Source organism: Klenkia terrae (assembly GCF_037083865.1).
Lineage (GTDB): Bacteria > Actinomycetota > Actinomycetes > Mycobacteriales > Geodermatophilaceae > Klenkia > Klenkia terrae.
In genome coordinates, this window is record NZ_JBAPLV010000008.1 from 114680 (window position 1) to 165510 (window position 50831).

54 protein-coding genes (1 of these 54 cut by a window edge) are annotated in these 50831 nt (G+C 71.4%); 36 read left to right on the forward strand and 18 right to left on the reverse strand.

The features are described from left to right. The 6 genes in view from UXQ13_RS09495 to UXQ13_RS09520 are tightly spaced (each overlapping or abutting the next) and all read left to right on the forward strand, a layout consistent with a single transcriptional unit that may run on beyond the window. Nucleotides 1–1044 carry the 3' portion of an acyl-CoA carboxylase subunit beta gene (locus UXQ13_RS09495; RefSeq protein WP_097196976.1) on the forward strand. It extends 537 nt beyond the left edge of the window, so 1044 of the gene's 1581 nt are visible here — the last part of the coding sequence; its start codon lies off the left edge, out of view; its stop codon occupies nucleotides 1042–1044. Beyond that, nucleotides 1041–3086, forward strand: coding sequence for an ATP-binding protein (locus UXQ13_RS09500; RefSeq protein ID WP_225232380.1), 2046 nt, complete (start codon nucleotides 1041–1043; stop codon nucleotides 3084–3086). Before UXQ13_RS09495 ends, UXQ13_RS09500 begins: the two co-directional genes overlap by 4 nt. Beyond that, nucleotides 3076–4674, forward strand: coding sequence for an AMP-binding protein (locus UXQ13_RS09505; protein WP_097196977.1), 1599 nt, complete (start codon nucleotides 3076–3078; stop codon nucleotides 4672–4674). Before UXQ13_RS09500 ends, UXQ13_RS09505 begins: the two co-directional genes overlap by 11 nt. After that, nucleotides 4667–5461, forward strand: coding sequence for an enoyl-CoA hydratase-related protein (locus UXQ13_RS09510; RefSeq protein WP_097196978.1), 795 nt, complete (start codon nucleotides 4667–4669; stop codon nucleotides 5459–5461). The genes UXQ13_RS09505 and UXQ13_RS09510 overlap by 8 nt, the downstream gene beginning before the upstream one ends. Further along, nucleotides 5458–6627 carry an acyl-CoA dehydrogenase family protein gene (locus tag UXQ13_RS09515; RefSeq protein WP_097196979.1) on the forward strand — a complete coding sequence of 390 codons (1170 nt, stop codon included), beginning with the start codon at nucleotides 5458–5460 and terminating at the stop codon, nucleotides 6625–6627. Before UXQ13_RS09510 ends, UXQ13_RS09515 begins: the two co-directional genes overlap by 4 nt. Further along, entirely contained in the window at nucleotides 6624–7688 is a 1065-nt protein-coding gene (locus UXQ13_RS09520) for an MBL fold metallo-hydrolase (protein ID WP_209305940.1), read from the forward strand. Before UXQ13_RS09515 ends, UXQ13_RS09520 begins: the two co-directional genes overlap by 4 nt. Before the next feature lie 45 nt (nucleotides 7689–7733). Here UXQ13_RS09520 and UXQ13_RS09525 read toward each other — a convergent pair whose 3' ends face one another. Further along, entirely contained in the window at nucleotides 7734–8390 is a 657-nt protein-coding gene (locus UXQ13_RS09525) for a TetR/AcrR family transcriptional regulator (RefSeq protein ID WP_167758201.1), read from the reverse strand. 119 nt (nucleotides 8391–8509) lie between these two features. On the opposite strand from UXQ13_RS09525, the gene UXQ13_RS09530 reads away from it, so the two are divergent. The 4 genes from UXQ13_RS09530 (at nucleotide 8510) to UXQ13_RS09545 (ending at nucleotide 12622) form a co-directional block, all read left to right on the forward strand. Next, nucleotides 8510–10057, forward strand: a complete 1548-nt coding sequence (locus tag UXQ13_RS09530) for an acyl-CoA synthetase (protein WP_097196981.1) — start codon at nucleotides 8510–8512, stop codon at nucleotides 10055–10057. A 357-nt stretch (nucleotides 10058–10414) separates the two neighbouring features. Then, nucleotides 10415–10765: a PaaI family thioesterase gene (locus UXQ13_RS09535; RefSeq protein ID WP_225232379.1), complete on the forward strand. Its 351-nt coding sequence runs from the start codon at nucleotides 10415–10417 to the stop codon at nucleotides 10763–10765. Nucleotides 10766–10800: 35 nt separating this feature from the next. After that, nucleotides 10801–11835, forward strand: coding sequence for a BtrH N-terminal domain-containing protein (locus tag UXQ13_RS09540; protein ID WP_336392228.1), 1035 nt, complete (start codon nucleotides 10801–10803; stop codon nucleotides 11833–11835). A gap of 58 nt (nucleotides 11836–11893) precedes the next feature. After that, complete coding sequence (locus tag UXQ13_RS09545) at nucleotides 11894–12622, forward strand: dienelactone hydrolase family protein (protein WP_097196984.1); 729 nt, start codon at nucleotides 11894–11896, stop codon at nucleotides 12620–12622. 110 nt (nucleotides 12623–12732) lie between these two features. On the opposite strand, the gene UXQ13_RS09550 is transcribed toward UXQ13_RS09545, so the two are convergent. Together UXQ13_RS09550 and UXQ13_RS09555 are read right to left on the reverse strand one after the other, a co-directional pair. Next, nucleotides 12733–13134 carry a hypothetical protein gene (locus UXQ13_RS09550; RefSeq protein WP_097196985.1) on the reverse strand — a complete coding sequence of 134 codons (402 nt, stop codon included), beginning with the start codon at nucleotides 13132–13134 and terminating at the stop codon, nucleotides 12733–12735. A gap of 79 nt (nucleotides 13135–13213) precedes the next feature. Then, nucleotides 13214–15511, reverse strand: coding sequence for an MMPL family transporter (locus UXQ13_RS09555; protein ID WP_225232377.1), 2298 nt, complete (start codon nucleotides 15509–15511; stop codon nucleotides 13214–13216). A 215-nt stretch (nucleotides 15512–15726) separates the two neighbouring features. Between UXQ13_RS09555 and UXQ13_RS09560 the strand changes: the two genes are divergently transcribed. The 3 genes from UXQ13_RS09560 (at nucleotide 15727) to UXQ13_RS09570 (ending at nucleotide 19705) form a co-directional block, all read left to right on the forward strand. After that, nucleotides 15727–16431, forward strand: a complete 705-nt coding sequence (locus UXQ13_RS09560; protein WP_167758200.1) for a TetR/AcrR family transcriptional regulator — start codon at nucleotides 15727–15729, stop codon at nucleotides 16429–16431. A gap of 151 nt (nucleotides 16432–16582) precedes the next feature. Then, complete coding sequence (locus UXQ13_RS09565) at nucleotides 16583–17017, forward strand: MarR family transcriptional regulator (protein WP_217991698.1); 435 nt, start codon at nucleotides 16583–16585, stop codon at nucleotides 17015–17017. A 390-nt stretch (nucleotides 17018–17407) separates the two neighbouring features. Next, nucleotides 17408–19705, forward strand: a complete 2298-nt coding sequence (locus UXQ13_RS09570) for a (Fe-S)-binding protein (protein ID WP_097196989.1) — start codon at nucleotides 17408–17410, stop codon at nucleotides 19703–19705. 81 nt (nucleotides 19706–19786) lie between these two features. Here the strand turns inward: UXQ13_RS09570 and UXQ13_RS09575 are convergent, their stop codons facing one another. Next, nucleotides 19787–20347 carry a TetR/AcrR family transcriptional regulator gene (locus UXQ13_RS09575; protein WP_209305938.1) on the reverse strand — a complete coding sequence of 187 codons (561 nt, stop codon included), beginning with the start codon at nucleotides 20345–20347 and terminating at the stop codon, nucleotides 19787–19789. 227 nt (nucleotides 20348–20574) lie between these two features. Between UXQ13_RS09575 and UXQ13_RS09580 the strand changes: the two genes are divergently transcribed. The 5 genes from UXQ13_RS09580 (at nucleotide 20575) to UXQ13_RS09600 (ending at nucleotide 23815) form a co-directional block, all read left to right on the forward strand. Beyond that, the gene (locus tag UXQ13_RS09580) at nucleotides 20575–21852 is read left to right on the forward strand and encodes a cytochrome P450 (RefSeq protein WP_097196991.1); all 1278 of its coding nucleotides are present in this window, start codon (nucleotides 20575–20577) and stop codon (nucleotides 21850–21852) included. A gap of 29 nt (nucleotides 21853–21881) precedes the next feature. Further along, nucleotides 21882–22073 (forward strand): ferredoxin, encoded by a 192-nt coding sequence (locus tag UXQ13_RS09585; RefSeq protein WP_097196992.1) that lies wholly within the window; start codon nucleotides 21882–21884, stop codon nucleotides 22071–22073. A 2-nt stretch (nucleotides 22074–22075) separates the two neighbouring features. Then, complete coding sequence (locus tag UXQ13_RS09590) at nucleotides 22076–22354, forward strand: NAD(P)-binding protein (protein WP_281256827.1); 279 nt, start codon at nucleotides 22076–22078, stop codon at nucleotides 22352–22354. Beyond that, on the forward strand, nucleotides 22240–22560 hold the full coding sequence (locus tag UXQ13_RS09595; RefSeq protein WP_281256828.1) for a hypothetical protein: 321 nt from the start codon (nucleotides 22240–22242) through the stop codon (nucleotides 22558–22560). Before UXQ13_RS09590 ends, UXQ13_RS09595 begins: the two co-directional genes overlap by 115 nt. Before the next feature lie 64 nt (nucleotides 22561–22624). Beyond that, on the forward strand, nucleotides 22625–23815 hold the full coding sequence (locus UXQ13_RS09600; RefSeq protein WP_097196993.1) for an NAD(P)/FAD-dependent oxidoreductase: 1191 nt from the start codon (nucleotides 22625–22627) through the stop codon (nucleotides 23813–23815). Nucleotides 23816–24046: 231 nt separating this feature from the next. Here UXQ13_RS09600 and trxA read toward each other — a convergent pair whose 3' ends face one another. From trxA to UXQ13_RS09620, 4 genes are all read right to left on the reverse strand, one after another. Next, nucleotides 24047–24415: a thioredoxin gene (trxA, locus tag UXQ13_RS09605; RefSeq protein WP_097196994.1), complete on the reverse strand. Its 369-nt coding sequence runs from the start codon at nucleotides 24413–24415 to the stop codon at nucleotides 24047–24049. 71 nt (nucleotides 24416–24486) lie between these two features. Next, nucleotides 24487–25278: a sulfite exporter TauE/SafE family protein gene (locus UXQ13_RS09610; protein WP_097196995.1), complete on the reverse strand. Its 792-nt coding sequence runs from the start codon at nucleotides 25276–25278 to the stop codon at nucleotides 24487–24489. Then, complete coding sequence (locus tag UXQ13_RS09615) at nucleotides 25275–25628, reverse strand: rhodanese-like domain-containing protein (protein ID WP_135095150.1); 354 nt, start codon at nucleotides 25626–25628, stop codon at nucleotides 25275–25277. Before UXQ13_RS09615 ends, UXQ13_RS09610 begins: the two co-directional genes overlap by 4 nt. A 22-nt stretch (nucleotides 25629–25650) precedes the next feature. Next, complete coding sequence (locus UXQ13_RS09620; RefSeq protein WP_097196997.1) at nucleotides 25651–26466, reverse strand: GntR family transcriptional regulator; 816 nt, start codon at nucleotides 26464–26466, stop codon at nucleotides 25651–25653. Between the two features lie 128 nt (nucleotides 26467–26594). Between UXQ13_RS09620 and UXQ13_RS09625 the strand changes: the two genes are divergently transcribed. The 9 genes from UXQ13_RS09625 to UXQ13_RS09665 all read left to right on the forward strand — a co-directional run bounded on the left by UXQ13_RS09625 (nucleotide 26595) and on the right by UXQ13_RS09665 (nucleotide 33645). Next, nucleotides 26595–27356: a DsbA family protein gene (locus UXQ13_RS09625; protein ID WP_209305937.1), complete on the forward strand. Its 762-nt coding sequence runs from the start codon at nucleotides 26595–26597 to the stop codon at nucleotides 27354–27356. Next, on the forward strand, nucleotides 27349–28254 hold the full coding sequence (locus tag UXQ13_RS09630) for a cytochrome c biogenesis CcdA family protein (protein ID WP_097196999.1): 906 nt from the start codon (nucleotides 27349–27351) through the stop codon (nucleotides 28252–28254). Before UXQ13_RS09625 ends, UXQ13_RS09630 begins: the two co-directional genes overlap by 8 nt. Continuing rightward, the gene (locus tag UXQ13_RS09635; protein WP_097197000.1) at nucleotides 28251–28751 is read left to right on the forward strand and encodes a hypothetical protein; all 501 of its coding nucleotides are present in this window, start codon (nucleotides 28251–28253) and stop codon (nucleotides 28749–28751) included. Before UXQ13_RS09630 ends, UXQ13_RS09635 begins: the two co-directional genes overlap by 4 nt. Nucleotides 28752–28780: 29 nt before the next feature. After that, complete coding sequence (locus UXQ13_RS09640; RefSeq protein WP_097197072.1) at nucleotides 28781–29359, forward strand: class I SAM-dependent methyltransferase; 579 nt, start codon at nucleotides 28781–28783, stop codon at nucleotides 29357–29359. A 152-nt stretch (nucleotides 29360–29511) separates the two neighbouring features. After that, nucleotides 29512–29928, forward strand: coding sequence for a hypothetical protein (locus UXQ13_RS09645; protein WP_225232375.1), 417 nt, complete (start codon nucleotides 29512–29514; stop codon nucleotides 29926–29928). Beyond that, on the forward strand, nucleotides 29880–30428 hold the full coding sequence (locus tag UXQ13_RS09650) for a DUF2243 domain-containing protein (RefSeq protein ID WP_336392229.1): 549 nt from the start codon (nucleotides 29880–29882) through the stop codon (nucleotides 30426–30428). Before UXQ13_RS09645 ends, UXQ13_RS09650 begins: the two co-directional genes overlap by 49 nt. A 5-nt stretch (nucleotides 30429–30433) precedes the next feature. After that, nucleotides 30434–31273, forward strand: coding sequence for a cytochrome c oxidase assembly protein (locus UXQ13_RS09655; RefSeq protein ID WP_135095149.1), 840 nt, complete (start codon nucleotides 30434–30436; stop codon nucleotides 31271–31273). 574 nt (nucleotides 31274–31847) lie between these two features. After that, on the forward strand, nucleotides 31848–32237 hold the full coding sequence (locus UXQ13_RS09660; RefSeq protein ID WP_097197004.1) for a DUF302 domain-containing protein: 390 nt from the start codon (nucleotides 31848–31850) through the stop codon (nucleotides 32235–32237). A gap of 49 nt (nucleotides 32238–32286) precedes the next feature. Continuing rightward, entirely contained in the window at nucleotides 32287–33645 is a 1359-nt protein-coding gene (locus UXQ13_RS09665; RefSeq protein WP_097197005.1) for an MBL fold metallo-hydrolase, read from the forward strand. Nucleotides 33646–33658: 13 nt separating this feature from the next. Here UXQ13_RS09665 and UXQ13_RS09670 read toward each other — a convergent pair whose 3' ends face one another. From UXQ13_RS09670 to UXQ13_RS09705, 8 genes are all read right to left on the reverse strand, one after another. Continuing rightward, complete coding sequence (locus UXQ13_RS09670; RefSeq protein WP_209305935.1) at nucleotides 33659–34087, reverse strand: DUF2892 domain-containing protein; 429 nt, start codon at nucleotides 34085–34087, stop codon at nucleotides 33659–33661. A gap of 151 nt (nucleotides 34088–34238) precedes the next feature. Then, entirely contained in the window at nucleotides 34239–34508 is a 270-nt protein-coding gene (locus UXQ13_RS09675) for a metal-sensitive transcriptional regulator (protein ID WP_097194514.1), read from the reverse strand. Between the two features lie 107 nt (nucleotides 34509–34615). Further along, nucleotides 34616–35494, reverse strand: a complete 879-nt coding sequence (locus UXQ13_RS09680) for a sulfite exporter TauE/SafE family protein (RefSeq protein WP_135095148.1) — start codon at nucleotides 35492–35494, stop codon at nucleotides 34616–34618. Between the two features lie 4 nt (nucleotides 35495–35498). Beyond that, a complete protein-coding gene (locus UXQ13_RS09685) occupies nucleotides 35499–36080 on the reverse strand; it encodes a rhodanese-like domain-containing protein (RefSeq protein ID WP_135095147.1) in 582 nt (193 codons plus the stop codon). Then, a complete protein-coding gene (locus UXQ13_RS09690) occupies nucleotides 36077–37465 on the reverse strand; it encodes an MBL fold metallo-hydrolase (protein WP_135095146.1) in 1389 nt (462 codons plus the stop codon). The genes UXQ13_RS09685 and UXQ13_RS09690 overlap by 4 nt, the downstream gene beginning before the upstream one ends. Before the next feature lie 37 nt (nucleotides 37466–37502). Beyond that, a complete protein-coding gene (locus UXQ13_RS09695) occupies nucleotides 37503–37817 on the reverse strand; it encodes a rhodanese-like domain-containing protein (RefSeq protein ID WP_225232373.1) in 315 nt (104 codons plus the stop codon). Between the two features lie 990 nt (nucleotides 37818–38807). Beyond that, on the reverse strand, nucleotides 38808–39497 hold the full coding sequence (locus UXQ13_RS09700) for an ABC transporter ATP-binding protein (RefSeq protein WP_097197012.1): 690 nt from the start codon (nucleotides 39495–39497) through the stop codon (nucleotides 38808–38810). Then, nucleotides 39494–40576, reverse strand: a complete 1083-nt coding sequence (locus UXQ13_RS09705) for an ABC transporter permease (RefSeq protein WP_097197013.1) — start codon at nucleotides 40574–40576, stop codon at nucleotides 39494–39496. Before UXQ13_RS09705 ends, UXQ13_RS09700 begins: the two co-directional genes overlap by 4 nt. Nucleotides 40577–40790: 214 nt before the next feature. Here UXQ13_RS09705 and UXQ13_RS09710 point away from each other — a divergent pair, with 214 nt between their 5' ends. The 3 genes from UXQ13_RS09710 (at nucleotide 40791) to UXQ13_RS09720 (ending at nucleotide 43131) form a co-directional block, all read left to right on the forward strand. Continuing rightward, entirely contained in the window at nucleotides 40791–41975 is a 1185-nt protein-coding gene (locus tag UXQ13_RS09710; protein ID WP_225232372.1) for a sensor histidine kinase, read from the forward strand. Then, on the forward strand, nucleotides 41972–42607 hold the full coding sequence (locus UXQ13_RS09715; RefSeq protein ID WP_097197015.1) for a response regulator: 636 nt from the start codon (nucleotides 41972–41974) through the stop codon (nucleotides 42605–42607). The genes UXQ13_RS09710 and UXQ13_RS09715 overlap by 4 nt, the downstream gene beginning before the upstream one ends. 296 nt (nucleotides 42608–42903) lie before the next feature. Beyond that, nucleotides 42904–43131: a hypothetical protein gene (locus UXQ13_RS09720; RefSeq protein ID WP_225232371.1), complete on the forward strand. Its 228-nt coding sequence runs from the start codon at nucleotides 42904–42906 to the stop codon at nucleotides 43129–43131. Between the two features lie 309 nt (nucleotides 43132–43440). Here UXQ13_RS09720 and UXQ13_RS09725 read toward each other — a convergent pair whose 3' ends face one another. Then, nucleotides 43441–44574, reverse strand: coding sequence for a site-specific integrase (locus UXQ13_RS09725; protein WP_097197017.1), 1134 nt, complete (start codon nucleotides 44572–44574; stop codon nucleotides 43441–43443). 311 nt (nucleotides 44575–44885) lie between these two features. Next, nucleotides 44886–45107 carry a helix-turn-helix domain-containing protein gene (locus UXQ13_RS09730; protein WP_097197018.1) on the reverse strand — a complete coding sequence of 74 codons (222 nt, stop codon included), beginning with the start codon at nucleotides 45105–45107 and terminating at the stop codon, nucleotides 44886–44888. Between the two features lie 548 nt (nucleotides 45108–45655). On the opposite strand from UXQ13_RS09730, the gene UXQ13_RS09735 reads away from it, so the two are divergent. The 6 genes from UXQ13_RS09735 to UXQ13_RS09760 all read left to right on the forward strand — a co-directional run bounded on the left by UXQ13_RS09735 (nucleotide 45656) and on the right by UXQ13_RS09760 (nucleotide 50720). After that, nucleotides 45656–46108: a helix-turn-helix domain-containing protein gene (locus UXQ13_RS09735; protein WP_097197019.1), complete on the forward strand. Its 453-nt coding sequence runs from the start codon at nucleotides 45656–45658 to the stop codon at nucleotides 46106–46108. A 399-nt stretch (nucleotides 46109–46507) separates the two neighbouring features. Further along, nucleotides 46508–46915 carry a hypothetical protein gene (locus UXQ13_RS09740; protein WP_225232370.1) on the forward strand — a complete coding sequence of 136 codons (408 nt, stop codon included), beginning with the start codon at nucleotides 46508–46510 and terminating at the stop codon, nucleotides 46913–46915. 584 nt (nucleotides 46916–47499) lie between these two features. Further along, nucleotides 47500–47811, forward strand: a complete 312-nt coding sequence (locus UXQ13_RS09745; RefSeq protein ID WP_225232369.1) for a hypothetical protein — start codon at nucleotides 47500–47502, stop codon at nucleotides 47809–47811. 128 nt (nucleotides 47812–47939) lie between these two features. Next, on the forward strand, nucleotides 47940–48491 hold the full coding sequence (locus UXQ13_RS09750; protein ID WP_225236004.1) for an SAF domain-containing protein: 552 nt from the start codon (nucleotides 47940–47942) through the stop codon (nucleotides 48489–48491). Nucleotides 48492–48505: 14 nt separating this feature from the next. Next, nucleotides 48506–49309 carry a CpaE/TadZ family protein gene (locus UXQ13_RS09755; protein WP_097197023.1) on the forward strand — a complete coding sequence of 268 codons (804 nt, stop codon included), beginning with the start codon at nucleotides 48506–48508 and terminating at the stop codon, nucleotides 49307–49309. Next, nucleotides 49299–50720, forward strand: coding sequence for a TadA family conjugal transfer-associated ATPase (locus tag UXQ13_RS09760; protein WP_097197024.1), 1422 nt, complete (start codon nucleotides 49299–49301; stop codon nucleotides 50718–50720). The genes UXQ13_RS09755 and UXQ13_RS09760 overlap by 11 nt, the downstream gene beginning before the upstream one ends. The last annotated feature ends 111 nt before the right edge of the window (nucleotides 50721–50831 follow it).

Consider the following 50831-nt stretch of genomic DNA (forward strand, 5'->3'; position numbering starts at 1 on the left):
GGCGCCTACGTGCCGGGGATGAGCGACCACGTGGTGATGATCGACGGTCGCAGCAAGGTGTTCCTGGCCGGACCGCCGCTGGTGAAGATGGCCACCGGCGAGGAGGCCGACGAGGAGTCCCTCGGCGGGGCCTCGATGCACGCCCGGGTCTCCGGCAGCGCCGACCACCTCGCCGTCGACGAGGTCGACGCCATCCGGATCGGCCGGCAGATCGTGCGCAATCTCAACTGGCGCAAGCGCGGACTAGGCCCCTCCCGGCCGGCCGACCCGCCGCTGCACGACCCCGAGGAACTGCTCGACCTCGCCCCGGCCGACCTCCGGCAGCCGCTGGACCCCCGCGACGTGCTCGCCCGGATCGTCGACGGCAGCCGCTTCGACGAGCACAAGCCGCTCTACGGCACCTCCCTGGTCACCGGCTGGGCGAGCATCCACGGCTATCCGATCGGCGTGCTGGCCAACGCCCGCGGGGTCCTCTTCCGGCAGGACGCCGAGAAGGCCGCCCAGTTCATCCAGCTGGCCAACCAGACCGACACCCCGCTGCTGTTCCTGCAGAACACCACCGGCTACATGGTCGGCACCGAGTACGAGCAGGACGGCATCATCAAGGCGGGCTCGCAGATGATCAACGCCGTCTCCAACAGCGCCGTCCCGCACATCACGGTCAACATCGGGGCCTCCTACGGCGCCGGCAACTACGGCATGTGCGGCCGGGCCTACGACCCCCGCTTCCTGTTCACCTGGCCCAACGCGAAGAGCGCCGTCATGGGGGCGGCGCAGCTCGCGGGCGTGCTGGACATCGTGGGCCGGGCCAGCGCACAGGCCCGCGGGCGCGACTACGACGAGGAGGCCGCCGCGGCGATGCGGGCCGCCGTGGAGCAGCAGATCGAGGCGGAGTCGCTGGCGCTGTTCCTCTCGGGCCGGGTCTACGACGACGGGATCATCGATCCGCGCGACACCAGGACCGTCCTCGGGCTGGCGCTGTCGGCGATCCACAACGCCCCTGTCCGAGGTCTGCACGACGGATGGGGGGTGTTCAGGCTGTGACCGCTCCCCGGAACCTGACGAGCGTCCTGGTGGCCAACCGCGGGGAGATCGCCCGTCGCGTGTTCGCCACCGCGCGGGCCATGGGGATGCGCACGGTGGCCGTGTACTCCGACGCCGACGCGTCCGCGCCGTTCGTGGCCGACGCGGACATCGCGGTCCGGCTGCCGGGCAACACCCCGGCGGAGACCTACCTGCGCATCGATTCCATCGTGGCGGCCGCGCTGCGGGCCGGCGCTGACTGCGTGCACCCCGGCTACGGCTTCCTCTCCGAGAACGCCGACTTCGCCCGCGCCGTGCAGGCGGCGGGGCTGGTCTTCGTGGGCCCGAGCGCCGAGGCCATCGACGCCATGGGCAGCAAGCTGGCCGCCAAGGCCCGCATGCAGGAGGCCGAGGTGCCCACCCTGCCCAGCGTGGACGCCACCGGGCTGTCCGGATCGGAACTGGAAAAGGCCGCCGCCGACGTCGGCTACCCGCTGCTGGTCAAGGCGTCCTTCGGCGGCGGCGGCCGCGGCATGCGGGAGGTCCGCCGTCCCGGGGAGCTGGCCGAGGCGGTAGAGGGTGCCCGCCGAGAGGCTGCCTCGGCCTTCGGCGACGGCACTGTCTTCCTGGAGCGGTTGCTCGAGCGGCCCCGGCACGTCGAGGTCCAGGTCTTCGGCGACAGCCACGGCACGACGGTGGCGCTGTTCGAGCGGGAGTGCTCCATCCAGCGGCGCCACCAGAAGGTGGTCGAGGAGGCGCCGTCCCCGGCGGTCGGCCCCGAGCTGCGGGAGCGGCTGCAGGCCGCCGCTGTCGCCGCGGCCAGGTCCATCGACTACCTCGGCGCCGGCACCGTGGAGTTCCTGCTCGACGATGAGGGCGACTTCTACTTCCTCGAGGTCAACACCCGCCTGCAGGTGGAGCACCCGGTCACCGAGGCGGTCACCGGCCTGGACCTGGTCCGGTTGCAGTTCGACGTCGCCGCTGGCCGGCCGCTGCCCGACTCGGCGCTGCGGCCTCCCCTGAACGGGGCGGCGATCGAGGTCCGCCTCTACGCCGAGGACCCGGCCCGGGACTGGTTGCCCCAGTCGGGGCGGCTCGAGGACCTCCACGTCCCCGCCGACGCCGAGTTCCGGCTGCCCCACGGGCCGGGCATCCGGCTGGACAGCGGTGTCGCCCCCGGCAGCGAGGTGGGCGTGCACTACGACCCGATGCTGGCCAAGGTCATCGCCTGGGCGCCGGACCGGACCTCGGCCGCGCTGGCCCTGGCCGGCGCGCTCGAACGCGCCAGGCTGCACGGGCTGACCACCAACCGTGACCTGCTCGTGCGGGTGCTGCGCAGCGGGGCGTTCCTCGCCGGTGAGACCGACACCGGCTTCCTGGACCGGCACGGCCTGGACGTGCTGGCCGCACCCCTGGTGGACGCCGAACGGCTGCGACTGCACGCGCTCGCGGCCGCCCTCGCGGGGGCGGCGCTGCGGCGGGCCACCGCGCCGGTGCTCGCCGGCCTGCCGTCGGGGTGGCGCAACAACCCGACGCAGGCGCAGACCACTGTCTTCGACGCCGGGACCGTGCGGTACCGCCTCGATAGAGGCGGCCTGGCTGCCGACGTGGACGGCACCCCCGTGGAGGCGACGCTGCTGGGCGCCGAGGTGCTGGCGCCGGGCAGGGTGCTGATCGAGCTGGAGGCCGGCGGCCTGCGCTCCGCCTTCGAGGTGCACGTGGCCGGCGACAGCTGCTACGTCGACGAGCCGGGTGGGTCCACCGCGCTTGTCGAGCTGCCGCGCTTCCCCGACCCCAGTGCCGCCATCCCGCCCGGGTCGCTGACCGCCGCCATGCCGGGCTCGGTGACCCGGGTCGCCGTCGCCGAGGGCGACCGGGTGACGGCGGGGCAGCCGTTGCTGGTGCTCGAGGCGATGAAGATGGAACACCCGGTGACCGCCCCCACGGCAGGCGTGGTCACCGCACTGCACGTCACCGTCGGCCAGCAGGTGGAGACCGGCGCCGTGCTCGCCGTGGTGGAGGACCAACCCGCGCCCGACCGAGGAGAACCTGATGCGTCCTGACCTGTCCGGGATCGATCCCCTCCAGCTGAATCTGGCCACCCGCCTGTCGGTGGGGGACATGCTCACCCGCTCGGCATTCCAGTTCCCCGATCGGACCGCCGTCGCCGACGGCGCCGAGGAGATCAGCTACGCAGGGCTCGACGCCGCCGCCGAGGCATTCGGGCGCGGGCTGCTCGACGCCGGTCTGCAGCGCCAGCAGCCAGTGGCCTTCCTGCTGGGGAATTCGTGGCGGTTCGTGGCCACGTTCTTCGGCTGCGCCAAGGCCGGGCTGGTCGCCCTGCCGGTCAACCTGATGCTGCCCGCCGACGACGTGGCGTGGATCCTGGGCGACTCGGGCGCGCGGGCGGTGGTCGCCGATCCCGCGTTCGTCCCGATCCTCGAGCAGGTGCTGCCCGACCTGCCGCAGGTCACCACAGTGGTGGTCACCGGGGAGGCGCCGGCCTCGGTGGCCGGTCGCCCGGTGCTGCGCTGGGACGACGTGGCCGCGGACCCCACCCCGCTGCAGGTGGTGGTGGAGGACCGCGACACCCTGCACTGCCTCTACACCTCCGGCACGACGGCCCGGCCCAAGGGCGTGCTGACCAGCCACCTGGCCGTCCACGTGGCGGCACTGAGCAATGCGCTGCAGGTGGGTCACCGGCACGGGCACGAGTTCTCCGTGGCCCCGATCGTGCTCCCGCTGTTCCACACCACCGCGCTGGACACGCTGCTGCTGCCCGTGCTGCTGACCGGCGGAACGGCGATCCTGCCCGGTGGTTTCGAGCCCCGGTCCTACCTGGACGTCGTGGAGAGCCGCCGCGCCACGCACCTGCTCCTCCTCCCCATGATGTGGGCCGCGGTGCTCGCCACCCCCGGGCTGGACGAGCGGGACCTGTCCTCGGTCCGGCTCTGCATGTACGCCATGGCCCCGATGCCGCAGGAGCGGATCGGCCAGATCGCCGCCGCGTTCCCCGGCGCCGACGTGCTGCTGGGCTCGGGGCAGACCGAGTGCGTGCCGGCCACGGTGCTCCAGTGGCCCGCTCACCAGGACACGAAGAGCGGCTCGTGGGGCCCGGCGGTGGTGACTGTCGACACCCGGATCATGGGACCGGCCGGGGACCTGCTTCCCCGGGGCGAGACAGGGGAGATCGTCTACCGGGGTCCGCACGCGATGAGCGGCTACTGGAACAACCCGGCGGCGAACACCGCGGCCTTCGCCCACGGCTGGTTCCACAGCGGCGACGTGGGCCACCTCGACGAGGAGGCTGTCGTCTGGTTCACCGACCGGGTGAAGGACATGGTGAAGACCGGCGGGGAGAACGTCTCCTCCGTGGAGGTCGAGCGGGTGCTGCTGAGCTTCCCGGAGATCACCGAGGCCGCTGTCATCGGGGTGCCCGACGACCAGTGGGGCGAGGCTGTGACAGCTGTCGTCGTCGCCGCCGACCGCGCCGCCGACCCCGCCGACCTCGCGCAGCGGCTGACCGCGTTCTGCCGCGAGCACCTGGCCGGCTTCCAGGTCCCGAAGCGGATCGAGGTCCTCGCCGGCCTGCCCAAGACGGCGACGGGCAAGATCCAGAAGCACGAGCTGCGAGCGCGGTTCCGTGGCTGATCAGGAGCTGGTCCACGTCGACCACCGTGGGCCCGCCGCGGTGGTCACCCTGGACTCGCCGCACAACCGCAACGCGCTGTCAGCCGCGCTCCTCGAGCAGCTGCATTCCGCGCTGCGGCAGACGATGGGCCAGCCCGCCGTGCGCGTCCTCGTCCTCACCGGGGCCGGGCCGGTGTTCTGCTCCGGCGCGGACCTCAAGGAGGAGCGGACGGGCGTGCGGCCGGTGGTCAACCTGCCGGAGGTCCTCACGCTGATCATGGAGGGACCCAAGCCGGTGGTGGCGCGGGTCAACGGGGCCGCGCGCGCCGGCGGGCTGGGCCTGGTCGCAGCCTGCGACCTCGCGGTGGGTCTCGCGGGCGCGACGTTCGGGTTCAGCGAGGTCCGCATCGGCGTGGCCCCGGCCATCATCGCCGTGCCAGTCCTGCGCCGGATGGACCGCCGCGCCGCGCGCGAGCTGTTCCTCACCGGCGAGCAGTTCGACGGGGTGCGTGCCCGGGAGGCCGGCCTGCTGGACCGTGCGGTGGCCGACGACGAGCTGGACGAGACAGTCGACGCGCTGGTCGGGCAGCTGAGCCGGGGAGCCCCCGAGGCGCTGGACATCACCAAGCAGCTGCTGCGGGACATCCCGGGCGCTGACTTGCAGGAGGACCTCCGCCGGATGGCCGAGGTCTCCGCCGAGCGGTTCCTCTCGGCCGAAGCGCGGGAGGGCATCGCCGCGCTGCTGGACAAGCGCCTGCCCGCCTGGGTGTCACCGGCGGGAGCACCGACCGGAGGAGGAGCCGCATGACCGAGACCGATGTCCTCGCGCCCGTGGGGGACCCGTGGAGCACGCTTGAGCGGGTGGCGTTGCGGCGGCTGGCCCGCGACTTCGTGTCCCGCGAGATCGCACCGCACATGGAGGAGTGGGAACTGGCCGGTGAGCTGCCGCGGGAGCTGCACCGGAAGGCGGCCGACGTCGGGCTCCTCGGCGTCGGGTTCGCCGAGGAGGTGGGCGGCAGCGGCGGCGACCCCATCGACTCGGCCATCATCACCGAGGAGATCCTGCAAGGCGGCGGCTCCACCGGCGTCTGCGCCTCCCTGTTCACCCATGGCATCGCCGTTCCGCACATCGCCGCGCACGGCAGCCCGGACCTGGTCGACCGCTACGTCCGGCCGACGCTCGCCGGCGAGCTCATCGGCTCTCTGGGGGTCACGGAGCCGGGCGGAGGCTCCGACGTCGCGAATCTGCGCACCCGCGCGGTGCGCGAGGGCGACGAATACGTGGTCAACGGCGCCAAGACGTTCATCACCAGCGGCGTCCGCGCTGACTTCGTGACCACCGCCGTGCGCACCGGCGGACCCGGTCACGGTGGAGTCTCACTGCTGGTCATCGACACGGACACGCCGGGGTTCACAGTGTCCCGGCGGCTGGACAAGATGGGCTGGCGGTGCAGCGACACCGCCGAGCTGGCCTTCACCGACGTGCGGGTGCCGGCCGCGAACCTGGTCGGCGCGGAGAACTCCGGGTTCGTGCAGATCATGCAGCAGTTCCAGAGCGAGCGGATCGGCCTGGCCGTCCAGGCCTACGCGACCGCAGCTCGCGCCCTGGATCTGGCGCTCGCGTGGGCGCGGGACCGGGAGACCTTCGGGCGGCCGCTGTCCTCCCGCCAGGTGATCCGGCACAAGTTCGCCGAGATGGCCCGTCAGGTCGACGTGGCCCGCTGCTACACGCGGGCGGTCACGCAGCGGTACCTGGCCGGCGAGGACGTCGTCACCGAGGTGTCGATGGCGAAGAACACAGCCGTCTACGCCTGCGACTTCGTGGTGGATGAGGCGGTGCAGATCTTCGGCGGCATGGGCTACATGCGGGAGTCGGAGGTGGAGCGCCACTACCGCGACGCGCGGATCCTCGGCATCGGCGGCGGGACGAACGAGATCATGAACGAGGTCATCAGCAAGCGGATGGGCCTGTGACCTCGGAGCCCGCCCGCCCGCTGCGGGTCACCGGTACCGAACAGGAACGGGCCTGGGCCGAGAAGGTCCTGCCCCCGGTCGAGATGGTCCAGCAGGGGCTGTGGTCCATTCCCGTCCCCATCCCGGACAGCCCGCTGCGCTATGTGCTGGTCTACGCCCTCGAACTGGACGACGGCCTGGCCCTGATCGACGCCGGATGGGACACCGACGACGCCTGGCAGGCCCTGACCCACGGGCTCGCTACCGCGGGGCACGCGATGGGCGACGTCCGCGGCGTGATGGTGACGCACATCCATCCCGACCACTACGGCCTGGCCGGCCGCGTCCGCGAGGCGTCCGGTGCCTGGGTGGGACTGCATCCCGACGACGCCGCGCTGCTGCCCGCTCGGTACGGGGCCGGCATCACCGACCTGCTCGACGACATGGCCGCGCTGCTGCGGAACTGCGGCGTGCCCGAGGACGAGCTCGGGGTCCTGGCCGGCGCCTCGCTGGCGATCACCGACTACGTCCGCCAGGCCGAACCCGACCGCCTGATCCGCGACGGCGACCGGCTGCCACTGGCGGGATGGGATCTGCGTGCCGTGCACACCCCCGGCCATTCGCCCGGCCACCTCTGCTTCCACGAGAACCGTCGTCGCCTTCTCTTCTCCGGCGACCACGTCCTGCCCCGCATCACGCCCAACATCGGGGTGCACGCTCAGTCGCCCGGCAACCCGCTGGCCGACTTCATCGACTCGCTGGCGCGTGTGGGAGCGCTGGACTCGGACGTGCGCGAGGTGCTGCCCGCGCACGAGTACCGCTTCGCCGGCCTCGCGGCGCGCGTGTCGGCGCTCGTGGCACACCACGACGCGCGGCTGGAGGAGGTCCGCGCTGCCGCGGCGACGGCGCCCACGACGTGGGAACTGACCGCAGCGCTGACCTGGTCGCGGCCCTGGGACCAGATCTCGGGCTTCATGCGCAGAGCGGCTGTCGCCGAGACCCTGGCGCACCTGGTCCTCCTGGAGAGCAGAGGACGGGTGCGGCGCAGCCGCGAGACGCCGTGGCGCTGGGTGCAGCACTGACTCGCCGGCCACCCATCCACGCCATCTCGGCCCGTGGCCGTCCGGTCAGCCCGCCCCCGCCCGGCCGCCGCCGGGCCACGCTCGCGGCGCCAGACCGATCGCCCCGGCCCACAACCGGGTGAGGACGTCGACTGCCGCCGCCTCGTCCAGCCCCTCCACCGGGTCCTGCCACAGGTGGGCGAAGGACTCCACCATCGCGCCCAGAGCGCTGGCCGTCGCCCGCGGCGGCAGCTGCGGATCGGCGAGCCCCAGCTCCTGCAGCCGGATCAGGCCCTCCATCCCTCGTTGGACGAACGACTCCCGGATCTCCAGCCGCAGCCGGAGGAAGTCCTCCCGTGTGTCCGCCAGCGAGTCCAGCACCCGCAGGATGCGGGAGTGCCGGGTGACCGCACGCAGGAAGGACCGGTTCGCCGCCTCGATCCGCGCATACGCCGCGTCCGCCGGCAGGCGACTACCGATCGAGGTCGCGGAGAAGATGTCCGCGGCGACCTCGGAGATGATCTCGCGGAGCAACATCTCCTTGGAGTCGAACCACGTGTAGAACGTGCCATGGGAGACCCCGGCGCGCTGCGCCACCGCGTCGATACCGACGGCCGAGAAGCCGCACTCCTCGAACAGCTCCCTTCCGGCCGCCAGCAGCGCGGACCGGGTGCGACGGCCACGCGCGGTGGCTGGAGGGGATGCCGGTCCTGCCGACGTCATGCCTCGTCCCTTCATCCGGCGGTCGCGCGTGGAACCTCATCTTGACGGAACCGTCAAGTCTGGCCAAGCTGGCCGTGACTCAGGTCACCGGACCGTGGGGCTCTCGGGAAGGACGGCACATGGACAAGGGGATCGGCAGCTGGGTCGCCACGAGGGCGTTCCTCTCCGGGGACCGGGTCGCGCTGGTCCAGGGTGAGCGACGGCTGACCTATGCCGACCTCGACGGGCGGACCGACCAACTGGCGCGGGCGCTGCGCGCACTGGGGGTGCGCCGGGGTGACCGCGTCGCCGGGCTGCTCCTGAACAGCGTCGCGTTCCTCGAGACGATGCTCGCCACGGCGAAGTTGGGGGCGGTGTTCGTGCCGATGAACGTGCGACTCGCGCCGCCCGAGGTCTCCTACCTCCTGGCCGATTCGGGGGCCGACACCTTCGTGTACTCCGCGCCTCTCGCACCCGTGGCGCGCGCAGCCCTCACTGGTGACGGCGTCCGGATACGGTCCCGCCTGCTGGTCGGCGGCGAGGTCGAGGACGGGGAGTTCGACTACGAGCAGGTGCTGGCCGGCGGTGAGCCCCGGCCCGTGGACAGCGACGTCGACCGGCGGGACCTGTCGTGCCTGATGTACACGTCGGGGACCACCGGGCGTCCCAAGGGCGCGATGCTCACCCACGACAACCACCTGTGGAACGTCGTGAACAGCCTCTCCTTCGGTCGGGGCCTGCGGGAAAGTGACGTCACCGTGACAGTGGCACCGATGTTCCACATCGGCGGACTGGGGGTCCACACCCTGCCGCTGCTGTACGTCGGTGGAACCAATGTCGTGCTGCCGTCCTTCGACCCGATCCGGACTCTGGAGGTGATGTCCCGGGAGCGGGCCACCGTGCAGTTCATGGTGCCGGCGATGTGGGCGGCGCTCATGTCGGTGCCCGGCTTCGACGGCTACGACCTGTCGTCGCTGGAACTCGCCGTCTCAGGGGGAGCGCCGTGCCCGCTGCCGGTCATCGACTTCTTCCAGGGCAAAGGCCTGCCCTTCCAGGAGGGCTTCGGGATGACCGAGACCGCTCCGCTCGTGTCGGTCCTGGACGCCGACCACGTCAAGGAGAAGGCAGGCTCCATCGGCCGGGCGGTCTTCCACGTCCAGGCACGCATCGTCGATGACACGGACAGAAACCAGCCCGCCGATGAGGTCGGGGAGCTGGTCCTGCGCGGCCCGAACGTGTTCGCCGGCTACTGGGGTCTACCGGAGGCCACGGCCGAGGCGTTCCGCGGCGGGTGGTTCCACACCGGCGACCTGGGCCGCATGGATGCCGAGGGCTTCATCACGCTGGTCGACCGCAAGAAGGACATGATCATCAGCGGTGGCGAGAACGTGTATCCGATCGAGGTCGAGCAGGTCCTCTACCGACACGACGCGATCCGTGAGGTAGCGGTCGTCGGGGTCCCCGACGACCGTTGGGGTGAGACCCCGGTGGCCGTGGTCGCGCTCCAGGACGGCGCCGGGACGACGGCCGAGGAACTGATCGCCTACGCGCGGGAGCGGCTCGCCCACTTCAAGTGCCCCACCCGCGTGGAGTTCGTCCCCGAGTTACCGCGCAACGCCACCGGCAAGGTGCTCAAGACGGTGCTACGGCAGCAGCACGGCGGAGGAGAGCACGCGGTACTCCGCTGACAGTGGCCGACGGCACGCGGGGTCGGCGGAACGGCGAGGGGCAGGAATGACGTCACGGTCGATCACCCGTGATGGGGCAACTCACCCTCCACTTCCGGTTCGTTCCCGGCGTCGGAGTTCTGCTCCCTCCGGCCACTGCCGGCGGCGGGCAGTGTGCAGTCATGAGGGCCGCAGGCGAGCTGGTGCGCGACAGGAGGCAGGGGTGATGACGTGGATTCCGTGATCGGGGACTGGTCGGAGGGCTTTGCCCGTCAGGACCATGCCGGGCCCCTGCCGCCGCACCATGCTCGTTGCCTGGGCTGCGGCCCGGAGAACCCGCACGGGCATCACCTGCAGGTCTGGCGGGAGAGGGACGCCGTGCGGGCGCGGCACGTCTTCGACGAGCGGCACGTCGGCGCGCCGGGCATCGCACACGGTGGCGCGGTGGCGACGGTGCTGGACGACCTGTTCGGCTTCCTGCTGTACCTGATCGGGGAGCCCGCGGTCACCCGTCACCTGGAGGTCGGGTACCGGTCGCCGGTCCTGCTCGGGACCCCCTACCTGCTGGAGGCAGGTGTGCAGCGTCGGGAAGGGCGCAAGCTGTTCGTCCGGGCGCAGGGCACCGACGAGGGGGGAGCGGCCGTGGTCGAGGCGTCCGCACTCTTCCTCGTCGTCGGCCTGGAGCACTTCGCCCGTGGCGGTGGAGACGCGGCGCCTGTGGCGCCGTGAGCGGGCGACGGTTGCTGGAGAGCTATCCCGATCGCATGGCCGGGCACTGCGGGTCCGGAGCACTCCGCGACCTGCTGGACTGGGCGGGGCTCGACTGGGGAGGGGACGTGCTCGCGGAGGGACTGGTCTTCGGCCTCGGTGGGGGGCTGGACTTCTCCTATCTGCGGGTGCCGGGTCTGGCGCCGCCGATCTACCTCGTCGGCCGGGGCGGGGACATGGAGGTCGACCTGCTGCGACGCCTGGGTGCGCAGGTGGAGCTGCGGCGGACCGATGACGCGGCGCTGGGATGGCGCTGGGTCCGTGACGAACTGACCGCCGGCCGGCCGGTCATGGTCTGGGCGGACATCGCCGAACTGCCCTATTTGCGCGTGCGGCTGCAGATGAGCCGGCACAACGTCGTGGTGATCGGCTACGACGACGAGCGGCAGATCGCCTACGTCGTGGACAACGACCGCGAGGCCGTCCAAGAGGTGCCGTACGCAGCGCTGGCCCGTGCGCGCCGCTCGACCGGATTCCCGGCGCCGACGCGTCACGCCACGTTCGCTGTCGACTGGCCCGAGCGGCTCCCGGATCTGAGGTCAGCCGCCGCCGAGGCGTTCGCCGCCGCGGCGGCCGGGATCCGACACGGCGGTCCGGGGATCGTGGACTCCTCCGACCTGCCGCCGGGCTCGATCAGCGCGTTGGGGCTCGCCGGGATCCGGGAGTTCGCCGACGACCTGGCCTCGTGGCCGCAGGTGTGGGACACCGTGACCCTGGAAGCCGCGCTGGCCGCCCTCCCGGTGTTCGTCGAGAAGGCCGGCACGGGCGGTGGGCTCTTCCGCCGGCTCCAGGTGGCTGCCTGCCACGACGTGGCGTGGCGGACGGGAAGCTCGGCCAGCGCACGGGCGGGCCTGGCCTACGACAGGTGTGCCGAGGCGTGGAGCCGGTTGGCTCGTGCCGCGACCGCCGACGTTCCGCTGCCGGACCGGGTCGCCGCAGCCGCCGAGGCGGCCGCTCGACTGCCCGCCCTGGAGGAGGAGGCCGCCGACCTGCTCGCGCTGGCTGCCGAGGAACTACGCGTCTCCTCGTGACGCCGGCCCACACGCAGCCCGACAGTTCACAGATGAGCACACGACACGGGGGGTCCTGATGCCGGACACGACGATCGACGGGGCCGCGAGCGCCCCCCAGTTGCGGGCGTACCTCGCCGTCCCGCCGGTCGGCACGGGGCCGTGGCCCGCCGTCGTGGTGGTGCACGAGGCCTTCGGTCTCACCGACGACACCCGCCAGCAGGCGGATCGGCTGGCTGTCGGAGGCTACCTGGCGCTGGCGCCCGACCTGTTCACAGCCGGAGGACCCGTTCGCTGCCTCCGGTCGACGTTCCGGGCGCTGGGCCGTCGCGAAGGCGCGGCTTTCGATGATCTTGAGGCCGCGCGCTCCTGGCTCGTACGGCGACCCGACTGCACCGGCACAGTGGGGATCGTCGGCTTCTGCATGGGGGGCGGCTTCGCCCTGGTCGCGGCGACTCGCGGGTTCCACGCCTCTGCTCCGAACTACGGGCAGACACCGCAGGATCTCGAGCGGGTGCTGCAGGGGGCCTGCCCCGTCGTCGCCAGCTACGGGGGCCGCGACAGGACGCTGCCGGGTGCGGCCCAGCGACTGAACGGTGCCCTGACCAGCCTCGCGGTCGACCACGACGTCAAGGAGTATCCCGACGCCGGCCACTCCTTCATGAACCGGCACAACACCGGGCCGCTCGCCGTCCTCGAACGGGTGGTGGGCTTCGGTTACCACCATCCGTCCGCGGAGGATGCCTGGCGGCGGGTATTCGGCTTCTTCGCGCGCCACCTCCACGACGGGGACCCGACCGCCGACTGAAGGCGCTCGCTGTCGACTCCGCGCCGCCCGTGCAGGACAAGCACCTCAGAAGTGGTGGCCTGCCTATCGAGCGGCCGCCCCCGGCGCGCCGCCGGGGTGGTCCGGGCGCCCTACGCCCGTTCGCGGGCGAGGCGGCGGAGGATCAGGCCGGCGGCGGCGGTGGCGGCGATGAGGTCCTGGCTCAGCAGGGCGGCCGGCATGCCCAGCACCCGTTGCGGGATGCGGTGCTGGTCGTAGGGGGAGGTCCCGGGCACCAGCAGGGTGAGGTTGAACGGCGCCCAGCGGGCGATGGGCAGCAGCGCTGCGGCGGTGAGCAGGCGTTCGTCGGGGCGGTGCTCCTCGGCGGCGCGGAGCAGCCACAGGGCGAGGAGTCCCTCCGCGGTTGCGCCGACGACCTCGGAGGTTCCGTGCCACCGGGCGTGCGGGCCGTACTCGGGCCCGAAGGTGTGGCTGTGGTTCCAGTCGGCCAGCCAGGGCAGGGTGGCCGACGCGACGACGGATCCGGCGATCAACCGCCGTCCCCACCGCGCGAGGCGTCGGTTCCCCGGCCGGGTGAGCTGCCTCGCCGGGTGCCCTCCGATCATCGGCACGTCACCCGGCTGGGGCCGACGCCGGTTCCCGGCCGGGTGGCTCGGCGGCTTCGGGCACGTCGCCGTGCTCGCCGTTGAGCCGCTGGACGAGCTTGTCACCCTCGACGTCGAGGTCGGGGAGGAGCCGGTCGAGCCACGCGGGCAGCCACCAGGCCCGGTCGCCGAACATGGCCATCACAGCCGGCACGAGGGTGAGCCGGATCAGGAACGCGTCGATCAAGATGCCGACGGCGAGCGCGAAGCCGACCTGCTTGACCATCGGGTCGGCGTTGAAGATGAACCCGCCGAAGACCGCGGTCATGATGATCGCCGCGGCGACCACCACCCGGCTGGCCTGGGTGAATCCGTCGGTGACGCTGTCGGTCCCGTGGTGGCCGTGGACGTGGGACTCGCGGATGGAGGAGACCAGGAAGATCTGGTAGTCCATGGCCAGCCCGTAGAGCACGCCGGTGGCGATGATCGGGATCACGCTCATCACCACGGTGGTGCTGTCGAGCCCGAAGACCTGATTGAGCCACCCCCACTGGAAGACGGCGGTCGTGGCCCCGAACGTCGCGAGGATGCTGAGCAGGAAGCCGAGGGTCGCCTTGACCGGGACCAGGATGGACCGGAAGACCAGCAGCAGGACGATCAGCGACAGGCCGAGGACCACCGCCAGGTAGATCGGCAGCACCTCGGACAGTCGCTGGGACATGTCGATGCCGATGGCGGTCAGGCCGGTGACGCCGAGGGTGATCCCCAGGTCGTCCCCGTACTGCGCGGAGCGGTCGCGGATCTCGGCGACCAGGTCCTCGGTCGCCTCGTCGGTCGGGCCGGTGGTGGGGACGACCTGCAGTACCGCGATGGTGCCGTCCTGGCTGAGGCCGGCCGGCATGGCGCTCTGGACGCCGTCGAGCGCGCTCAGGTCGGCCACCAGTTCCTGCAGGGCGGGCGGCTCGATCGGCGTGCCGGGCTCGGCCGTCCGGGCCGCCACGACCAGCGGCCCGTTGAAGCCCTCGCCGAAGCCCTCGGCGACCAGGTCGTATCCCTCACGCTGCGGGGTGCCGCTGCCGTAGCTCTCGGCCGAGGGCATCCCGAGCCGCATGCTGGACAGCGGCAGGGCGAGCAGCGCGGCGACTGCCGTGACCAGGACGACGGCCGCCCACCGGTATCGCACCACCAGGCCGACCCAGCGTCGCGCCGGGTTGCGGGAGCGGTCGCGGTGTCCCGCCTGGCGTGCCCGGGCGCGGGGTGAGCAGATGCGCTCCTTCACGAGACCCAGCAGGGCCGGGAGCAGGGTCAGGGCGACCAGGACGGCGATGGCGACGGTCGCGGCGGCGATGAGCGCCATGACCGTCAGCAGGGAGATGCCCACGACCAGCAGCGCGGTGAGAGCGATGACGACCGTCGTGCCGGCGAAGAACACGGCGCTGCCGGCGGTGCCCACGGCGCGGCCCGTGGCTTCCCCGGCGTCCAGGCCGCGGGTCAGGATCAGCCAGCGCTGCCGGTTGACGATGAACAGCGCGTAGTCGATGCCCACTGCCAGCCCCAGCATCAGGGCCAGGACGACCGACAGGGAGTTCAGCTCGAACAGGTGGGCCAGCGCGAAGGCGCCGCCGATGCCCGCGCCGACCCCGGCCAGGGCGGTCAGCAGCGGCAGCCCAGCGGCGACCACGGAGCCCAGCGTGACGACGAGGACGAGGGCGGCCACGGCGAGTCCGACGATCTCCCCGACGCCGATGATCTCGGGTATCTCCTGCAGGGTGGCGCCCGGCAGCACGGCCACACCGGCCTCTTCCGCCGGGGCCTCCGCCGCCGCGACGGTGTCCGCGACGGTGCCTTGAGGGAGCTCGAAGATCTGGTCGTCGAACTGGAACTGGAACAGTGCCACCCGGCCGTCCTCGGACACAGTCACTCCCAGCACCGGCTGGCCCCCGACGACCAGCGTGCCCGGCGGGGCGCTGGGCGCGTTCCCCGGTGTCTCCGGGGTGCTCCTCGGCGGGGTGGCCGGGGCCGCGCCCGGCTGCTGCTGCGACTGCATCAGGTCGGCCGGATCGACGACCTCCTCAACCGAGTAGACCCCTTGCACCGCCTCGGCGAGCACCGGTCCCAACAGCTCGGAGTCCAGTCGGTCGCCGGCCGGCGCCTGGAACACCAGCGACCCCTGGCCGCCGGACACCTCTGGCAGTTCGCGGGCCAGTTCGTCGATCACTTCCTGCGCCGGCGTCCCGTCGATCCGGAACTCTGTGCTGAGTTTCGGCGGGTTGAGGACCAGCGCGCCGACGAGCGCGACGAGGAGCGCCGCCCACACCCCGATCACGCGGAACGGGTGCCGATAGGTCCAGCGCCCCACCCGGTACAGCAAAGTCGACACCGCAGCCCCCAGAGCCGGTCAGTGCGTCACAGCGCCCATGCGGGCCCCGCGGAATGGAAGTGATAGGAAGCTATCGTAAGCGCGGTCAGCTCGGGACGCGGAGGGGGGCTTGTGGCGGCACCACGGGGGCCGCCCCGAGTCGGCGTGAGAGGAGTGCTGCGATGACATCGGCGACAAGAGGTCGGCGGCGCGACGCCCTGGCCAACAGTGAGCGGTTGATCGCGGCTGCCCGAAAGGTCTTCGCCTCCGGTGGCCAGGGGTCGCTGGAGGAGATCGCCGGCGAAGCCGGTGTCGGGGTCGCCACGCTGTACCGCCACTTCTCGAGCCGGGAGAGCCTGACCCGGGCCGTGTACCGGTCGATCATGCGAGATGAGCTCCTGCCGCTCCTCCGGCACTCGTGCGCGCAAGGCAGTGCCCGGAAGTCGTTCCTGCTAATCGTCGAGCGGCTGCTGGAGCTGCTCGACCGGGAGCGCGGATTGATCGCCTCGTCGGCGAACTTCGCGGTGCTGACCGACGACATGCTGAGGGAGTTCCTGGAGCCTTTCGCCGTCCTGCTGCGGCATGCGCAGGAGGCCAACGAGATCCGTGCGGACCTCCAGCCCTACGACATCCCGCGTGTGCTCAGCATCCTCGTCGTCGGTCTGTCCACGCCCCCGGCCTCGCCGGCGGACCGGCGCCGGTACGTGTCCCTGGTCTTCGACGCGATGAGACCCGACCAGGCCGAGCCGCTGCCTCCGCTCGACGAGAAGGATGTCGTGGAAGGCATGCGCAGCGGCTTCACGGCGATCCGGATCGCAAGTTCGTCACGCCATCCTGAGAGCAGCCCTCGTGAGGGCATCCATGTTCAGCCAGGTGAGTTCGGGTGATCGATGCCAGCGACCCCCCACCCGACGCCCCGGGGTCGTGATGGCCGCTTCGCCCGGTGACACGGGTCCGGACCGGGGACCGCGGGGGGCGACGTCCCCGCGGACCGAGGGACTGCCCCACCCCGCCGACCTCGACGCGGGGCGTGACTCCGTGCGGGTGCATCAGCGACTGACCGCTGAGTTGCATCGTCTGGGTCTGTCCACGACGGCCTCGCGCGTGCTGGCCTACGCCCTCGCCGACGGTCGGGATCGCCTCACCGCCCGAGATCTCGCCGAGGGGATCGGCAGCAGCGCGGCTGCGATCAGCGGCGCCGTGCAGGAACTGGTCCGTCTGGGACTCTTGCAACGGGATCGCGAGCCCGGTGTGCGAAGTGGGTACTACCGGCTGGGCCGGCCGAATCCCCTTCCGCGCTATCTCGCCAGTCGCCTCGTCCTGCTGGAGAGGCTCGAGGAAGCTCTGGAGGCCGGCTTCCGTGAACTCGCCCCCCGGGACGACCGAGACCGACTTCTGGAAGCACGGGACTTCCTGTCGTACTTGCGCGCCAGCGCATCCCGCGCGATAGCTCGCTGGGAGAGGTCGTCTTGATGACCGCGCCTGGAGCCTCGGGTGCGTGTCCGGGCACGTCCCGCCCGCTCTCGACGGCGGCACGACCGAATCCGGCCCGGAGATTGTGCAGCGGTATCGGCAACTGTGCGCGGCCTTCATCGCAGACTTCGACCTCGCGCCCTCGGGAGTCGTCACAAGGGGGAAGCCGCTCCGCAGACAGCCCCTGGACGCGCGGCGCCGCCACCGAGTTACCGACCAGTCGTCTAACCTCCGGCCGCTATCGCGCACAAGTAGTGCGGAGGGCGTCCCTACACGTGCCCCGCCTCTCGCCTTCCGCTGTCGCACGCGGCGCGCTTACCGGAGCAAACCCGTCCCTCGCGTGACGGACGGGAGTCGATCGACGCCGCCAGGCGTACGGGGAGGAAGAGAATGACGGGCCCTCTGCAGATTGTCCTGGGCACGATCAGCGTCCTTTTCCTGATCGTGGCCTCGGTGATGGCCTACCGCGCGGTGCGGGCGATGGTGCGGATCATCCGCATCGGCCAGCCCGACGGCACCCGCTTCGGCCCGGTCAAGGACCGGCTCAAGACCTTGGCGATCGAGTCGCTCGGCCACACCCGCATGCTCAAGTGGTCGACAATCGGCGTCGCGCACTGGTTCGTCTTCATGGGGTTCTACGGTCTCGTCCTGACGCTGGTCGAGGCGTTCGGCGAGGTGTGGGACCCGGCGTTCCACGTGCCGCTGATCGGCGAGTGGGGGGTCTGGAACCTGTTCGCCGAGGTCATCGGCACCGGCACGATCCTCGGGATCCTGTACCTGATCTACCGGCGCCAGAAGGACCACCCGCGCCGGCAGGGCCGGAAGAGCCGCTTCGCCGGCACCAACGAGGGCCGCGGCTACTTCGTCGAGGCAGTCATCCTCACCATCGGGATCTCCATCCTGCTGATCCGGGCGCTGAAGGTCTCCTCCGACCTGACCGACGCCCCCGCCTGGTCGCACCCGATCTCCGGCGCCCTGGCCACGGTGCTGCCCGACAATCCCGACCTGCTCACGGTCGTCGCGTTCGTCAAGATCGTGGCGAGCCTGGTCTGGCTGGTCGTGATCAGCCGGATCCTGAACATGGGCGTCGCCTGGCACCGGTTCAGCGCCTTCTTCAACATCTACTTCAAGCGCAACGACGACGGCACGGTCGCGCTCGGCCCCCTGCAGCCGATGACCAGCGGCGGCAAGCCGATCGACTTCGAGGATCCGGGCGAGGACGACATCTTCGGCCGCGGGAAGATCGAGGACTTCACCTGGAAGGGGATGCTCGACTTCACCACCTGCACCGAGTGCGGGCGCTGCCAGAGCCAGTGCCCGGCCTGGAACACCGGCAAGCCGCTCAGCCCCAAGATGGTGATCATGGATCTTCGCGATCACCTCTACGCGAAGGCCCCCTACCTGCTCGGCGAGAAGACCGCGAGCGAGACCGCTCCCGACTACGACGTCCTCAAGCCCAGCGACGAGCAGGCCTGGGCGTCCGGGTACGCCCGCATCGAGGGCACCAACGACGCCCAGGCGCACCGGCCGCTGGTCGGCACCCTCGAGGAGGGCGGGGTCATCGACCCCGACGTCCTGTGGAGCTGCACCAGTTGCGGCGCCTGCGTCGAGCAGTGCCCGGTCGACATCGAGCACGTCGACCACATCATGGACATGCGCCGCTACCAGGTGCTGATCGAGTCGAGCTTCCCCTCGGAGGCCGGCGTGATGATGAAGAACCTGGAGAACCGCGGAAACCCGTGGGGCATGGGCGGCAACGTCCGCGAGGACTGGCTCAAGGAGCTCGACTTCGAGGTCAAGGTGGCCGACGGGCCGCTCGACTACGACATCGAGTACCTGTTCTGGGTGGGCTGCGCCGGCGCGATCGACGACCGCGCCAAGAAGACCACCAAGGCCGTGGCCGAGCTGCTGCACATGGCCGGCGTCGAGTTCGCCGTCCTCGGCAACGGGGAGAGCTGCTCGGGCGACCCGGCCCGCCGCATGGGCAACGAGTTCCTCTTCCAGATGCTCGCCCAGCAGAACGTGGAGACCCTCGACGGCGTCTTCGAGGGCCGCGTGCCGGGCATGCGCAAGATCGTCGCCACCTGCCCGCACTGCTTCAACTCCCTCGGCAAGGAGTACCCGCAGCTCGAGGGCCACTACGAGGTGGTGCACCACACCCAGCTGCTCGGTCAGCTCGTCGAGGAGGGCCGGCTCACGCCGGTCACGCCGGTCGACCGCAAGGTGACCTACCACGACCCGTGCTTCCTCGGCCGGCACAACAAGGTCTACACACCGCCGCGCGAGATCCTCGACTCCGTCCAGGGCCTCTCCACCCAGGAGATGCACCGCTGCAAGGACCGCGGTTTCTGCTGCGGCGCCGGCGGCGCGCGCATGTGGATGGAGGAGAAGATCGGCAAGCGGATCAACATGGAGCGCACCGAGGAGGCCCTCGAGCTCGACCCGGACGTGATCTCCACCGCGTGCCCGTTCTGCATCACGATGCTCTCCGACGCGTTGACGTCGAAGAAGCAGAACGGCGAGGCCGGCGAGCACGTCGAGGTCCTCGACGTCAGCCAGATCCTGCTCCGCTCGATGACGCCGGCGGGTGTCGCGGCACCGGGTGCCGAGTCCGGCGCCGACGTCGGCACGAAGGCCGACGACGTCGTCGGCCTGGACTCCGCGAACACGGAGCACGGTCAGGCATGATCCAGGACGCCGACGGGGCCCGTCCCTAGCGGGGGCGGGCGCCGTCGTCTTCCCGGCCCGGGATCCGCATCGGTCGCGCGCTCATACGGTCCCCAGCTGCAGGGTTCGCAAGGCGATCCGAGTCAGTCGGCGCGCGGTGGTCGTGCGGTCATCGACGGGGAGTACGAGATGGCTGACTGCGAGTCGGACCACTGCGTCCACGCCGTCGGCCAGGTCTTGCGGGTCCAGCTGGGGGAAGTGCTCCGTGAACCAGGAGATCAGGGTTCGGGTGGCGGCGTCGAGCACCGGTGCGGAACGTGTCGTGAGCATGGGCAGCAGCTCGTTGTCGGCGTCGCGTGCCGAGGTGAGGATCGCGCACAGCAGGGGACTGGCGTCGGCCTCGGCCAGCACGTACTCGATTGCTGCGGTGATTCCCCCGGCGGCGTCCTGAGGATGGGCTTCGAGCGTTCCCGAGATGCCGACGAGAAACCGCTCGGTCTCCTCCATGATCAGCGCTTCCCCGAGGCCTTGCTTGTCGCCGAACTGCTTGTACAAGGTCGGGCGCGATACCCCGGTCAGCGCGGCGACATCCCCCATGCGCACTCGGGACCAGCCCTTCTGGACCGTCAGAGCCCGCGCCGCGTCCAGTGCGCGGTCGCGCACGTGTTGGCGGAAGGTCAGACGAAGAGGCTCTGCCGCCACTGGCCGCCCCCGTCCCATCGTCTTTGTTCCGTCCTTGACAATTTCCGACAGTGTGTCACAGCGACTGCCGGGGCCTCCTTCTGTCCAAACCGGTCCTGACAAATCCCGAGTCGGGGTCTACAACTTGACAAAAATGGGCGGTGTGTCAACCTGGTTGCCACCCGTACGGAGCAGACCCTGGAGCCGTGATGACCACCGTTGCCCATCCGCGCGACACCCGCCCCTATGACCCCGCGGACATCTCGTCCCGAGCGTTCTGGTCCCAGACGGCCGCCGAGCGGGAGAAGACCTACGCCGTGCTGCGCGCCGAGCGCCCGGTGAGCTGGCACCAGCCGGTCGAGGACATGCTGATGAAGGACCCGAACGACCAGGGGTTCTGGGCTGTCGTGCGCCATGCCGACCTGGTCGAGGTCACCAAGCGGCACGAGGACTTCATCTCCGGCGAGGGCATCGTGATGGAGTCGATGCCGCAGGAACTACTCGACGCGGGGCAGGGCTTCATCGCGATGGACCCGCCGCGGCACACCAAGATCCGGCGGCTGCTGAGCTCGGCGTTCACCCCCAAGCAAATCCGTCGCATCCACGACCAGATCCAGGGCAACGCCCGGCGCATCGTGGACGACATCGCGACCAGGGGCGAGGTCGACTTCGTCCCCGAGGTGGCGGCTCTCGTCCCGATGCACAACATCTGCGACATGATGGGCATCGACGAGGCCGACCGGGCGAAGATGGCCTACGAGTCGCAGTTCGCCGGCGGCTGGAACGACCCGGAGCTGATGGGCGACCAGGAACCCCTCGACCGCCTGTTCCAGGCCATGCTGTACCTCGGTGAGCTGGCCGGCAGGTACATCGCCGAGCGCCGGCGCAACCCGGGCGAGGATCTGCTCAGCAACCTCGTGCAGGCCGAGGTCGATGGTGAGCGGCTGACCGACGACGAGATCATGTCCTTCTTCGGGCTGCTCACCATCGCCGGCAACGACACGACCCGGCAGAGCACCAGCCATGCGATGAAGGCCCTGACCGACTTCCCCGAGCAGAAGGCCTGGCTCATGGAGGACCTCGACGGCCGGCTCAAGGGGGCGGTCGAGGAGATGGTCCGATGGGCCACCCCCATCATGACGTTCCGGCGCACCGCGTCCCGCGACTGCGAGCTGAACGGGCAGCAGATCACCCAGGGCGACAAGGTGGTCATGTTCTACGCCTCGGCCAACTGGGACACCGAGGTGTTCGACGCGCCCGAGCGCTTCGACCTCTCCCGGAACCCCAACCCGCACGTGAGCTTCGGTGGCGGCGGAATCCACCACTGCCTGGGCAATCAGCTGGCCCGCCAGCAGCTGGCGGCCATCTACCGCGAGCTGCTGACCCGGCTGCCCGACATCGACGTGTCCGGAGAGCCTTCCTACACGGTCAGCACCTTCTTCCACGGCGTCAACCACCTGCCCGTGCGCTTCACCCCGCAGCGCTGACCGTCCACCCGACCGGAAAGGACACTCCCGTGAGGATCGTGCTGGACGAGAACAAGTGCTCGTCGTTGGGAATGTGCGAGTCGGTCGCCCCGGACTTCTTCGAGGTCGGTGACGACGGCGCGCTCAAGCTGCTGAACCCCACGCCCCCGGGGGGCCGCCGGGCGCTGATGGAGGAGGCCGTCGCGGCCTGCCCCACGAGCGCGCTGAGCATCGAGGAGTGAGGATGGGCGCATCGCGCCCGGAGCACGACGCCCACGTCCTAGTCATCGGCAGCGGCTTCGGCGGAAGCGTCGCGGCTCTGCGGCTGTCGGAGAAGGGTTACCGGATCACCGTGCTCGAGGCCGGGGATGCGCTTCACCGACGACACGTTGCCCGGGACCTCATGGGATGTCCGTCGGTTCCGGTGGGAACCCCGCCTGGGGACTCAAGGGGATCCAGCGGATCAGCAAGGTCGCCAAGGTCGTGGTCCTCGCCGGGGCGGGCGTCGGCGCCGGTTCGCTGAACTACGCCAACACCCTGTACCAGCCGCTGACCATCACCGCACAGGCCGAGCGCGCCTGCTCCCTCTGGCCCAACAAGGCAGAGCGGGATGTGCGGCCACCGCTTGGCGCGGCCTACCAGCGCGTCGCGCCTGTCGCGCCATCCGTGCCGGCCGTCCCGCCCACGCACCGGGGGCACTGCGCCATCAGCTGCTGCCGGCCTGTGTGACCGCCGACCGCTGACGCGCCCCGTGTTCTTGGCGCATCAGCGCCGACTGTTCTCTGGAGAGTCGATGTCTGAAGGACCTGTCGTCGTCGTCGGAGCCTCACTGGCCGGGCTGCGCGCGGTCGAGTCCGCCCGCAAGACCGGCTACGCCGGGCGGCTGCTTCTCGTCGGGGCCGAGGAGCACCTGCCCTACGACCGGCCACCGTTGTCCAAGGCCTTCCTCGACCCAGGCGAGGACCCGGCGGTGCCGCACCACCGCACCGAGGAGGAGCTGCGCGCCCTGGACGTCGAGCTGCGCCTCGGCGTGCCCGCGACCTCGCTCGACACCGATGCCCGGGAGATCGTCCTGGGCGGTGACGAGCAGCTGCGCTACGACCGGCTGGTCATCGCGACCGGTGCGCGCGCCCGGCAGCTGCCCGGGGAGCAGCTCGACGGCGTGCACACCCTGCGCACCGTGGAGGACGCCCGCAGCATCCGCCGGGCCCTGGACGGCGGCTGCCGCATGGTCGTCGTCGGTGGTGGCTTCATCGGGTCCGAGGTCGCCTCGGCCGCCCGCAAGCGGGACGTCGACGTCACCATCCTCGAGGCGGCCCCGCTGCCGCTCGTTCGTGCCGTTGGCGAGCAGATGGCCGCCGCCTGCGCAGACCTGCACGCCCGCAACGGCACCGAGCTGCGGTGCGGTGTCTCCGTCACCGGGCTCGAAGGCGAGGATTGCGTCGAAGGCGTCGCGCTGTCCGACGGCTCGATCCTGCCCGCCGATCTCGTCGTCGTCGGGATCGGCGCCGACCCCGTCACCGACTGGCTCACCGATTCAGGGCTGCAGGTCGAGGACGGCGTCGTGTGCGACGAGACATTGCGTGCCGCGCCCGAGGTCTACGCCGCGGGCGACGTCGCGCGCTGGCACAACCCGCTCTTCGGCCGGATGATGCGCCTCGAGCACTGGACGTCGGCCGCCGAACAGGGCGCCGCTGCGGCGCGCAACGCTCTGGCCCCCGCCGAGGCCACCCCGTACAGCACCGTCCCCTACTTCTGGTCGGACTGGTACAGCGACAAGCTGCAGATGGTCGGCATCACCGCCGCCGACGAGGTCACCGTGATCGGGGACCTGGACGACACTCGATGGCTCGCCCTCTACCGCCAGGAGGACCTGCTCGTCGGCGCCCTGGCGCTCAACATGCCGGGCAAGATCATGAAATATCGGGCGATGATCGGCCGGGGAAGCGCCTGGCAGGACGCTCTCGCCTTCGCAGGTCGATGAACGCCGGTCCCGTCACGGGGAGGCCACGTGTCGCAATGGCGCGAAGGTCCTGCCGCAGTCGCCTCGGAAGCCAAGAGACGTGGGGGAAAGACCGCGATGGCACCGGGGCGGCACTCCACCCACCAAGTCTGCTCCAAGGCTTGCAATCGCCCGACAGGATGATCAGTCATGGCGGCACCGCGAATTCCAACGCAGATGATGTCGCGGGACACCGCGAGCGAGGTCCCGCGATCAGGCGGTGAGGCGCTGGTCGGCGAGGTCGGCGCGCACCTGCTCCATGTCCAGTCCGCGCACCGCGGTGACGAGTTCCTCGAGCGCCTCGGCGGGCAGGGCGCCGGGCTGTGCGAACACGAGGACGCCGTCGCGGAAGGCCATCAGGGTCGGGATCGACCGGATGCCGGCGGCGGCGGCCAGCTCCTGCTCGGCCTCGGTGTCGACCTTGCCGAAGACGATGTCGGGGTGGCGCTGCGCGGCGGCCTCGAAGACCGGTTCGAAGGCCCGGCAGGGGCCGCACCAGCCGGCCCAGAAGTCGACCAGCACGATGCCGTCACGGCTGACGGTGTCCTGGAAGGTCGAGGCGGTGAGGTCGGTCGAGCTCATGATGTGACCCTTTCGTTGTCCGATACCCATATGGGTATAAGCCCGCGAAAGGTGCGTCCTGTTCCCGACGGTCAGCCGAGGAGCGAGATCAGGCTCGAGGTGGCGGTGTAGACGGCGACGGCGATGAGCAGGACGGCGAAGGCCCGCGTGAGGGTTGCGCCGGAGAGGCGGTCGGCGACGACCTTCCCGCCGAGCGAGCCGGCGACGGCGGCCAGCGTAAAGGGGGCGATCACGGCCCAGTCGAAGTGAGCCGTGCCGGCGCGTGCCAGCAGGGCGCCGGCGGAGTTGATCGAGATGACGACCAGCGACGTGGCAACCGCCTGTGGCATGGACATGCCCAGGGCGAGGGTGAGCGCTGGGACGATCACGAAGCCTCCGCCGACGCCGAAGAGCCCGGTCATGAAGCCGACGAGCAGGCCTGCGCCGGCGATCCGTCCGATCCGCCCGGCTCTCCAGCGTCGTGCGGGCTGAAGTGCGTCGCCCTCTTCTGGCGGGAGCGTCTCGTCTCCGCTGTTGGCGAGCATGCCCACAGCGGCGACGACGATCACCGCGGCGAAGCCGAGCAGGAGGACATCGGGGTTCATGAGCCGGTTGACCGCGGTCCCGGCGAAGCCGGCCGCGATGCCGGTGATCCCGAAAGCGACGCCGACGCCCCAGCGCACGCGCCCACTGCGGGCGTGGCCGAGTGCGGCGATGACCGAGGTGACGCCGACGATGAACAGGCTGCTGGTCGTGGCAGCGCGGGCGTCCTGGCCGATGACGTAGACCAGGGCGGGCACGGTGAGGATGGAGCCGCCGCCGCCCAGGGCGCCCAGGCTCAGGCCGATGAGCAGGCCCAGCCCGAGCGTGGCGGCGACGATCACGCGACGGTGCCCGGCTCTCCGTCGTCGGTGACCACCGGGAGGCCGGCGTGCGCCCACGCCTTCATACCGCCGGCCAGGTTGTGCGCCCGCACGCCGGCAGCGGCCAGGGCGTCGGCGGCCTTGCCCGAGCGGTTGCCGGATCGGCAGACGGCGACGACCGGCCGGTCCTGCGGCACCGCCTCCGGGGCGAGGAGACCAAGCGGCAGGTGCTCGGCCTGCGGGGCGTGGCCCGCTGCCCACTCCTGTGGCTCGCGGACGTCGAGGAGCACGGCCTCGCCCCGCTCGAGCAGTTCGGCGGCCTGGCCGGGATCCACATCGGGGAGCCGGGTGGTGCGGGACGCCTCGGTCATCGTCGGTCCTTCCTGGGTGGGGTCAGCCGAAGCTCGGCGTGAGCGCGGAGGCGGCGAGATCGCCGCTGGGCGGCTCGGTCGCTCCCGGCCGGGGGTCCAGCGTGCTGGTCAGGGCGAAGCGGTCGGCCCGGATCAGGGTGTGCCGCCACTCGACGGGGACACCGGAGCTCGTGCCCGTCCGCTCGACGGAGAACACGGCCGACGGCGGCTGCAGGTCGAGAGCGTCGTGCTCGGCCCTGCTCGGGATGACCGCCCGGACCGTCTCCTGCCCGCCGGTGACCGGGATGCCGGTACGGGCGAGCTCCTCGTACAGGCTGGTGCGGCGGAAGTCGACGTCCAGCAGGGGCTCACCGATCGAGGCGGGGAGCCAGACGCGGTCGAGTGCCAGTGGTCGGTCGTCGGCCAAGCGCAGCCGCTCGAGGTGGACCAGCGGTGTCGACTCCTCCAGCCCCAGCCGGGGGGCGATGACGCCGTCCGCCCGCAGGGTCAGCACGCGTACCACCGACGTCTGCACCAGCCCGCAGGCCTCCACGGAGGAGAACAGCGAGTAGGCGATCCCCGTGGGCTGGGCGATGACCGGGTCGAGCGCGGCGAGCCGGGGGCGCCGACCGCGCCCGGTGCTGATCACGCCGTCGGCGCGCAGCTGGCGCAACGCCTCGCGGACCGTGTGCCGGCTGACCGAGTACTGGAGGCCGAGCTCCACCTCACCGGGGAAGCCCTCGGTGAACTCGCCGCCGTCCAGCCGGTCGCGGAGATCGGCGGCGAGCTGGCGCCACAGCGGTGTGTTCGTGTGGCGATCCAGCCGTGCCGCCGGGGGAATGCGCGGGAGCTCCGGCATGGCTCCTCCAGTTCGGTTCACGGGGCCGTGGGTGGCGATCGACGACCGCAGCAGCTCTTGTACGGTCAACTGTAGACGAGTTGTCCGGACAACCCGCGTCGACGATGGCGCGTCAGGGGGAAGTTCTCGTGCCCAACGCTGCTCCAACCACGCCGCCGGAGACGGGCCGATCCACGACGGCGCAGGCCCTGCGTGGACCGTTCATCGCCCTGGCCGTGGTCGTCGTGCTCGGCGTCGTCGCCGTCGTCTGGGGTCTCGGCCGTGCTGACGGGAGGGACGCCGGCGGCCCGGTGGCGGACGTCCACCACGAGGGTGGGTCGGCGCAGCCGGCGGACGACCAGGCCCGACGGATCGCCGACGACCCGCTGGCACAGGGGGACGCCGACGCGCCGGTCGTCCTCGTCATGTGGGAGGACTTCCAGTGCCCCTTCTGCGCGAAGTTCGCCCAGGAGACCGAGCCGGTGCTCTTCGACCGGTTCGTCGAGGACGGCACTCTCCGGCTGGAGTGGCGGGACTTCCCCTACTTCGGTGAGCAGTCGGTCCAGGCGGCGCGGGCCGCACGGGCGGCGGGGGAGCAAGGCGCCTTCTGGGAGTACCACGACGCGGTCTACGCGCTGGGCTTTCCGCCGAACAGCGGTCAGCTGACCGACGACGTGCTGCTCGGGCTCGCTCGCGACCTCGACTTGGACGTCGACCGGTTCACCGCGGCCATGCAGTCGCAGGAGACGCTCGACGCGGTCACCGCTGACTTCCGTGAGGGGCAGCAGCTCGGCATCGCCGGCACGCCCGCCTTCCTGCTCAACGGCCGACCGATCATGGGTGCGCAGCCCACGGACACCTTCGTCGCGGCGATCGAGCAGGCGGCCGCCGAGGCCGGGGCCGATGGGTGAGCTGGGGCTCGCGGCGGCGTTCCTCGGTGGCGCGCTGACGCTCATCAGCCCCTGCAGCGCACTCCTGCTGCCGTCGTTCTTCGCCTACGCGTTCGCGCATCCGCGGGAGCTGCTCGCCCGCACCGTCGTCTTCTGGCTTGGCCTCTGCCTGACCCTCGTGCCCCTCGGGGTGGGGTCGGCGCTGGTCTCGACGCTCTTCTACGGGCACCGCGAGGTGCTGATCGCCGTCGCCGGGTGGACGATCATCGCTCTCGGGGTCGTGCAGCTCCTCGGCGGTGGCTTCGGCCTGCCCGGAGCCGACCGGCTTCGTGCCCGGGTCGCCACCCCGGGCCGGGCCCGCGGTTGGGCGAGCACCTTCGCGCTGGGTGCGGTCTACGGCCTCGCCGGGTTCTGCTCCGGGCCCATCCTCGGCGCCGTGCTGACCCTAGCTGCGACCGATGGGGGCGTGGTGGGAGGAGGAGTCCTCCTGGCCGTCTACGCCCTCGGGATGGCGGCGCCGATGTTCGTGCTCGCGCTGCTGTGGGACCGGTTCGACCTCGGTCGGCGCAGATGGCTGCGCGGTCGCCCGCTGTGCATCGGCGGTCGGCAGCTGCACACGAGCCAGCTGATCTCCGGTGCCCTGTTCATCGTGATCGGCTGGCTGTTCCTCCGCTTCGACGGCACCGCCGGCATCACCGGCGTCCTCGGGCTCGGGGACACCACGGACCTCGAGTTCATGGCGCAGAGCTGGATCGCCGAGCTGTCGGCACGCGATCTCGACGTCTGGTTGCTGGCGGCCACCGCAGCGCTCCTCCTCGGCGTCATCGCGCGCCGCCTGCACCGGATCCGCACCAGGACCACCGATGCCGGTCCTGACGACGACACGATCCGCGCGCTCGACCGACAGGAGTCCCGATGACCTCGATGTACCTGGCGCTCCGGGCCTGGGACCGCCGGCGCTGGCTCACCGCGCTCGCCATGACCGCCGTCGGCGTGCTGGTGGTCGCCGTCCCGACCGACCTCATCGACACGCCGGTCTTCAGCCGGGAGGTGCCGCCCACATGGTGGTCCTGGCCGGCCCTGCTGGCGAGCGCCGCGCTCGCCGGGCTGCTCGTGGCGACCTACGTGCGCGAACCGGGGTCGCCGGAGCCGGCTCCGGCCGTGGAGGAGCGCCGGTCGCGCTGGTGGGGTGGTGCCGGCGGACTGCTGACGTTCTTCGCCGTCGGGTGCCCGGTCTGCAACAAGCTCGTCCTGCTGGCCCTGGGCGCCAGTGGCGCGATGACGTACTTCGAGCCGGTACAGCCCGTGCTCTCCGTCCTCGCGCTGCTCCTGCTGGCGTGGGCGCTGGCCCGCAGACTGCGGGGGCAGGTCGCCTGCGCCGTGCCGGCTCTGCCGCACGCCGGCGCGGCCCGCTGAGGCAGCCCGGTGTGATCGAGGGGAGCGACATGGAAGCCGCTGAGTGGGACCGCCGCTACGCCGAGGCGCGGCAGTGGTCCGTCGAGCCGAACCGCACGGCCGCCGAGGTGACCGCCGGATTGCCCCCCGGGCGGGCTCTGGACGTCGCCGCGGGCGAGGGACGGATGGCGCTGTGGCTGGCCGGCGGGGGATGGGATGTCGAGACGATCGACTTCTCGGCCGTCGGTCTCGGTCGGGGGCAGGAGAACGCGCCGCCCGGGGCGCGTGTGACGTGGCGGGTCGAGGACGTGCTGACCGCCGATCTGGGCTCGGCGGAGTTCGACCTGGTTCTCGTGCTGTACCTGCACCTTCCACGCCCCGAGCTGGTCGACGTCCTTGCGCGGTCCGCCGGCGCCGTCCTCCCGGGCGGGCACCTGTTGGTCCTCGGCCACGACCGGGAGAACCTCATCCGTGGGACCGGGGGCCCACAGGACCCCGACGTGCTCTACGACCCGGAGTTGCTCGGGACGGCGGTCCGGGGCTGGCGCACGGAACGCCTCGAGCGGATGGACAGGGACACCGACTCCGGCACCGCCGTGGACACGCTGCTGTTCGCGCAACGTCCCTGATGACCGTGTAGATCCGCGCCGGAGGGGCTATGACCGTCCGCAACTCACAGGAGGGATCACAGGGGATGTCTGCGGACGAGGCAAGTCGTGCCCGAGCACTGCTTCCGGCAGCAGGCCGCGGCGCGGCCGCCGGCCTGCTGGGGGTGGCTGTGATGACGGCGGCTGAGAGGCTGGAACAGGCCGTCACCCGCCGGCCGCACTCCTACATCCCCGCCCGGACCCTGCTCACTCTGCTCGGCCGCCATCCGTCCGACGCCGACCGGCCGACGGGCTGGAACTGGGCGATGCACTACGGGACCGGGGCCGTGCTGGGGGCCCTGCGGGGTGTGTGGGCTGCGGTCGGGCTCCGTGGCCCGCAGGCGCACGTGGCGCACACCATCGTGCGGCTGTCGACCGACCAGACGCTGGAGAACACCACCGGGGTGGGGGCCCCGCCGATGGTCTGGCCCCGCAACGAGCACGTCGTAGACATCCTGCACAAGGCCATCTACTCGGTCACGACCGGGCTGATCGTCGAGCGGTGGATCCCGCCCTCCCTGCAGTCCCGCCGCGGGCTGACCAGCCACTGACGCCAGGAGGACTCGGCATGACGGACACCGCCGCCCGACCCATCACGGCGGACCGCCACCGATCGGTGCTGACGGGCACCATGCTCGGCGTCGCGATCATGGCCGCGATCGACGAGATCGTGTTCCACCAGATGCTGAGCTGGCACCACTTCTACGACCGGTCCACCCCTGACATCAGCCTGCTGTCGGATGGGTTGCTGCAGACGGCCTACCTCGTGCTGCTGGTCGCCGGATTCTTCTGGTTCGCCGACCTGCGCCGCCGCGGGACGCTGGCGCGCCGTTCGGCGTGGGGCGGCTTCGTGCTCGGCCTGGGCATCTTCCATCTGTTCGACGGGATCGTCGACCACAAGCTCCTGCGCCTGCACCAGATCCGCTACGGGGTCGACCTGCTGCCCTACGACCTGGCCTGGAACGGCGCCGCGCTGGTGCTGTTGGCGGTGGGTGCGGGTCTGCTGTGGCGGTCCCGGGGCGAAGGGCAGGCCGGGGCCGACCGGCGGTGAACACCATGTCCGGAGCCGCCGTGCTGGCGCACGGCGGTTCGCACGGGACGGGCTCCGCCGCGGCGGCGTGGCTGTTGCCGGTGCTGGTCGCCGTCGTGCTCGGCGCGGGCTACCTGGCCGGCGTCGCCCGCATGCGGGGGAGTGGCCGCCGCTGGAGCGGCGGGCGGACGGCGAGCTTCCTGCTGGGAGCCGTCCTGGTGGGAGCCGCGCTGTCCCCGGCTGTCGACGCCGGCACGGCCGACGGGCACATGGCGCAGCACCTGTTGCTGGGGATGTTCGCGCCCATTGCCTTGGTCATGGGCGCCCCGGTGACCCTGCTGCTCTCGGGTCTGCCCGTGTCCGCCCGGCGCCCGGCAGCCGTGCTGCTGCGGTCGCGGGTGCTGCACGGGCTGTCCCACGTGGCCACCGCCGCGGTGCTCAGCGTCGGCGGGCTGTACCTGCTCTACCTGACGCCGCTGTACGCCTTGAGCGCCCGGTCAGACGTTGTGCACCACCTGTTGCACCTGCACTTCCTGCTGGCCGGGTACCTGTTCGCCTGGGCGGTGGCCGGGCCCGATCCCGCGCCGCGCCGGCCGGGCATGGCGGTACGTCTGGTCGTCCTCGTCGTCGCCGGCGGCTTGCACGCCTTCCTGGCCAAGCTGCTGTTCTCCCGTGCTCCGGTGCTACCGGTGGGTGGCGGGCACGACGCCGCGGAGGTCGAGGTTGCTGCACAGTTGATGTACTACGGCGGCCACGTCGCGGACCTGTTGCTGCTCGTCGCGCTGTTCGCCGCCTGGTACCGCCGCACAGGGCGGGCACTCGCGCGGGAACCGGCCGCGGTGGCCAGCAACGCTCCCGCCGTGTGAGCTCCCGGCGCGCGTCAGTGGCGGGCAAGCCCGTCAGAAGGGGACGGCTGCTCGGTGCGTGTCAGCGACGGCGGAGACCAGGCGCCGCCACCGCGATCGGCGGGCCGGGGCAGAGCTGGTCGCGACCGGTGTGGCGGCCGGGGTGACCGCCTCGACTGCTCGGGCGAGCGGCAAGGGTGTGGGGACGGGCGCGGCGATCTCGGTCAACGGAGGTCCTTCGGCTGGCGTGCGGGCGGACACGGGACCGCTGAGCGCTGGCTCAGCGGGAAGGAGTGCCGCCCGGACAGAGCCGGTCGTCGACCACGAGCGGGGTCACCGCGAGGAGGCACACGCAGAACGCGGGCCGGCTCGGTGCAAATCCCCAGTACACAGATCGAGAATAGGCAGCGGGCGACCGCGAGGGCAACGACGCAGGTCAGCCCGCTGGCCGTCGTCCAGCGTCGTCGCCGGCCCCAACGGGCGGTACGGCAGGGTCGGTGCGGGTAGGGACGCCGAGACCTCGCCGCACCGACCGGCGGTCCGAGCAGGCGGGCCGCCTCTCAACGTCGGGCGGCGCTCCGGAAGGAACGGCCGCATGGAGTACCGACGGACCCTCGACCTCGACGTTCCGTTCCCAGAGGCGGTGACACGCACAAAGGAGGCGTTGGCCGAGCAGGGCTTCGGCATTCTCACCGAGATCGACGTGCAGGCCACGCTGCGGCAGAAGCGCGGAGTGGAGATGGAGCCCTACCTGATCCTGGGCGCCTGTGCCCCCGACCTCGCGCAGCAGGCACTGGAGGCGGACCGCGGCGTCGGCGTGCTGCTGCCGTGCAACGTCGTGGTCAGCCAGGCCGGTGACGGCTCCACGGTGCAGGTCCTCGACCCGCAGACCATGGTGTCGATGACCGGCCGGCCCGAGCTGCAGCCCATGGCCGACGAGGCCGGGCGTCGTCTGGATGCGGCGCTGGCGGCACTCAGGAGCTGAGCCCGCCGCAGACGGTTTGTACCGTACGGGGTAGAGAAGGGACAACGGCATGTTCGATGTGCAGACGATCGAGACCTCCAGCCTGGGCGACCGGAGCTACCTCATCGACGACGGCGAGGTCGCCGTGGTGATCGATCCCCAGCGCGACATCGACCGGGTGCTGGACCTGGTCGCGCGGCGCGGCGTGCGGGTCACCCACGTCCTGGAGACCCACGTCCACAACGACTACGTGACGGGGGGCCCCGAACTCGCCCGTGAGACGGGTGCCGCCTACGTCCTGCCCAGCGGGAGCGACGCCGAGCTCGACCACGTGGCGGTGTCCGACGGCGAAGTGATCGCAGCCGGGCGGCTGCGGCTGACGGCCCTGCACACCCCCGGGCACACCCACCACCACGTCAGCTATGCGCTGGCGGACGGCGACGGCGACGGCGACGTCCAGGCGGTGTTCACCGGTGGATCCATGCTCTACGGCGCTACGGGCCGCACCGATCTAGTCAGCCCCGAGGTCACCGACGAGCTGACCCACGCCCAGTACCACTCGGTGCGGCGGCTGGCCCGCGAGCTACCGGCCGAGGCGCAGGTGTTCCCCACTCACGGCTTCGGCAGCTTCTGCTCGGCCACCCCGACCAGCGGGACGTCGTCGACCATCGGGGAGCAGGCGAAGGTCAACCCCGCGCTCACGCAGGCCGAACAGGAGTACGTCGACACCCTCCTCGCCGGGCTGGACGCCTTCCCGGCCTACTACGCGCGCATGGCGCCCATCAACCGGCGGGGCCCCGCGCCGGTCGACCTCTCCATGCCCGAGAAGGTCGACCCCGCGGGGCTGCGCCGGCGTATCGAGGCGGGGGAGTGGGTGGTCGACCTGCGCGAGCGCACGGCGTTCGCGGCCGGCCACCTGACCGACGCGATGAACGTCGAGCTCGGCACCAACTTCGTGACCTACCTCGGCTGGCTCTACCGCTACGGGGAGCCGCTGACGCTGATCGGCGAGAGCGAGGAGCAGGTGGCCGAGGCTCGCCGCGAGCTGGTGCGGATCGGCGTCGACGAGCTGGCCGGTGCCGCGATCGGGGACGTCGAGTCCCTCGCCGACGGGCAGCCGTTGCGGTCGTATCCGGTGAGTGACTTCGCCGGCCTGGCCGAGGCGATGGAGCGGGGGCCGGTGCAGGTCCTCGACGCCCGGCGCAACGACGAGCGGGCGGACGGCTTCGTGCGCGGCTCGCAGCACATCCCGCTGCACGAGCTCGCCGACCGGCTCGACGAGGTGCCGCAGGGCGAGGTGTGGGTCTACTGCGGCTCCGGCTACCGGGCCTCGATCGCGGCCTCGGTGCTGGACCGACCCGGCCGTTCCGTGGTCCTGGTCAACGACTCCTACGAGTCGGCCGGAAAGGCTGGACTCGAGGACGCCTAGGTCTCGAGGTGTGTCAGCGTGCGCCGGCCGCTGCGAGGGCGCGCTCAGCCGCCCCGGGCTCCAGCTCCAGCCCGGCGAAGTCTCCGCGGAGGGCCTTGATGGCGGTGCGCTCGGCGTCGATCTCGTTGCGCGACCGGGAGCCGAGAGCGCGGAAGGCGGCGATCGGTGGGCACCAGCCCTGGATCGCATGCTGGAGCAGGAACGCGGGCACCACGCCGGCGAGCGCGAGCCATCGCTTCGACCGCGTGGCCGCGAGGGCGACGCCCACGAGCATGAGCGTGGCGGCATTCGCCTCGAGCTTGCGCTCGACGTCCCACTCCCGGTCCAGCTGGGAGAGGTGCCTGCTCGACCTCTCCCGCGGCGCCGTCCCGAACTCCGCGATCCGCGCCAGCCGCTCGTCGTCCAGGCGCCGGGTCAGCCGCTGGGGAGTGTGCGTCCGCACCGGGTCGGTTTCCTCCTGGCCTATCTCGCCTCCATCTCGTCACGGGCGGGTGCCTCGGAGCCCGTGCCCGTCGGCCCTGCGGGTGAAACGGACCAGGAAACGGCGCGCGGCCCGCACCGAACTACCGGTGCGGGCCGCGGGGAGCCGCTGCTCAGGCGAGCGAGAGGAACAGCTTCTCGAGCCGGGCGCGGTCGAGGGCGGCGTTGCCGTCCTCGCCGGCAGTGATGCACTGCTCGAGGCCGGTGGCGATGATGGCGAACCCGGCCTTGTCCAGGGCCCGGGACACGGCCGCCAGCTGCGTGACGACGTCCTCGCAGTCGCGGCCGGCCTCCAGCATGCGGATCACGCCCGCGAGCTGGCCCTCAGCACGCCGGAGCCGCTTGATGACATCTCCGACGACCTGGGTGTTCTCGAGCTGCATGTCCCTCATCCTCTCCCGTCCGCCGGGGTGATACCCCGGCGGGTACTGCTTCTTGAAGCGCCGCGCGGTGCGTGGGCATTCCCGGACGCACCGCGCGGCCGTCTGGGTCAGGCCCGGGCGGGGCGGGGGCCGACGATCCCGGCGTGGCGGAGGGGGCAGCGCGGCACGAACGCCGTGCAGGTCCCCATCGCTGCGGCCACGCCGAGCACGGCGATCAGTGCCGGGAGCCGCGCGCCGTCCGGTGCCTCCTGGACGAGCACGAAGGCGCCCATGGCCAGGACGAACCACCCGAACGCCCGGCGCAGCGCATCGGCCGGGATGCGGTCGACCACCCGGGCCCCGAGCAGGCTCCCGACGACAGCGGCGACGGTGACCGCACCCACGAGGGCCCAGTCGATCGACACGGTGGCCAGGTAGCCGCTCAGCCCGGCGAAGGACTTCATGGCGATGACCAGCAGGGACGTGCCCACGGCCACGCCCATCGGCAGCCCGCCGAGCAGGGCCAGCGCCGGGACGACGAGGAAACCGCCGCCCGCGCCGACGAGGCCGGTGACCAGGCCGACGACGACGCCGTCGAGCAGTACCCGGCCCACGGGGAGCTCGGAGTGCGACTTGGCCGGGTCGACGTCCTGGCGGCCGCGCAGCATGGCCACCGCCGTGGCGACCATCATCAGGGCGAAGGCGATCATCAGCAGTTGCCCGGGGAGGTGGCCGCCGACGAACCCGCCCGCCAGCGCGCCGGCCATGCCGGCAGCCCCGAAGAGCAGGCCGGTGCGCCAGCGGACGCGCCCGGCGCGGGCGTGGCCGACCACGCTCACCGCCGCGGTGACGCCGACGACCACGAGCGAGGCGGCGATCGCCTCCTTGGCGTCCATGCCGGCCACGTAGACCAGCAGCGGCACCATCAGGATCGAGCCGCCACCGCCGAGCAGCCCCAGGGTGACTCCGACGACGACAGCCAGTGCGACGGTGAGCGCGATCAGCACCGGGTCACCGCTTCCGGGTGAGCTGGTCCAGCGCCGAGCCGGTGGCGCGGGCGCCCCGCTTGTTCCACGGCATCTTCGCCAGCGCCATGCCCATGGCGCAGGTGTTGGAGACGGCGGCGAAGACCAGCCCGCCGCCGACGAAGCCGGACAGCCACTTCGCCTTGGGGGCGACCGTGCTGCCCACGATCCCGGCGACGACGAGGGATCCGGCGGCCAGGCGGACCTGGCGCTCGAGCTCCCAGCTCTGGCGGCCGCGGTTCACCGTGCCGCCGGTCTTCTCCCAGTCCACGATGCCGCCGGAGAGGACGGCGGGGGAGGAAAGGCCAGCCGCCTGCAGGGCCTCCTGCGCCTGGCCAGCCCGGGCGCCGGAGCGGCAGACGAGGACGACGTCGTGGTGGTCGTCCAGGACCGTGCGGAGCTCGTCGAGCGAGCCCTTCAGCTCGTCCAGGGGGACGTTGACCGCGCCGGGGATGTGGCCGGCCTCGAACTCTGACGGTGTGCGGACATCGATCAGCGTGGGGTCCGGGTCCGAGTTGTTGCCGAGGCGCTCGGCGAGGGTGGGGGCGTCGACGGTGGGGGTGGTCATGCGGGGATCTCCTGCTTGATCGCGTCGGTGGTGAGGTAGAGGCCGGCGGGGCCGGCATTGTCGAAGGAGTCGTCGATGGCGACGACGTCGATGCCGTGCGCGTCGAGCAGGGCGGCGACGACGCCGGCGCGGTAGCCGCCGGCGCAGTGCACCCACACCGGCCCGGCCGGGACCTCGTCGAGGCGCTCGAGCACCTCGTGGATCGGGATGTGCAGCGAACCGGCGATGTGCCGCTCGGCGCGTTCCTGGTTGCGCCGCACGTCGAGCACGAGGGGGCTGCGGCCGGCGGTGAACTCGGCGGCGAGGTCAGCGAAGGTGGCGGTGCGGTAGGCCCGCAGCGGCTCGCCGCCGGACCAGTCCTCGACCGTGCCGGTGGCCATCGCGGCCGGCCGGTCGATGCCGACCCGGACCAGCTCGCGCTGGGCCTCGGCGACGTCCTCGGCGGTCTCCCCGAGCAGGGTCACCGGGGTGCCCCAGGGCATCAGCCAGGCGAGGTAGGTGACGAACTGCCCGTCCAGGCCGAAGTTGACCGTCCCGCCGACGTGCCCGGCGGCGAAGGCCGTGCGGTTGCGGAGGTCGACGACCCACTCGCCGGCCTCGATGCGCCGGCGCAGCTCGGCCGGGTCCGCCTCGGTCGGCAGGGAGAGGTCGGCCTCGCCGGGGCCGGCGGAGTTGGCCGCGCCCATGTGCGCGTAGTAGGCCGGGTAGGCGTCCAGGCCGGCGAGGAGATCCTCGACGTAGCGGGACTCGTCGGTGGTCAGGGCCGGGTTGGCGAGCTTCTCCTGGCCGATGGTGCTGGCGGTGCCGCCGGACTGGGTGGCCGAGCAGAAGCTGCCGAAGCCGTGCGTCGGGTAGACGGCGGTCTCGTCCGGGAGCTCGGCGGCCAGCCGCTGCGCGGAGTGCCACTGGGCGTGCGCCAGCGTCTGGGTGTGGTCGGGGCCGAGCAGGTCGGGGCGCCCGGTGGAGCCGTAGAGCAGGGAGCCGCCGGTGAAGACCGCCACGGACTCACCGTCGGCCTCGAGCGCGAAGGACAGGTGGGTGTGGGTGTGGCCGGGGGTGAGCAGCACCCGCACGCGCATGCGGGCCCCCACCTCGACGATGTCGCCGTCGGAGACCCCGGTGCGCTCGAAGGAGACCTGGTCGTCGGCGTTCAGCAGGTACTGGGCGCCGACCTCGCGGGCCAGTTCCAGCCCGCCGGTCACGTAGTCGTTGTGGATGTGGGACTCGAAGACGTGGGTGATCCGGACGCCGGCGGCCTCGGCGATGCCGAGCACGCGGTCGTAGTCGCGCTGCGGGTCGACCACGAGCGCGACCTCGCCGTCGTGGGCGATGTAGGTGCGGTCACCCAGGCCGGGGGTGTCCAGGGGGAGGACGGTGATCGTCATCGGGGTTCCTCTCGGGGCCGTGGTGGCGTGGTTCAGGTCAGGCGGCGGTGGCGACCGGGCGGCCGGACTCGATCCAGGCGCCGGTGCCGCCGGCGACGCTGGTGGCGTCGATGCCGACGCCGCGCATGAGGGCCGTCGCCTGGGCACTGCGGCCACCGGCCTGGCAGATCACGTAGACCGGACGGTCCTTCGGCAGCTCGGGCAGGCGGGCCGGCAGCACGCTCAGCGGCATGTTCTGCGCGCCGGGGACGTGGCCGGGGCGGTACTCGCGCGCCTCGCGCACGTCGACGACGAGGGCATCGCCCTCGGCGAGCCGGGCGGCAAAGGTGTTCTGGTCGATCTCGGGGATCACGTCAGCTCCTGAAAGTCTGTGGGTCAGATACCCGGGGGGGTATGTGTGGACCAACGGTAGCACCGTCCGACGCATTCCCCCGGGGGCATGTTGTGCGAGCGGCAGAGCTCACCAAGCCAGCGCTGCCTGCACCCCACCTGTGTGGTGGAACACCGGTGTCGACGAGGACCTCCGCCCTCGCGATCACCCTCGAGGAGAAGGAAAAGGACGGATGTGTCGAGCGGTGTCCTGCAAGACATGCGGCAACACAACGTGGGCCGGCTGCGGTCAGCACGTGGACCAGGTGATGCAAGGCGTCCCAGCCGCACAGCGCTGCCCAGGGCACGATCGGCAGGCCGGCCGCGCTGGCGGCGGCTTCTTCTCGAAGTTCCGGCGATCGCGGTAGTCGACGGGCGGATCCAGTCGGTCGGCCCAACGCGCGAAGAGGAGGTGCCGGCTGCCTGAGCAGCCGGCCCCTCGATTCGCGCCGCCTACGCGGCCTTCTGGCCCAGAGGGCGGCGGGTCTCCTCCAGGAACTTCTCGTCGCCCTCGGCGGGCTCGTGGACGTAGATGTCCGCGCGTCCGCATCATTGCAACTCACGGACAACTACTCCGCGCCCCTGCCCCCACCCCGACCCGGGTACAAACAACCGCAAGATGACCGTGAATGACGTAGCGGGACACCTGTGAGAGGTGTCCCGCTACATCGCATCGGAGCGGGTGACGGGAATCGAACCCGCACAGTCAGCTTGGAAGGCTGGGTGACTCCACCCGTGAATCCGCTGGTGACAGCCTCACGAGGTGGCCGTCGTGCTTTCCGCGTGCCTTAGGTGCGATCCGATGAACGAACTCCTGCACATCGTCGCCGGACCACGGTGTGCGCCACTCCGATGACGCCGGCCGAGGCGGAGGGGGTCCGGATGTCTTCCCCCGCCTGGGACACCCCCAACTGCCCCCCAATCCCGGGGCATCGCCTGGTCGCTGCTGGCCGCCGCGGAGGGGTGATGGCCCTCAGCGGTGTCCGGCCGTAACGGGGCTGCGCAGGTGTCCGTCGTGGATCTCGACGATCTGGTCGACGGCGGTCAGGTGGGTGCGGTCGTGGGTGACCAGGACGGTGGCGGTTCCTTGCCGGTGGGTGAGGGTGGTGATGAGGTCCAGGATCGCGGCGCCTCGTTCTTGGTCCAGGGCGCTGGTGGGCTCGTCGACCAGCAGCACGGCCGGCTCGTTCATCAGCGAGCGGGCGATGTTGATGCGCTGCCGCTGGCCGCCGGAGAGCTGGTGCGGCCGGCGGTCGGCCTGCCCGGTGAGCCCGACGGCCTCGAGGAGTTCCATGGCGTGGCCTCGTGCGGCCCTCGGGGCGCGGCCGTCGAGGTGGGCCATCACCTGGAGTTGCTCGGCGGCGGTCAGTGACGGCAGCAGGTTGGGCTGCTGGAAGACCATGCCAATCCGGGTGCGGCGCAGCTCGGTCAGCCGGCTGCGGCTCAGCCCCGTGGTGTCGGTGCCGGCGATGACCACGTGCCCGGTGTCCGGGCTGATGAGTGTGGCCGCGACGGCCAGCAGGCTGGACTTGCCGGAGCCGGACGGGCCGACGAGGGCGGTGATGGTGCCGGCCGGCACGTCCAGGTCGACGTCGTCCAGGGCGGTCAGGCGAGCACCGCCGTCGGGGTAGGTGAGGGTGACATCGGTCAGGTGCAGGCTCATCGGGCACTTCCCAGGGCGGTCAGCGGGTCGACGGAGGTGATCCGGCGGATGGACAGGGCTGCGCCGGCGACGCCGAGCGCGATCATGACCAGCGCCGGGACGGCGACGGTGGCGAGGTCGAGGACGAACGGCACGGCGTGGCCGAGGGCGGCGCCGGCGGCGACCGCGATCGCGGTGCCGGCGACGGTGCCGAGCACGAGCAGCACCACGGCCTGGCCGAGCGCGTCGCGCAGCAGGTAGCCCGTGGACGCGCCCAGTGCCTTGAGGACGGCGATGTCGCCGCTGCGCTGGATGGTCCAGACGGTGAAGAACGCACCGATCACCAGTGCGGAGATCGCGAACAAGAATCCGCGCATCAGCTGCAGGGAGCCGTTCTCTGAGGTGAACGACCCGATCGCGGACAGGGCGTCGTCGCGGCTGACCGTCGTGGTGCCCAGCTCGGCGTCGGCGGCGGCCAGGTCGGCGTCGGAGGTGGTGGTCAGCGCGATGACGGTGGCGCTGGGATCGTCGTCGCCGGTGCTGCCGGTGAGCGCCTGGAAGTCGTCCAGGCTGGTCCACATGACGGGGGTGTGGCTGTAGGAGGCGTCCCCGGCGATGTCGGCCACCCGCAGTTCCTGCCCGGCCACCGTGACGGTGTCCCCAATTCGGGCCTCGAGCTCGTCCGCGGCGGCGGTGGACAGCACGACCGCGCCGTCCCGGACTTGCCCGGCGGACGGGGCCAGGCCGGAGCCCGCCTGCACCCCGAACGCGGACACGCTGGCCGTCCGCCCGTCGGTCTGCGCGCGGGTGGTGAGGATGCCCAGCGGCTCGGCGCTCGTGACTCCGGGCACCCGCTCCCATGCCGTCCACGTGTCGGCGTCGACGCTGGAGACGGTGAAGGAGAAGCCCTCTCCGTCGGCGGGCGCGGCGAACGCGAGGGAGTCGGCGGGCAGGTCGGTGATGGCGGAGGTGTTGGCCCGGGCCAGGCCGGCGGTCAGGCCGGACACCAGCCCGACCAGCACCGTGATGAGCACGACCACGGCGCCCATGAGGACGAAGCGTCCCTTGGCGAACCGGAGGTCTCTCCAGGCGACGAACACGGTTCAGGCTCTCCTCGCTGCACGTGCCAGGCGACGTGCCCGGCGACTGGATCCAGCCTCGCCAGGAGAGGGCATTCCAGGCATCGTGCGGGAGACTGCTCCGGCCAGGCCAGGAGGTGCACGGCCGCCTCAACCTTTCGATGGATGCGGTGCTCGCGCAGCTGCCTAGCCTGGAGGTGCCATGACCCCGACTGCTCCCGTTCCGGTACAGCCGGTGCTGCGCGGTTGTCTGCACCTGCTGGTGCTCGCGCTGCTGGGATTGGCCGTCGCACGCGCCGTCGCCGAGGACGCCCCGCATGCCGGTGCGGTCCTCGCCGCGGCGGTCGCCGTGGGCCTGATCTACGCCGTCGGCCCTGCTCTGCCGTCGGTGCAGCGCTCCACCGCCGCGGCGGCAATCTGGCTGACGATCCTGGGCCTCGGCTGGCTGGTGCTCCTGTACTGGACGCCGGACGGCATCTGGCTGGCTTTCCCGCTGTTCTTCGTCCAGCTCCACCTGCTGCCCATGCGCTGGGGGCTCACCGCCGTCGCGACCACGACTGTCGCGGCGATCGCCGGGTTCGCCTGGCACCAGGACGGCCTCACCGCGCCGATGGTCCTCGGCCCGGTCCTGGGCGCGGCCGTCGCGGTGGCCACCGTGCTCGGCTACCAGGCGCTGTACCGGGAGAGCGAAGCGCGCCGGCGGCTGATCGACGAGCTCACCGCCGCCCGCGCCGACCTGGCCGCCGCCGAGCACACGGGTGGGGTGCTGGCCGAACGCGAGCGGCTCGCCCGGGAGATCCACGACACCCTCGCCCAGGGCCTGTCCAGCATCCAGCTGCTGCTCCGCGCCGCGGAGCGCGCCCTTCCCGGCCGGTCGGACAGCGCCCTCGGTCACGTGCGGCAGGCCCGCCAGGCCGCCGTCGACAACCTTGCCGAGGCGCGGCGCTTCGTCCGGGACTGGACTCCGCCGGGCCTGGAGGTGGCGGGCTCACTGCCCGCCGCGCTCAAGCAGCTGTGCGCGACCACCGCCGATGCCTTTGGGCTGGCCGTGCACGCCTCCATCTCCGGTGTGCCGATCGAGCTGCCGGCTGCCCAGGAGACCGCGCTGCTGCGCATCGCACAGGCGGCGCTCGCCAACGCCGTCCAGCACGGGCAGCCGTCACGCGTCGAGCTGACGCTGAGCTACATGGGCACCGACGTCGCCCTCGACATCGTCGACGACGGCACCGGGTTCGACCCCGAGCTGGTCGCACCGCCCGGCCAGGGTCCGGACGGGACTGGGTTCGGCCTGGCGGCGATGCGCGCTCGCGCGCGCGCCCTGCAGGGCGCGCTGGTCGTGGAGTCCGCGCCCGGCAAGGGCACGGCGGTGGCGGCCACCCTCCCGGTCCCCGCAGGCACCGTCGAGGAGGTGTCGGCTTGACGTCCGGACCCGTCCGGCTGCTGCTCGCCGACGACCACCCCGTCGTCCGCGCCGGCCTGCGTGCGGTCCTGGAGGGCGAGCCGGACTTCGACGTCGTGGCCGAGGCGCCCACCGCCGAGCGGGCCGTCGAGCTCGCCGCCGAGCTGGAAGTCGACGTGGTGCTCATGGACCTGCAGTTCGGCAGCGGCATGGGCGGCTCGCAGGCCACCGCGCTCATCACCGCTCGCTCCGGCGCGCCACGGGTGCTTGTGCTAACCACCTACGACACCGACGTGGACATCCTCGCCGCGATCGAGGCCGGCGCCACCGGCTACCTGCTGAAGGACACCCCGCCCGACGAGCTCGCCGCCGCAGTACGGACGGCAGCCGCGGGCAAATCCGCGCTCGCTCCGGAGATCGCACAGCGGCTGATGGACCGCGTACGAACGCCCGCCGAGACGCTCAGTTTCCGTGAGGTCGAGGTTCTGCAGCTGGTGGCCGAAGGACTGTCGAATCAGCAGATCAGCGGGCGACTGTTCCTCAGCCAGGCGACCGTGAAGTCCCACCTCGTGCACATCTACGCCAAGCTTGGCGTCGATTCACGGACCGCTGCCGTGGCCGCCGCCACCGCTCGAGGGCTCATCCGCCGATGAGACGGTGAGGCGTAGATGCGGGGAACCCGGTGGTTCTATCCCCGATGCGGCGTTCGGAGCGGACTCCGGCTGGTCGGGCGGGGTTCGCCGGCCACCACAGAAGCGCCGTGTAGCTTGCTGACGTGGCTGGCTTCGCGATTCTGTGCGGGCTCGCCGGCGACTGACTCTCGCGCCGGTGGGTCCGAGAGCACGTCAGTCGAGGTCGCTCTCCCGCTGACCAGGGCCCCAACGGCCCGGAGGCATCCATGGCCATCCACCAAGATCTCGTTCCCAGCGCAGCCAGAGTGCGCGTCGTCGTGGCCGACGCGCTGGGACTGCAGCGCGTCCTCACCATGTTGACCGGACGCAACCACGCCTTCACTCGCCTGGAAGCCGAAGAGGCCAACGGTGGTCGGTGGACGGTCACCGTGCATCTGACTGCCTCGTCGCATGAAATGGAACTCGTGACCCTCCGCTTGGACCGTCTGCCCAGCGTCCTGACCGTCGACGTCACTTCGCCTGGCCAACTCGCCGCCACCGCGTGAGGACGTGACCCAGGGCCGACGAGCTGCGCCGCTCCTGGGTCAGCAACATGTTCAGTCAGTCATCCCTGGCGTGCACCGACCCGGCCGGCCGACGGCGGTCGTGGGATTGGCCTCCCAAAAAGGGTGCCCCCAGCTAGGGGTTGACCGGGGTGATCTTGCCTCCCAGCATGCAACGAGGAAGGGTAAAGGCCCTGGTTAGTCGCCTGACCAGGGGCCTCGCCGGTGGGGTGAGTGACGGGGCTCGAACCCGCATCACCAGCGACAAGGTTGAGCTCGTGGAGTGGCTCGATCTCCGGAGCTCAAGCCGGATCAGGCAGAAGTCGTGCCGTCGGAGTGCCTCAGCGCCGCGCTCATGGCGGCGGCGAGCGCGGCATCTCGTTCTTGCTCGGCGCGCTGGTAGCGCAGCGCCGCGGCGGGGGAGGCGTGCCCGAGTCGGTGCATCAATTCCCTGGTGGTGGCGCCGTGCCGGGCGGCGACGGTGGCGCCCCAGCCGCGCAGGTCATGTAGATGGGAGCCAGCCGGCAGTCCGGCCGCCTCTGCTGCTGGAGCCCACACCCGCGAGGCGAAGTTGTTGCGTCGTATAGGCCCGCCCTTCGGCCCCACGAAGACCAGTCCGTGCGCACCGGGCTGGGCGTACGTCGCGAGGTGGTGTTCCAGGTCGCCGATGATGTGCGGCGGGATCGCCACGGCTCGGCGACCTGCGGCCGACTTCGGCGGGCCGTAGGAACGTTCCTGCCCGATCACGTCGATGACCGCGCTCTTCACGCTCACGGTGCCTGCCTTGAGATCGAGGTGCTCCCGACGGAGCGCCGACAGCTCACCGATGCGCAGTCCCGTCCAGGCAGCCAGGAGGATCAGCGCTCGCCAGCGATCCTCGACGGCATCGACGAGCGCCTGGACTTGAGCGAGCGTGAACATCGGTCGCTCACTGGAGCGTTCCTGCCCTGCTCCACGGATGGAGCACGGGTTCCGAGCGATGAGATTGTCGTCGACAGCCGTAGTGCAGATGGCGCGCAGCAGTCGGTAGCACTTGGCCGCTGTGACCTGACCCGGTCCGGCGGGGCCGCTGAGCTTCCCGTACCAGGCCCGGACAGAAGAGGCCTCCAGCTGGCGAAGGGGCGTCGATCCCAGGGACGGGACGATGTGGTTCTTGAGCTGTGCTCGGTAGAGCTCGGCCGTGCGAGGGGCCAGTGGCCGGCCACGGACGAGGCGGGTCTCCACCCAGTGCTCGGCATAGACCTGGAGCGGCTCCTTGCCCGCCTTCGGGTCGATCCAGCGGCCCGAGTCCAGCTCGGTCTGCGTCTTGGCGAGCCATCTGTAGCCGTCGGCCTTGGTCGCGAACGTGGACGGCGCCGAGACTTGCCTGCCCGTGTCATCTGTGTAGCGGGCCTGATAGCGCCCCGAGCGGAGCCGACGAACCGTGCCCCAGGTCCTTCGGCTCACGTCAGCCTCCCCGTGCCTTCGGTTGAGGCGACTGTCGGGCGATTGCCGACCGAGTTGAGGCGGCGACGCCGATCGACTGATGGCCTTCCACGAGTCTCATCGGGGGGCTTGACGTACTTAGGACGACGTGCTCGCCGCGGCAATAGCGGGCGGTGGGCGCGAGGTCGGTGGAGGGGCCGCAGAATCGCCACCCCCACGCCATGGTTGACGAGGGCAGGGACAGGCGCCCAAGTGGCGTGGTGACCGCCGAGAATTTCGGCCCGGCATAGGCGCGCCCCCACGGTCGCTGCCGGTGTGCGGCACGAGTCGAGCTACTCCTCACTCGTGACACGTCCGGCCTCGATGAACTCGTCGAGGATCGAGCGCTGGAGCCGGACGTACTTGCCGAGCTTGACGTAGGTGATCCGCCGTTGAGCGATCAGCCGGCGGATGAACCGCTCTCCTGTTCCCAGGTAGTCCCCGGCCTGGGCGACGGTCAGCAGCTGATTGTGCTGTTCAAGCGACGCGACTCGTTCCGAGGTCGTCGCAGGCATCAGGAACCGACCTGCTGACCGAGGATGGGACGGCCACGGATGCCGCGGTCGACGTCACCGATCGGGGTGCCCCGAGGCCGGCACGGATACCGCGGCGGCTGTGGCTGGGCTGTTGGTCTCATGGCGCAAAGGCTTCCGCGGACTGTTCCGGTATTCCTTCAGTCTTGAGGCCTCGGTTTGGTGGCTCGGCAAGACGACGCAGGCGCTCTCCACAGCCATGTCGCGGGTGCCGGCTTTGTCGAGCATGTCGTCCTCCAGTTCTTCTCCAGTTCCCCTGCGGAGGCAGATGCGCAGTCGGTCGTGGCCCTGCAGAGGGTCTCCAGTGGACGAGAGGTGCGTTGGACGTCGGGAGGATGCCGGCGCAGGCCTCCAGCCACCGCCCGACGTCACCCTCCCGTTGCCCCCTCCGTCGACTGGTGTCGCAGCGTGCCGACACGCAGGCGCGCCGCGCCGGTGACGAGGCGCTTGCCCGATCGGGGCGGGCACACGGCACTAGGGTTCGGCGCCACGGGGCGGGTGTCCACCGATCGGGTGATGGGGGAGCTGCCGTGGCGCGGCCGCTGCTTCGAGGCGACCGCCTGCAGGCTGCCCGTGAGGCCATCGGCCTGAGCCGAGAAGAACTGGCTGAAAATCTGGAGCTCTCCAGTCCGGTGCGCATCCGGGTCTGGGAGACGGGACTCGAGCGTCCGCGACCCCGCTTCGTGCCGAGGCTTGCGACCGCGCTGGGCGTCGACCCCTTGTATCTCCTCGACGTTGACCGCGACGACCCACCTCTGGCGGCTCTGCGCTTGGCGGCCGGATTTGCCACGAATGAGGTGACTGGGCCCGGGTTGTCGGTCATGACGTATTTGCGGCTGGAAGACGGCCGCCCCGGGGCGGATCCCTCGCCCGAGGTGATAGCCGCCATCAGCCAGGTTCTCGGCGTGGACAGCCCGCGAGTGGAGGCGGCCGTCCGCCGCTCTCGCAGGGACCACGCGGCCATGGCGACTTTCGAAGGCTGAACTGGAGAATTACTGGAGAAAGAGCCTGCCTCCCCGGACGATCCCGGTGGTAATTTCCCGCGCAGTTGCCCGGGGGAGGTGCCCAATGGCCCGCACGACGGAGTCGAGTGCGGCATGGGACCGCATGCCCCAGGGACTCGTCCACCGACCGCGGGCAGTCAGCCTCGTACCGAAGCACGGTCTCCCTACCCGGCGCGGGCAGTCGCGATGACCAGGCGGCGGTGGGCGGCTGGTGCGCTCCTTGCGCTACTGCCCCTCGCTGGATGCACGGCGGGCGAGGCCAGTCCGGAGGGCTCGACGCCGAGCGCGACGACGTCTTCGACTTCGCGGACTTCGACGACCGCTCCTGCCACGAGCAACGCGCCGAGCCCCGAAGACGAGGCGGCAACAGATGCCACCGTGGTCGTCAACGAGCTGCTGCGCGTCACTGACGCGGCCAAGAAGGACCCAGGTGCCAGGGACTGGGAGCCAGAGATCCGGCGGTTCTCGGGTGACCCCGCCGCGCTGCTCGCCGTCACGGCAGTACGGGACTACGCAGCCCTCGGGCTCCGTCAGGAAGGCGACACCGCAGTCGACCTGGAGGTCACCGACGTCGACCTAACGGCTCCCGAGGGACCCACCGTGAGGATCACCGGCTGCTACGACAGCGAGAGCACGCGCGTTCTGAGGGTCGAGAACGGGGAGGTCGTGCCCCACGGGACTCCGCCGCGGTACGTCTGGGACATCACCGTCACGCGCTACGAGGCCGAACCGGGATCCCCGTGGCTGGTCAACGAGTTGGACCCGCTGACGGATCGACCATGCTGACGTCGCACCGCGTGGTCCTGCTCGCGATCGCGATCTTCACGGTCTCCGGCGGGCTGAACGTCGCAATGGCAGCTCCACCCGTGGAGTGCGCGCAAAGGGATGCCCAGACCGGGATCTGCCTGGTCCAGGCGACATCCGCGGGACAAGGCGCCGGTGGGGACAACGACGTCAGCCCTGGCTGGGAGCAGCCGGCAGTCGGAGAGGCGCCCCCGCCCAGTTGCACGAGAGCGGTTGCAGATCCTCAACCGTGGATTGGGGACCCGGTATGGGCCGGACATCGTCCGGAAGACGGGATGATCTGGGTCTTCACATGCCCGCGCCCGGTCGGAACCGGATCAGGATTGTGGTCGGGCCTGATCTTCTTGTCGAACGGGGCTGGAGCACCTGGCGCCCCCCCGGTGGACCCTCGCCTCCTCGCTCAGGAGGCAATCGCATCCATGGCACTGAAGGCGCCGGACATCGGGATGGCACCACCGCCGGCTTCCCGGAGCGGATTGGTGGGTCTACCGGTGTGGATGTGGGTCGCACGCACCGCAGGCACGACTGGCCCTGTCCAGGCCTCTGCCTCCGCCGGAGGCGTGACGGTGACCGCCGAAGCTCGGGTCAGCCAGGTCCTCTGGAACATGGGCGACGGACACATCGTCACCTGCGGCCTCGGGACGCCGTACGTGCAGGGCACCGAAGGCGCGTCTCCGGACTGCGGCCATGTGTATGCGCAGGCGTCGAGCCGACACGTACCGGGCGGTGGCCCGTGGCCCATCACAGCGACGAGCACGTGGACGATCACCTGGTCCGGTAGTGGGCTGTCGGGCACAGAGACGCTGGAGCTGTCCTCTTCGGCGGAGTTGTTCGTCGGTGAACTGCACGTCCTCAACCAGGACGGGGCAAGCCGATGACCCGGACCCAGCCGCCGACGACCGGGGCAGCGCCCTCTCCGGCGGAAATGCATGGCCTGCCTCGCGCGCCGGTGCTGCCGCCACCTCGCCGCCGGCGCCGTCCGGCCCTTCTGGCATTGGCCGTGAGCATGGTGGTGCTCGGTGCTCTTGGGGCGACCTATCTGGCGACGTCGCTGGGTCAGACGACCGCCGTGATCGCGATCGCACGCGAGGTGCCGTGGGGGCAGACTCTCACCGCTGCCGACCTCGTAGAAGCAACGATCTCTGCCGATCCGGCGTTGGAGCCCATCCCGTACGTCGACCGCGACGAAGTGATCGGCCTGGTCGCGGCGACCACCCTGGGGCCCGGTTCGTTGCTCACCCGCGACGCCCTGACCGATGAGCGCCTCCCGGCTCCAGGACAGCAGCTGATCGGGGTTGGCGTGTCGCTCGTGCAACTACCGACGACCCCGCTGCGGCCGGGCGACGACGTCCTCCTGGTGCCCGTGGCCGCGGGCAGCGCTCCAGCCACGACCCAAGGAGTTCCGAGCGTGGTGGAAGCGACCGTGGTGAACTCTGGCCCTCCCGGAACCGACGGGCTGCGGGTCGTCGACGTGCTCGTCGACGAGGCCGACGGGCCGGACGTCGCCGCCCGTGCCGCCGCAGGCCTGATCGCCATCGTCGTGGTGGCCGGCGAGTAGGCGGGGCGGCTGCCGTGTTGATCGCACTGTGCTCGGCCAAGGGCGCACCCGGCGTGACCACTAGCGGGCTGGCTCTGGCGCTGTCCTGGCCTCGCCCGGTGGTCCTAGCCGAGCTGGATCCGGCCGGCGGGGACGTATTGCCGGGGTACGGCCGAGGCGAGCCGTTCGCGGGCGGGCTGGCCGACCTGGAGCTCGCGGCGCGGCGCGGCGGGCCGGCCCTGCACCTGGACCGTCAGCTGCTGCGGCTCGACTCCGAAGGACGTGCGCGGCTGCTACCCGGCCTGGCCGATCCCGCCGGCGCCCGACATATGGACTGGAATCGCCTGGCCGCCGTGCTGGCGGCGGTGGAGGACGGCGCCGTGGACGTGGTGGCCGACTGCGGGCGGCGGCGCGCTGAGCACTTCCCGGCCGCCGTGGTCCAACGGGCTGCCGCCGTCGTGCTGGCCACCGGCTCCACGCTTCGCGCCGTGCGTGCGGCGACGCAGGCGATTGCCGAACTCCGAGGGCGGGAGGCGTACCCCGGCATGCTGGGCACGCTGGTGATCGGGCCGGGGGAGCCGTACGGCGAGCGAGAGATCAGCGAGGCACTCGGCGTTCCCTCGGTCGGTTCGCTGCCGCGGGATCCGAAGGCGGCCGCAGTGCTCAGCGACGGCGCGCCGGCGGGCCGGCTGTTCACCCAGTCGCCGCTGCTACGAGCCGCGCGGACGGTCGCGACCCGGTTGGTCGAATTGGCCGCGGCTCACGAATCCAGGTTGACACCACCGCCAGCGCCCGTGCCTGCGCCCGCAACCACGTTTGGGGGCAGCCGTGTCCGCTGACCTCACCACCGACCTGCTCAGCGCGGGCACCGTGCCTCGACGAGCGGACGCATCACCGGTGGCGGTGGACTGGACGCTGGTGCGTCGGCTGCATCAGACAACGGCGACGGCCTTGGCCGAGGAGCTCAAGCGCCGCCCGACGCTCAGCATGATGGCGCAGCATGAGCTGGCCCGCACGCTCGTCCAGGACGGCGTCGATGAGTTGGTCCGGCAGCGGATGCGCGCCGGGCAGATGGTTCCCACGCCGGCCGAGGAGCGGGTGATCGCTGACGCGGTGTTCGCCGCCCAGTTCGGGTTGGGCCGGCTGCAGCCCTACGTGGACGACCCGCTGGTAGAGAACATCGAGGTTCACGGGTACGACAACGTGTGGATCGGTTACGCCGACGGCCGGGACGTCCGCGTTGACCCGATCGCCGACTCGGACGAGGAGTTGGTGCGGCAACTGCAGCACATCGCCGCTCGGCTGGGCCGCGCGGAGCGGACGCTAACCACAGCCAGTCCGCTGCTCACCATGCGCCTGCCTGACGGGTCCCGGTTGGCCGCAGTCATCGAGACAGTGCCGCGACCCCATCTGGTGATACGCCGACACCGGATCCGGAACGTCGACCTCGACGACATGGTGGGTCTGCGGGCGATCGACCGGCCGCTGGCCGAGTTCCTGCGGGCGGCGGTGCGGGCGCGCAAGAACATCGTCGTCACCGGCGCCCAGGCTGCTGGCAAGACGCTGATGCTGCGGGCGCTGGCCAACGAGCTGCCGGTCGAGGAGCACCTGGCCACGATCGAGAAGCATTTCGAGCTGCTGCTGCACGAGCTGCCCGACCGGCATCCGAGGGTGGTGCCGTTCGAGGCCCGGGAGGGCACCGGCGAGCGCGGACCCGACGGCCGCCGCCTCGGCGAGGTGACGCTGACCGAGCTGGTCGAGCAGTCGCTGGTCATGAACGTCAGCCGCGTGTGGCTGGGCGAGGTCCGCGGCGATGAGGCGTGGCCGCTGATCGAGGTGATGGAGGCGGGGGAGGGCGGCTCGGCCTGCACTCTGCACGCCCGCTCAGCCCACCACGCCCTCGAGCGGCTGGCCAACCTGTGCATGCGCGGCCGCGCCGCGGTCACCCCGGAGCATGTCTACCGGTCCTGCGCGTCGGCGATCGACCTGATCGTGCACATCACCACCGTGGACGAACGGTGGATCGGGGGCGAGCGGCACCGGTTCGTTAGCCAGGTCCTCGAGTGCAACGGCATCGGGGAGGGCGGGCGCCCGGCCGTCACCGACGTCTTCGCCCCAGGCCCCGACGGCAGGGCCATACCCGAGCACGATCCGGTGGACCTCGCCGACTACGTCCGGGTGGGCTTCGATCCCGACTGGCTCCGGCCAGGCCACGGGCGCTGGGCTGGCGCTGTCGGGGGACGACGGTGAGCGGCACGGGGTTGCTTGCCGGCGTCTGCGGGGCGCTGCTGATGGGCGGCCTGCTGCTAGGGCGTGTCTTCAAAGGTCTTGATGAGGGATGGACGAGGCTGGTGTGGTGTC

Coding starts and splice junctions, on each gene's coding strand:
- UXQ13_RS09505 (WP_097196977.1), top strand. CDS start 3,076: ATGCGTCCTGACCTGTCCGGGATCGATCCCCTCCAGCTGAATCTGGCC.
- UXQ13_RS09515 (WP_097196979.1), top strand. CDS start 5,458: ATGACCGAGACCGATGTCCTCGCGCCCGTGGGGGACCCGTGGAGCACG.
- UXQ13_RS09525 (WP_167758201.1), bottom strand. CDS start 8,390: ATGACGTCGGCAGGACCGGCATCCCCTCCAGCCACCGCGCGTGGCCGT.
- UXQ13_RS09530 (WP_097196981.1), top strand. CDS start 8,510: ATGGACAAGGGGATCGGCAGCTGGGTCGCCACGAGGGCGTTCCTCTCC.
- UXQ13_RS09540 (WP_336392228.1), top strand. CDS start 10,801: ATGGCCGGGCACTGCGGGTCCGGAGCACTCCGCGACCTGCTGGACTGG.
- UXQ13_RS09545 (WP_097196984.1), top strand. CDS start 11,894: ATGCCGGACACGACGATCGACGGGGCCGCGAGCGCCCCCCAGTTGCGG.
- UXQ13_RS09560 (WP_167758200.1), top strand. CDS start 15,727: ATGACATCGGCGACAAGAGGTCGGCGGCGCGACGCCCTGGCCAACAGT.
- UXQ13_RS09570 (WP_097196989.1), top strand. CDS start 17,408: ATGACGGGCCCTCTGCAGATTGTCCTGGGCACGATCAGCGTCCTTTTC.
- UXQ13_RS09580 (WP_097196991.1), top strand. CDS start 20,575: ATGACCACCGTTGCCCATCCGCGCGACACCCGCCCCTATGACCCCGCG.
- UXQ13_RS09590 (WP_281256827.1), top strand. CDS start 22,076: ATGGGCGCATCGCGCCCGGAGCACGACGCCCACGTCCTAGTCATCGGC.
- UXQ13_RS09595 (WP_281256828.1), top strand. CDS start 22,240: ATGTCCGTCGGTTCCGGTGGGAACCCCGCCTGGGGACTCAAGGGGATC.
- UXQ13_RS09600 (WP_097196993.1), top strand. CDS start 22,625: ATGTCTGAAGGACCTGTCGTCGTCGTCGGAGCCTCACTGGCCGGGCTG.
- trxA (WP_097196994.1), bottom strand. CDS start 24,415: ATGAGCTCGACCGACCTCACCGCCTCGACCTTCCAGGACACCGTCAGC.
- UXQ13_RS09615 (WP_135095150.1), bottom strand. CDS start 25,628: ATGACCGAGGCGTCCCGCACCACCCGGCTCCCCGATGTGGATCCCGGC.
- UXQ13_RS09620 (WP_097196997.1), bottom strand. CDS start 26,466: ATGCCGGAGCTCCCGCGCATTCCCCCGGCGGCACGGCTGGATCGCCAC.
- UXQ13_RS09630 (WP_097196999.1), top strand. CDS start 27,349: ATGGGTGAGCTGGGGCTCGCGGCGGCGTTCCTCGGTGGCGCGCTGACG.
- UXQ13_RS09635 (WP_097197000.1), top strand. CDS start 28,251: ATGACCTCGATGTACCTGGCGCTCCGGGCCTGGGACCGCCGGCGCTGG.
- UXQ13_RS09640 (WP_097197072.1), top strand. CDS start 28,781: ATGGAAGCCGCTGAGTGGGACCGCCGCTACGCCGAGGCGCGGCAGTGG.
- UXQ13_RS09645 (WP_225232375.1), top strand. CDS start 29,512: ATGACGGCGGCTGAGAGGCTGGAACAGGCCGTCACCCGCCGGCCGCAC.
- UXQ13_RS09655 (WP_135095149.1), top strand. CDS start 30,434: ATGTCCGGAGCCGCCGTGCTGGCGCACGGCGGTTCGCACGGGACGGGC.
- UXQ13_RS09660 (WP_097197004.1), top strand. CDS start 31,848: ATGGAGTACCGACGGACCCTCGACCTCGACGTTCCGTTCCCAGAGGCG.
- UXQ13_RS09665 (WP_097197005.1), top strand. CDS start 32,287: ATGTTCGATGTGCAGACGATCGAGACCTCCAGCCTGGGCGACCGGAGC.
- UXQ13_RS09675 (WP_097194514.1), bottom strand. CDS start 34,508: ATGCAGCTCGAGAACACCCAGGTCGTCGGAGATGTCATCAAGCGGCTC.
- UXQ13_RS09685 (WP_135095147.1), bottom strand. CDS start 36,080: ATGACCACCCCCACCGTCGACGCCCCCACCCTCGCCGAGCGCCTCGGC.
- UXQ13_RS09690 (WP_135095146.1), bottom strand. CDS start 37,465: ATGACGATCACCGTCCTCCCCCTGGACACCCCCGGCCTGGGTGACCGC.
- UXQ13_RS09700 (WP_097197012.1), bottom strand. CDS start 39,497: ATGAGCCTGCACCTGACCGATGTCACCCTCACCTACCCCGACGGCGGT.
- UXQ13_RS09730 (WP_097197018.1), bottom strand. CDS start 45,107: ATGCCTGCGACGACCTCGGAACGAGTCGCGTCGCTTGAACAGCACAAT.
- UXQ13_RS09750 (WP_225236004.1), top strand. CDS start 47,940: ATGGTGGTGCTCGGTGCTCTTGGGGCGACCTATCTGGCGACGTCGCTG.